This window comes from [Phormidium] sp. LEGE 05292 (assembly GCF_015207735.1).
Taxonomy (GTDB): Bacteria; Cyanobacteriota; Cyanobacteriia; order Cyanobacteriales; family Aerosakkonemataceae; genus Floridanema.
Map to the genome: position 1 here is coordinate 56087 of NZ_JADEWG010000005.1, position 41496 is coordinate 97582.

Annotated in this window: 45 protein-coding genes (1 of these 45 running past the window's edge); 16 read left to right on the top strand and 29 right to left on the bottom strand. The window is 39.5% G+C overall.

The genetic code is table 11. The features are described 5' to 3' along the window. Positions 1-591, top strand: partial view of a hybrid sensor histidine kinase/response regulator gene (locus IQ264_RS03025; RefSeq protein ID WP_193978466.1) — the end only. Its footprint begins 1563 nt before the window's first position; only the last 591 of its 2154 coding nucleotides appear in the window; the start codon falls outside the window, past its left edge; the stop codon is at positions 589-591. Here the strand turns inward: IQ264_RS03025 and IQ264_RS03030 are convergent. After that, a complete protein-coding gene (locus tag IQ264_RS03030) occupies positions 588-734 on the bottom strand; it encodes a hypothetical protein (RefSeq protein WP_193978468.1) in 147 nt (48 codons plus the stop codon). The two genes, IQ264_RS03025 and IQ264_RS03030, sit on opposite strands and share 4 nt — an antisense overlap. Before the next feature lie 348 nt (positions 735-1082). Between IQ264_RS03030 and IQ264_RS03035 the strand changes: the two genes are divergently transcribed. Continuing rightward, positions 1083-1418, top strand: a complete 336-nt coding sequence (locus tag IQ264_RS03035; RefSeq protein WP_193978470.1) for a YggT family protein — start codon at positions 1083-1085, stop codon at positions 1416-1418. 50 nt (positions 1419-1468) lie between these two features. Here IQ264_RS03035 and IQ264_RS03040 read toward each other — a convergent pair whose 3' ends face one another. From IQ264_RS03040 to IQ264_RS03055, 4 genes are all read right to left on the bottom strand, one after another. After that, positions 1469-1915 (bottom strand): SRPBCC family protein, encoded by a 447-nt coding sequence (locus tag IQ264_RS03040; protein ID WP_193978472.1) that lies wholly within the window; start codon positions 1913-1915, stop codon positions 1469-1471. Between the two features lie 299 nt (positions 1916-2214). Continuing rightward, positions 2215-3651 (bottom strand): 9,9'-di-cis-zeta-carotene desaturase, encoded by a 1437-nt coding sequence (gene zds / locus IQ264_RS03045; protein ID WP_193978474.1) that lies wholly within the window; start codon positions 3649-3651, stop codon positions 2215-2217. Between the two features lie 87 nt (positions 3652-3738). Then, positions 3739-4797 (bottom strand): hypothetical protein, encoded by a 1059-nt coding sequence (locus tag IQ264_RS03050; RefSeq protein ID WP_193978476.1) that lies wholly within the window; start codon positions 4795-4797, stop codon positions 3739-3741. Positions 4798-5121: 324 nt separating this feature from the next. Further along, positions 5122-6774 carry a DUF6930 domain-containing protein gene (locus tag IQ264_RS03055; RefSeq protein WP_193978478.1) on the bottom strand — a complete coding sequence of 551 codons (1653 nt, stop codon included), beginning with the start codon at positions 6772-6774 and terminating at the stop codon, positions 5122-5124. Positions 6775-7276: 502 nt separating this feature from the next. On the opposite strand from IQ264_RS03055, the gene IQ264_RS03060 reads away from it, so the two are divergent. The 3 genes from IQ264_RS03060 to IQ264_RS03070 all read left to right on the top strand — a co-directional run bounded on the left by IQ264_RS03060 (position 7277) and on the right by IQ264_RS03070 (position 8441). Then, positions 7277-7633 carry a HesB/IscA family protein gene (locus tag IQ264_RS03060; protein WP_193978480.1) on the top strand — a complete coding sequence of 119 codons (357 nt, stop codon included), beginning with the start codon at positions 7277-7279 and terminating at the stop codon, positions 7631-7633. Positions 7634-7758: 125 nt separating this feature from the next. Continuing rightward, positions 7759-8181: a tetratricopeptide repeat protein gene (locus tag IQ264_RS03065; protein WP_193978482.1), complete on the top strand. Its 423-nt coding sequence runs from the start codon at positions 7759-7761 to the stop codon at positions 8179-8181. A gap of 11 nt (positions 8182-8192) precedes the next feature. Next, positions 8193-8441, top strand: a complete 249-nt coding sequence (locus IQ264_RS03070; RefSeq protein WP_193978484.1) for a hypothetical protein — start codon at positions 8193-8195, stop codon at positions 8439-8441. A gap of 140 nt (positions 8442-8581) precedes the next feature. On the opposite strand, the gene IQ264_RS03075 is transcribed toward IQ264_RS03070, so the two are convergent. Together IQ264_RS03075 and psb28 are read right to left on the bottom strand one after the other, a co-directional pair. Beyond that, on the bottom strand, positions 8582-9502 hold the full coding sequence (locus IQ264_RS03075; protein WP_193978486.1) for a TIGR01777 family oxidoreductase: 921 nt from the start codon (positions 9500-9502) through the stop codon (positions 8582-8584). A 234-nt stretch (positions 9503-9736) separates the two neighbouring features. Continuing rightward, positions 9737-10117, bottom strand: a complete 381-nt coding sequence (gene psb28, locus IQ264_RS03080; protein WP_193978488.1) for a photosystem II reaction center protein Psb28 — start codon at positions 10115-10117, stop codon at positions 9737-9739. 172 nt (positions 10118-10289) lie between these two features. On the opposite strand from psb28, the gene dxs reads away from it, so the two are divergent. Continuing rightward, positions 10290-12200, top strand: coding sequence for a 1-deoxy-D-xylulose-5-phosphate synthase (dxs, locus tag IQ264_RS03085; RefSeq protein WP_193978490.1), 1911 nt, complete (start codon positions 10290-10292; stop codon positions 12198-12200). On the opposite strand, the gene IQ264_RS03090 is transcribed toward dxs, so the two are convergent. The 4 genes from IQ264_RS03090 to IQ264_RS03105 all read right to left on the bottom strand — a co-directional run bounded on the left by IQ264_RS03090 (position 12193) and on the right by IQ264_RS03105 (position 16479). Beyond that, positions 12193-13086 (bottom strand): polysaccharide deacetylase family protein, encoded by an 894-nt coding sequence (locus IQ264_RS03090; RefSeq protein WP_193978492.1) that lies wholly within the window; start codon positions 13084-13086, stop codon positions 12193-12195. The two genes, dxs and IQ264_RS03090, sit on opposite strands and share 8 nt — an antisense overlap. Then, entirely contained in the window at positions 13079-13984 is a 906-nt protein-coding gene (locus IQ264_RS03095) for a WecB/TagA/CpsF family glycosyltransferase (protein WP_228061242.1), read from the bottom strand. Before IQ264_RS03095 ends, IQ264_RS03090 begins: the two co-directional genes overlap by 8 nt. Positions 13985-14358: 374 nt before the next feature. Continuing rightward, positions 14359-15201, bottom strand: a complete 843-nt coding sequence (locus tag IQ264_RS03100) for a hypothetical protein (protein ID WP_193978494.1) — start codon at positions 15199-15201, stop codon at positions 14359-14361. 321 nt (positions 15202-15522) lie between these two features. Continuing rightward, on the bottom strand, positions 15523-16479 hold the full coding sequence (locus IQ264_RS03105) for a hypothetical protein (RefSeq protein ID WP_193978496.1): 957 nt from the start codon (positions 16477-16479) through the stop codon (positions 15523-15525). A 170-nt stretch (positions 16480-16649) separates the two neighbouring features. On the opposite strand from IQ264_RS03105, the gene IQ264_RS03110 reads away from it, so the two are divergent. Next, a complete protein-coding gene (locus IQ264_RS03110; RefSeq protein ID WP_193978499.1) occupies positions 16650-17270 on the top strand; it encodes a cytochrome b N-terminal domain-containing protein in 621 nt (206 codons plus the stop codon). A gap of 73 nt (positions 17271-17343) precedes the next feature. On the opposite strand, the gene IQ264_RS03115 is transcribed toward IQ264_RS03110, so the two are convergent. The 8 genes from IQ264_RS03115 to IQ264_RS03150 all read right to left on the bottom strand — a co-directional run bounded on the left by IQ264_RS03115 (position 17344) and on the right by IQ264_RS03150 (position 28846). Next, positions 17344-18384 carry a protein-glutamate methylesterase/protein-glutamine glutaminase gene (locus tag IQ264_RS03115; protein WP_193978501.1) on the bottom strand — a complete coding sequence of 347 codons (1041 nt, stop codon included), beginning with the start codon at positions 18382-18384 and terminating at the stop codon, positions 17344-17346. A 73-nt stretch (positions 18385-18457) separates the two neighbouring features. Next, on the bottom strand, positions 18458-19300 hold the full coding sequence (locus IQ264_RS03120) for a CheR family methyltransferase (RefSeq protein WP_193978503.1): 843 nt from the start codon (positions 19298-19300) through the stop codon (positions 18458-18460). 57 nt (positions 19301-19357) lie between these two features. Beyond that, complete coding sequence (locus IQ264_RS03125; protein ID WP_193978505.1) at positions 19358-22159, bottom strand: HEAT repeat domain-containing protein; 2802 nt, start codon at positions 22157-22159, stop codon at positions 19358-19360. Positions 22160-22211: 52 nt separating this feature from the next. Further along, complete coding sequence (locus tag IQ264_RS03130) at positions 22212-24302, bottom strand: methyl-accepting chemotaxis protein (RefSeq protein ID WP_193978507.1); 2091 nt, start codon at positions 24300-24302, stop codon at positions 22212-22214. Between the two features lie 176 nt (positions 24303-24478). Beyond that, positions 24479-24967, bottom strand: a complete 489-nt coding sequence (locus IQ264_RS03135) for a chemotaxis protein CheW (protein WP_193978509.1) — start codon at positions 24965-24967, stop codon at positions 24479-24481. A 39-nt stretch (positions 24968-25006) separates the two neighbouring features. Continuing rightward, complete coding sequence (locus IQ264_RS03140; RefSeq protein ID WP_193978511.1) at positions 25007-27172, bottom strand: chemotaxis protein CheA; 2166 nt, start codon at positions 27170-27172, stop codon at positions 25007-25009. Positions 27173-27310: 138 nt separating this feature from the next. After that, a complete protein-coding gene (locus IQ264_RS03145; protein ID WP_193978513.1) occupies positions 27311-27676 on the bottom strand; it encodes a response regulator in 366 nt (121 codons plus the stop codon). Between the two features lie 624 nt (positions 27677-28300). Continuing rightward, complete coding sequence (locus tag IQ264_RS03150; RefSeq protein ID WP_193978515.1) at positions 28301-28846, bottom strand: hypothetical protein; 546 nt, start codon at positions 28844-28846, stop codon at positions 28301-28303. 156 nt (positions 28847-29002) lie between these two features. Between IQ264_RS03150 and IQ264_RS03155 the strand changes: the two genes are divergently transcribed. Beyond that, a complete protein-coding gene (locus tag IQ264_RS03155) occupies positions 29003-29509 on the top strand; it encodes a hypothetical protein (protein ID WP_193978517.1) in 507 nt (168 codons plus the stop codon). Positions 29510-29547: 38 nt separating this feature from the next. Further along, positions 29548-30426, top strand: a complete 879-nt coding sequence (locus tag IQ264_RS03160; RefSeq protein ID WP_193978519.1) for a hypothetical protein — start codon at positions 29548-29550, stop codon at positions 30424-30426. A gap of 91 nt (positions 30427-30517) precedes the next feature. Here the strand turns inward: IQ264_RS03160 and IQ264_RS03165 are convergent, their stop codons facing one another. Beyond that, positions 30518-31093 (bottom strand): Uma2 family endonuclease, encoded by a 576-nt coding sequence (locus tag IQ264_RS03165; protein ID WP_193978521.1) that lies wholly within the window; start codon positions 31091-31093, stop codon positions 30518-30520. 91 nt (positions 31094-31184) lie between these two features. On the opposite strand from IQ264_RS03165, the gene IQ264_RS03170 reads away from it, so the two are divergent. The 4 genes from IQ264_RS03170 to IQ264_RS03185 all read left to right on the top strand — a co-directional run bounded on the left by IQ264_RS03170 (position 31185) and on the right by IQ264_RS03185 (position 32597). Then, on the top strand, positions 31185-31385 hold the full coding sequence (locus IQ264_RS03170; protein WP_228061243.1) for a hypothetical protein: 201 nt from the start codon (positions 31185-31187) through the stop codon (positions 31383-31385). 289 nt (positions 31386-31674) lie between these two features. Further along, on the top strand, positions 31675-31797 hold the full coding sequence (locus IQ264_RS33370) for a hypothetical protein (RefSeq protein WP_265583018.1): 123 nt from the start codon (positions 31675-31677) through the stop codon (positions 31795-31797). A 157-nt stretch (positions 31798-31954) separates the two neighbouring features. Beyond that, the gene (locus tag IQ264_RS03180) at positions 31955-32140 is read left to right on the top strand and encodes a hypothetical protein (RefSeq protein ID WP_193978523.1); all 186 of its coding nucleotides are present in this window, start codon (positions 31955-31957) and stop codon (positions 32138-32140) included. Further along, complete coding sequence (locus IQ264_RS03185; protein ID WP_193978525.1) at positions 32127-32597, top strand: type II toxin-antitoxin system VapC family toxin; 471 nt, start codon at positions 32127-32129, stop codon at positions 32595-32597. Before IQ264_RS03180 ends, IQ264_RS03185 begins: the two co-directional genes overlap by 14 nt. A 102-nt stretch (positions 32598-32699) precedes the next feature. On the opposite strand, the gene IQ264_RS03190 is transcribed toward IQ264_RS03185, so the two are convergent. The 4 genes from IQ264_RS03190 to groES all read right to left on the bottom strand — a co-directional run bounded on the left by IQ264_RS03190 (position 32700) and on the right by groES (position 35756). Continuing rightward, positions 32700-32915: a DUF6887 family protein gene (locus tag IQ264_RS03190; protein ID WP_228061244.1), complete on the bottom strand. Its 216-nt coding sequence runs from the start codon at positions 32913-32915 to the stop codon at positions 32700-32702. Positions 32916-33162: 247 nt separating this feature from the next. Continuing rightward, on the bottom strand, positions 33163-33372 hold the full coding sequence (locus tag IQ264_RS03195) for a hypothetical protein (RefSeq protein ID WP_193978527.1): 210 nt from the start codon (positions 33370-33372) through the stop codon (positions 33163-33165). Between the two features lie 220 nt (positions 33373-33592). Next, a complete protein-coding gene (gene groL, locus IQ264_RS03200) occupies positions 33593-35230 on the bottom strand; it encodes a chaperonin GroEL (RefSeq protein ID WP_193978530.1) in 1638 nt (545 codons plus the stop codon). 214 nt (positions 35231-35444) lie between these two features. Beyond that, positions 35445-35756, bottom strand: a complete 312-nt coding sequence (groES, locus tag IQ264_RS03205) for a co-chaperone GroES (RefSeq protein ID WP_193978532.1) — start codon at positions 35754-35756, stop codon at positions 35445-35447. 247 nt (positions 35757-36003) lie between these two features. Between groES and IQ264_RS03210 the strand changes: the two genes are divergently transcribed. Both IQ264_RS03210 and IQ264_RS03215 read left to right on the top strand, forming a co-directional pair. Further along, positions 36004-36468, top strand: coding sequence for a (2Fe-2S) ferredoxin domain-containing protein (locus tag IQ264_RS03210; RefSeq protein ID WP_228061245.1), 465 nt, complete (start codon positions 36004-36006; stop codon positions 36466-36468). Between the two features lie 274 nt (positions 36469-36742). Continuing rightward, the gene (locus IQ264_RS03215) at positions 36743-37390 is read left to right on the top strand and encodes a response regulator transcription factor (protein ID WP_193978534.1); all 648 of its coding nucleotides are present in this window, start codon (positions 36743-36745) and stop codon (positions 37388-37390) included. A gap of 121 nt (positions 37391-37511) precedes the next feature. Here the strand turns inward: IQ264_RS03215 and cysW are convergent, their stop codons facing one another. The 5 genes from cysW to IQ264_RS03240 form a co-directional block, all read right to left on the bottom strand. Further along, on the bottom strand, positions 37512-38339 hold the full coding sequence (gene cysW, locus IQ264_RS03220) for a sulfate ABC transporter permease subunit CysW (RefSeq protein WP_193978536.1): 828 nt from the start codon (positions 38337-38339) through the stop codon (positions 37512-37514). Continuing rightward, positions 38332-39186: a sulfate ABC transporter permease subunit CysT gene (gene cysT, locus IQ264_RS03225; RefSeq protein WP_193978538.1), complete on the bottom strand. Its 855-nt coding sequence runs from the start codon at positions 39184-39186 to the stop codon at positions 38332-38334. The genes cysW and cysT overlap by 8 nt, the downstream gene beginning before the upstream one ends. A 109-nt stretch (positions 39187-39295) precedes the next feature. Next, positions 39296-39646: an NIL domain-containing protein gene (locus tag IQ264_RS03230; protein WP_193978540.1), complete on the bottom strand. Its 351-nt coding sequence runs from the start codon at positions 39644-39646 to the stop codon at positions 39296-39298. A gap of 22 nt (positions 39647-39668) precedes the next feature. Further along, on the bottom strand, positions 39669-39899 hold the full coding sequence (locus IQ264_RS03235) for an NIL domain-containing protein (RefSeq protein ID WP_265583019.1): 231 nt from the start codon (positions 39897-39899) through the stop codon (positions 39669-39671). 66 nt (positions 39900-39965) lie between these two features. Further along, the gene (locus IQ264_RS03240) at positions 39966-41144 is read right to left on the bottom strand and encodes a sulfate ABC transporter substrate-binding protein (RefSeq protein ID WP_193978544.1); all 1179 of its coding nucleotides are present in this window, start codon (positions 41142-41144) and stop codon (positions 39966-39968) included. 156 nt (positions 41145-41300) lie between these two features. On the opposite strand from IQ264_RS03240, the gene IQ264_RS32630 reads away from it, so the two are divergent. Next, on the top strand, positions 41301-41496 hold a 196-nt coding region (locus IQ264_RS32630), incomplete at its 3' end, for a hypothetical protein (RefSeq protein ID WP_228061246.1).

A 41496-nucleotide genomic window follows, 5' to 3' on the forward strand; every position in this document is an offset into this window, starting at 1 on the left:
TTTGGTGGTTTAGGATTGGGGTTGGCGATCGTTCATCATCTGGTTGAATTACATGGGGGAACCGTTGAAGCCCAAAGTCCGGGTCAAGAATTAGGGGCGACTTTTACTGTTAGGCTACCGCTGCTCACAGATAAAAGGGAACAGATCGCAGGTGAAAAGAATTCTTTTGCATCTTTATCCCTTGGTCTTTATCCTTTACAAGATATCCGCGTTTTGTTAATAGATGATGAGCCAGATGCACGGGAGTTGATCGCCTTCATCCTGAAAGAAGCAGGAGCGATCGCAACTGTGGTATCTTCTGCTAGTGAAGCCCTGAAAATCTTTCCCCAAGTAAAACCAGACTTGGTGGTAAGTGATATTGGAATGCCAGAAATAGACGGTTATATGCTAATTCAGAAAATTCGGGCAATGCCACCAGAACAGGGTGGAAAAGTTCCGGCTATTGCTCTAACAGCTTATGCTGGAGAGATTAATCAACGAAAGGCGATCGTTGCTGGTTTTCAACGTCACCTTGCTAAACCTGTAGAAACCAATGATTTAATAGAAACCATTATTACTTTAGTTCCAGAAGTCAGATTGCGATCGAATTAAGTTGCAACAGAAATTGTTTTTGCTTTCAAGGATGGTTCGGGAATAGGTTGACGATCTTCTCGAAGGGTGTCAGTATGATGTGCGATCGCTACATAAGCGAGAGCATTAGTGTCGTGATAAATTAGTTTAGGTTCTGTTGCCATAAAGCATACTACGATTAAAAGATTGTAAGATTTCGCTTTCAAAAAACAACGGAGTTAGATCGATTTCTGATAGTTGCTCTTCTGTTAGATTCTGATGTTTATTGATAGCTCTAAATGTCTCTATCATGGCGTGAATTTGATCAATTTGTTGGGAAGTAAGTCCGGTAACATCAAGAGTTTTAGTCATTTTGGGTAACGATTTTAAGTTTGCGGATATTCTAGCTTGATTATCTAAAAAACGACAAAGCCGCTAAAGATGGTTGATTAAACCGCATTCAAATAATATAATGATGCTGTTAGCCTATAGAAAAATTTTGAATAAACTCTTTTTTTCTTATGTTATATCAAATGGATGCAACCCAATTTTATGGAATTTATATGATATTAGCATTTATGATAAACCTGAGCATAACTTTATATTCATTTATTTGCTTAATTAATGTTATACTTTTTTTTCCAGAAATTAGTGAAATTAGTGAAAGAAATAAAATAGCTAGAATCATATTTGCTTTAACAAACCCACCATCTCAATGGCTAAAACAAAAATTTCCTGGTCTTGTGTTTAAACGCAAGAATGGTCAGAATGTAGAGTTTTACCCACTCATCTTATTGGTAATTTCAGTCTCTTTAGGGATGTTTTTACAATACTTAACGGCTCTTCCGCTTCCATACTTAAGAAGATAAGTAAGTCTGATTGCTCAAAACAACCAAACTCCTAACCTAATGCACCTCAATTAAGATTGACCATAAGCTGCTAGTGCATATTCCTTAAATCTTTCCAAATCTGCTTGAATTGTTGACTCGACAACTCTACCTAAAAACAAATTATCCATTATTTTACCCAACCAGCCAGGAATTCCATAAGCTATTGTTAATTTAACAATGCTGCTACCGTGTCGATCGTAAAATCTCACTGCACCTCTATTCGGTAAACCATCAACAGATTCCCATTGAATAATTTGTTGCGGAACTATTTTTAAAATTCGCGACAACCAAGTAAATTCAAGACCTCCAGTAGCGAGTTTCCACCGGGATAAATCAGGATTTTCTTCCAAAACATGAACCGATTCGATCCATTTCATCCACCGAGGCATTTGTTCCAAATCTGACCACAAACTCCAAGAGAATTCGATCGGAACTGCTACTTCTACTTGTACACTATGTTCTAACCAGTCTGTCATTTTAATAATTGGTAATTGGTAGTTGGTAGTTGGTAATTTAAATTGCCAATTTTCACTGACAATTTAAATTACGATCGCCTATTAACGCAAGTTGCTGGTTACAAATATTCTCGGTTCGATCCCCCCTAACCCCCCTTAACAAGGGGGGAACTGGATTCAAAGTCCCTTTTGTTAAGGGGAGAACTGGATTCAAAGTCCCTTTTGTTAAGGGGAGAACGGAATTTAAAGTCCCCCTTATTAAGGGGGATTTAGGGGGATCAAAAACGTTTAAATTCATAACCAGCAACTTGAATTATCATCTATTTTTTCTGGTTTAAAATTACTTTTGCCGCTTGTCTTCCCGAAATAGTTGCACCTTCCATACTATCAATGTAATCTTGTTGGGTGTAACTACCTGCTAGGAAAAAGTTAGGAATCGGTGTTTTTTGATTTGGACGATAAAGATCCATTCCTGGTGCTTCTCGATAGAGAGATTGGGCAAGTTTAACTACACTATACCAGGTCATATTTAATTTGCGGGAAGAGGGGAAAAGGTCATGTACTTGTTTGAGGACATGATTTGCGATCGCTTCATTACTCTCTTTAATAAAAGGATCGCCGGGAGTCAACACTAACTGCATTAAAGAACCTTGTCCTTCCCGATAATAATCTTCTGGACTAGTTAATGCTAAATCGGCAAAACAGGAAAAATCTGCATCTGCGGTATAAAGTAAATTATCAATCCCAGAAGCGCGATCAAACTTTTGACTTGCTGGGTTATCTTGTAATTCTGTCACCCATCCATCAAAGCGCATTTGTACTGTCGCCACAGGTACAGCTTCTAATTTATAAATATTGTCGAATTCTTGCCACTTGCGCCAATCTTGAGGTAACAATCTTTGAATTCCGGGAACATCACAAGCACAAACATAAGCATCAGCGGTAATAGTTTCTTCCGTTTCCCCGTTCGCAACTACTAACCCTGTAACTTTGGTTTTTCCCGCTTCTTCGGCAAACAAAATTTCTCTAGTCCGACGACGAGTATAAATCTTTCCGCCTCGATCTTCTATATAGTTAACAATTGGTTTGTGTAAGTATTCATTAGGTGAACCTGACAACATTCTTAATACGGAAGCTTCCGTTTTTGCAGCGAAAAACTGAAAAATTGTCAACATACAACGGGCGGAAATATTTTCAGTATCAATGAATCCTAACGCATAAGCGATCGGATTCCACATTCTTTTTAAACTACCATCCGATCCACCGTGACTCCTAAACCAATCAGCAAAGCTAATTCTATCAAGGTCGCGGATCGTTTTCATCGCTCCCTCGAAGTCTACCAAACCTCGAACTAGGGGACTAGTACCTAATGCGATCGCATTTTGCACTTTATCCTGTAACGAAAGTTGCGAAGTCGTAAAAAATGCCTTCAATCCATTAAAAGGCGCACCAGTAATAAACCGAAAATCTAACGCACCAGTTACGCCACCACGATTAATAAAAGTGTGGGTATGTTCCTTCAGCAGTAAGTTTTCCCCTGCTCCCACTTTCCGCATTAACTCGAATAAATTATAGTAGCAACCGAAGAAGACGTGCAAACCCATTTCAATATGGTTGCCTTCTGCGTCTACCCAGCTACCAACCTTACCCCCGACAAAGGGACGAGATTCAAAAATTTCCACTTCGCATCCAGCATCGACTAGATCGATCGCTGTCGCCATTCCCGCTAATCCCGCACCAACAATTGCAACTCGCATCCCAATCTGTTCCTGCTCAGTTTCTTTACATATTTTAATATCAGACCGATCTTTTTCCCATACTGACAGGCAAGATTAGATAAATGCTTAAATCACTATACCTCTACCTCCTCTTCTATAATCTTTTAATTCATCTATGTAACTTTCCGGGAATACTTCCGGTGAAAACATCTCTCGCAAAGCCTGAAAATAAGGTACAAATAACTGTTGTTGTTCTCTCCCTAAACGATTACCTATTTCCTTACCTAATAAATTAATCATTTGTCTGACTAACTCCCAGCGCACTTTTAATGTGGGATAAAGCATCACACATAAAGGAAATAACTCTTGCTGAATTCCTGCAATACTATTTTCGAGAACACATACCCACAAGTATACTTGAAACATTTCCACATCGCGGATGCTAGCAGTTTTTATCACAGGATTTTTCAGACTACCTGAATAGGTTGAGTAGTTCGGGTATAATTCAATAACTCGATCGCAAATATTTCTGGCAATTTCTGTACTTGCTGGTAATAGTTGTTGGACAACTATCAGATTTTTTGATTCATAATCTTGATTAGCTGCGGCATCATAAGCTCGTTGTAATGGCATATACAAATGATCGTCAATCACTTTTAAATAACTTAATAATTCATTTTTATTTCGCAATGAAAGGTCTTCTATTAGAATTAGACCAGTGTAATGGAACTGCATACTCACAAAACCAATTACTCTGGGATCGTTAGCGGTATATTTCTTACGAATTCCTCCCAAATATGGGCTGATAATTCTTGATAAATACTGCGGCGACAGCATTTGAGCATATATTTCTAAAGTTTTTTCATATACAGTAAAAACATCTTCACAAATTTGCCAAGGGTCTATTAAATTCGGATTTATCCGATGTCTTTGAATCTCTTTACCAATCAAATATTCTGTTTTATGCCACGCTTGTAAGCTAGTGTTCCGCAGCGAGTAGCGTAGTTTTTCTGCTATTAATAAACGCTGATTTTTAGCAGATGATTCTCTATTTGCATCTAGGCTATCTGTATGATCTTCTAAGTTCTGGACATACTTTTTAGCCCATTGTTTAGCCAGAGATTGGATTTCTTTACCTTTCGGTAGGTTGACATTTTGATGCTTTTGTTCTATAGGTGAAAACATATCTTTAACACTTCCCAATGGTTTTTAACTGGCATAACTAAGGGGTTAACTAACTTTTGCTATTTTTTCACACAAGGTAAAATTTACCATTTGTTAGTAGCTTAATAAATATTAACATTACAATTATTAACTTGTACAAACAGTGGTTTAGTAGTGTAGAATACTTTTTTTAGGCGATCGCACAAAACGACGACTGGCAGATTTATCTAAATATACGCTACAAAAGTAGAGACGTTTCATCAAACGCCTCTACATTCTTTTTGCAGAAATCTAATCTATTTTACTTTTTTACCTTGACCTTTTCCTGTGGAAAAATTTGCACAGTTACTCCCAATCTAATTGAATTATCCGTTGCAGAGTCCCTAAACCCGCTTCTTCGTGGGAGATGAATTTAGCGGAAAACAAAGCCATCATATCTGGTAATTTTGGATTCCCTTTAGAAGCACCCTTTACCCCTCTAGCAACTAACAAACCACAATTACCTTTTGTTTTCTTAGTGCGAGAATCCCATTTTTTTCGTGCTTCTTTATGTGTAGAATCATTTTGACTAAACTCGCCAAACAGGTACATTTCCCCATTTTTTGTTTGCAAAATGCCTAAGTCATAAACATCGCTTTCAAAGGGGTCTTCCCCAGGATTAAAGAATATTTTATCTAAACCGCCTGCTGCTTCAATCTGTTCAATCAAAGTTATGGCTTTTGGGCGAGAAGTTTGGATTAAAATTACTGGGAAACCATCCCCTGTTTTCAGGACACTTTCTGTTAATTGAATGCTGTCTAAATTAGAACGAAAATAATCCATCATTTCCCAAGTAACCATGTCAAGGCTGACAAAAGAATCTGGTGGGATTAAATCATCACGCAAGTCAGGCAAGAGGTCATCTTCATCATCTTCATCTTCGTCTTCAAGATCGACCAAACCTTCTGAACTAGCCATTTCCCACAATTCTTCGGTTACATCTGGCAAAGTTGCTACTTTCACAGATACTACCTGATTAGTTTCCGATCCTGGGGGCAGAGTAATGCGGTAGTTACTATTAATTTTCGGAATATCATCTATGGAGAGTCGGCGACGATGTTGGCGCAAAAATCGATTTAAAGCTGTGAGGGCGACAAAAACGGTTAATGCTTCTTCTTCAAATAAAGAAGCTCTTAAACCTTCTAAAGGATGAATATTGCCAAAATTAGGCTCGACTTCCGACAATGATAAATCTGCCAGGTCGAGATCTTCGTCGTATTCTTCAAACAAATCTTCTGTTCTTTCAAAGGTGATAAATAAACAATCTTGTTTGAGGAAAGATTCTTCTAGTTGTTCGATCGAGCTTTCTTGCTGTTGGATCACTGAAGCGCGAAATTGTTTCAAAGAATCCAAAGAACGGTATAACAGAATGCCGTATTCTTTGCCTAACATCCCTAAAATTGAGACATATAAAGTTTGAATATCCCATTTATTAATTTCGAGCGAAATTATCTGATGTTCCTCTAAAACTTCCCAAGGAGCACAGCGCCAAATTTCTTCAGCTACTTCCATTAATGGGGTAGCGTACTGGGGAGGCAAATTTGGAGGTTGAGAGTTTTGATCTTCTTCAAATTCCCGAAATAATTCATCAATTAGCGGTAGGGAAGATACATATTCAATAGCAATACCTAAATCTTGCAATATGCCTCTTAAGTAAAATTGAATTTCCCGATCGCGCACCACAATTTTTTGTGGTTTACCTGGTTTTACAGGCCCTTGGGGATACTCCATCGCCCGCAACAAAGTCCGCACAATGGCTTCTGGGCCTACTTCCGACCCCACCACATCCATCGCCCGGACAACTCCCTGGCTTCCATCTACCCAGACAATACATTCTTTTTGTCCGTTGTAGTCAGACTCAACATTAGCAGATAAATGTCGGCGATCGCCCTCCCATACGCTGGGAATTTGATTTAAATTATTTAACCGACGATAGGTAGAGCGATTAAGAGTTGTCATAGAACAAAGCAAAAGAAGAACTATATTGTCTGAGAATTTATGCTCAGGGACTTGACGTGAGAAGCAGTTGAGGTTTTAGATGAATCTACCTGCTTAAGTTACAGAAAAAGACTCCCTTTCTCTACACACTACACCCAAAACCCCTGATTGTGTTTGGACTGTACTTTCCTTTCAGTAGGGTTGCTGCTAGTGGAATCATTTTACCTCTCCTCACCTCCCACTACCCATTATTACCAGCGTCAAAAAATCTAACTAGCAACTTCTTAGGTTATTAAGCTGTTCAGCATTTAAATAGCGGACGAGGATTTGGTAAAAAGGAACAGGGAACATAGACTACATGATTTAAATGCACGATCGCTTTCGTAGCAGAGAAATCTTTATCTTTAAAAAACTTATTCTCAAACTCCAGATTCACTCACCGATTCTACCAAGCCGGATAAAATGTAATGATAGGCAAATATAGTCGATGTGATGCGGCATTTTTAAGGAGTAGCACAAACCCATGTCTACAACAACTCAGTCTCAACAAAAAGGACTTCAAGTAACTGATGGTGCCCTCGCCCAACTGAAACTTCTCCGGGACAAACAAGGTCAAGACCTCTGTTTACGGGTGGGTGTGCGCCAAGGCGGTTGCTCTGGAATGTCCTACACAATGGACTTTATTGAGCCTAGCACTATTCGGGAAGAAGATGACGTTTTTGATTATGATGGCTTCCAGTTAGTGTGCGATCGCAAAAGTTTACTTTACATCTACGGTCTGATGCTTGACTACAGCGATTCAATGATCGGCGGCGGTTTCCAATTTACTAACCCCAATGCCAGTCAAACCTGTGGTTGTGGAAAATCTTTTGCTGTTTAATAATAAACAACGGAGCAATTTTAGATTTAGGCTTTCTGATTGTGTCTAAATCTAAAATTCTCCCAAACACCCCAGATTTATCTGTGTGGTCAATCTAAAATCCCAAATCTAAAAGCTAAAATCGAATGACTCAATCTGTTGACTCTCTGTTTGAATCGGCTATTGAACGTTACAAAGCTGGAGAAGAACCAAAAGCATTAATTCCAGTGTTTAAAGACCTTTGCGATCGCACTCCCAAAAGTAGCGCCTCTTGGACTTGTTTAGCTTGGTTATACTTGCTAGAAAATCAACCAAATAACGCTTTAAAAGCTGCTCAAAAAGCCGTAAAATTAAATCCCCAAGACCCCCAAGCCAGAGTAAATTTAGCCGCAGCAATGTTAGAAACTGAACAAAAGGGAGTACGTCAACATATCGAAATTGTTCAGCAGATCATGGTCTTAGATGCAGAAATTCGCCAAGAAATTATCGATAACATCCAAGATGGTTTAACGAGAAAACCGGATTGGGAAGGTTTAATTCGGATTCAAAAATGGTTGTCTGGAAATTAATTTGAGCCCCCATGAAAGAGAAATTGCTTAATTGGCTGAATATAGCTTTGATGTGCAATTTGTTCCTAGTTTTGATTAGTTTTTTCTGGTTAGCGATCGCAGTCGTCGGCGAAACAACAGGCGTTAATCTAGGTTGGAAACTCTGGCAAAAACTTTGGGAACCTGTCTTTACCCCAGCCATTGGTATTTTAATGGCTGGAGCACTTATTAGCGGCATTAGTAGCTGGATCTCGAAGAAATTAAACTCCAAAGCTAGTTAAAGGCTCCAAGGCAGAAGGCTCCAAGGCAGAAGGGAAGAAAGGCAGAAGGGAAGAAAGGCAGAAGGTAGAAGGCAAGAAAAGATAAAGGTTATATTTTCATCCCCATCTCCCCATCTCCCCATCTCCCCAATCCCCAATACCTAACTCAAAAAAGACTTCAAAGCAGGTTTTAAATCGGGGTATTTATAAGTAAAACCAGATTCTAAAGTGCGTTTTGGTAAAACTTTTTGACCTTCTAAAACCACCATTGCTGCATCACCCATGAGCAATTCTAAAGCAAAAGCGGGGACAGGCAACCAAGAAGGTCGATGCAAAACATCTCCTAAAGCGTGGCAAAAATCTGCCATTCTTACAGGATTAGGAGCAGTAGCATTATAAACTCCTTCTATTTCTGGTTGCTTTAAAGCGGCGACTATTAAGTTAACCAAATCATCAACTTCTATCCAAGAAAACCATTGTTTTCCAGTTCCAATTGTACCCCCGGCAAACAATTTAAACACAGGTAACATTTTAGCGATCGCACCACCCATACCCAAAACTACCCCAAAGCGCAAAATAGCCAATCTCACTCCCAAATCTTTCACTTTTTGCGCCTCAGCTTCCCAAGCAATACAAACTTGGGCTAAAAAATCATCACCCGGAGGACTACTTTCCTGATAGGCAGCAGTTTCGCTAGTGCCATAATAGCCAATAGCCGAAGCATTTACTAACACTGAAGGTTTTTTTTCTGCATTAGCAATAGCCTCAACTAACTTTTGCGTACCAATTTTTCGGCTATTAATAATTTCTTGTTTCCGTTCCGCCGTCCAACGACCTTCACCAATCGGAGCACCAGCCAAATTAACTACACCATCACAACCAGAAATTACCTTTTGCCAATCCCCAGATTGATGAGGATTGTAAGCCACAATTTCTACATTTGGGAAAGCACTTTTCGGAAAAACTCGATTAGCATGATCGGTATTGCGAGTTAAGATGATCGTGCGATCGCCTTCAGCTTGTAACCTTTTTACTAAATAACTTCCTACAAATCCTGTAGCACCAGTAATTGCAACTTTCATGACCGCCTCTGAGTAAGATCGTTTCTCTTTAAGTTTGCTACAGATTATTGACAAGAGGACACGGGAAAGTTCTTTAACTTAAAACACAACCAGGATTTATGGATTTACATGATGAACTGGATTGATGATTTGATTTATTGGAAGACCCGGAATTAATCTTGTTAATCCTTTCATCCTTCAATCCTGGTCAATCTTTCTCTTTAACTCAAAACTCGCTCACTCAAAATTCAAAACTCAACCATTTTTCTCTGGTTCTCCGTAAGCCATGCCATTAGCCTCAGCATAGCGATTCATAAACCGCATAAATCTGTCCCAATGGTCTTCGCGATCGATCTCAAACCTGCATTCAACCCGCTGTAAATCATCACCTTCCGGCCCACCAAAAATAAACTTTACCCCACTCGGTTCAACCGTAATTTCCCCTTCCGAATCGAGCAAACGCAAAGCATTAGAAAACCTATTTTTAAAGCTATTAAAATTTTCCACAGCCTTCAACTGCTTGAAAACCATCAAAACAGATTTAGCACCCGTAGAACGATTGCGGCGTAAACTCACATCAGCCAACTCTTCAGAAATACCTTCAAAAAACTGGATGGTAGGAATTTGTACTGTCATGTAATAAAGATATAGAAACTTAACAATTAGTATAACGGTAGTGGGTAGTAGGTAATGGGATTGCCGTCACCAGCTACCAACTACCAATTACCCACTACCCACTACCCAATGCCACAAATCCTCTACAGTTAAGAATGTAAATAAAATCTAATAGTCGAGAGAGTAGGCCAGTATGCACTTGAGTGAAATCACTCATCCAAATCAGTTGCACGGTCTGTCAATACACCAGCTGAAGCAAATTGCCCGACAAATTCGGGAAAAGCATCTGCAAACCGTGGCGACCAGCGGAGGACACCTGGGGCCGGGTTTGGGTGTAGTAGAACTGACTCTGGGACTTTATCAAACCCTGGATTTAGATCGAGATAAAGTCATTTGGGATGTGGGACACCAAGCTTACCCGCACAAGCTGATCACTGGAAGATACAACAACTTCCATACCTTGCGGCAAAAAGACGGTGTTGCTGGATACCTGAAACGCTGCGAAAGCAAGTTCGACCACTTCGGCGCAGGACACGCTTCCACCAGTATCTCAGCTGCCTTGGGTATGGCCTTGGCGCGAGATATGAAAGGCGATAACTTTAAAACGGTAGCAGTGATTGGTGATGGTTCGTTAACAGGAGGCATGGCATTAGAAGCAATTAACCATGCTGGACATTTGCCAAAAACCAATCTGTTAATCGTACTCAATGATAACGAGATGTCGATTTCTCCCAACGTGGGGGCAATTTCTCGTTATTTGAACAAAATGCGCCTCAGTGACCCAGTGCAGTTCCTTACGGATAACTTAGAAGAACAATTTAAACATCTACCCTTTTTTGGTGAATCTCTCACTCCAGAGTTGGAGAGACTTAAAGAAGGCATGAAGCGTTTAGCTGTATCAAAAGTTGGTGCAGTTTGCGAGGAATTAGGCTTAACCTACATGGGGCCAGTGGATGGTCACGACCTGGAAGAGTTGATTTCCACATTTAAGCAAGCACACAAACATACTGGGCCTGTGCTGGTTCATGTGGCAACTGTGAAGGGCAAGGGCTACGAGATGGCCGAAAAAGACCAAGTTGGCTATCATGCTCAAAATCCCTTTAATTTGGCGACTGGTAAACCTATTCCTTCCAGCAAACCGAAACCGCCTGCTTACGCCAAAGTTTTTGCTCATACTTTAGTCAAGTTAGCCGAAAATAACCCGAAAATTGTGGGGATTACGGCAGCAATGGCTACGGGAACTGGGTTAGACAAATTACAAGCTAAATTGCCCAATCAATATATTGATGTGGGTATTGCGGAACAACACGCTGTTACTTTGGCAGCTGGTTTAGCTTGTGAGGGAATGCGTCCTGTCGCGGCGATTTATTCTACTTTCTTGCAACGGGGCTACGATCAAGTAGTTCATGATGTCTGCATTCAAAAGTTGCCTGTGTTCTTCTGTATGGATAGGGCGGGAATTGTGGGTGCTGATGGCCCGACTCACCAAGGAATGTATGATATCGCTTATCTGCGTTGTTTGCCGAATATGGTGCTGATGGCTCCGAAAGATGAGGCAGAATTACAGCAGATGGTAGTGACGGGTATTGATTATACTGATGGGCCGATCGCTATGCGTTATCCTCGTGGTAACGGCTACGGCGTACCTTTGATGGAAGAAGGTTGGGAGGCTTTGCCCATTGGTAAGGGTGAAGTGTTGCGCCAAGGTGATGATGTGTTGCTGTTGGGTTATGGTTCAATGGTTTACCCAGCAATGCAAGCAGCTGAAATCCTCAGCGAACATGGCATTGAAGCAACTGTGGTGAATGCCCGGTTTGTCAAACCTTTGGACACGGAATTAATTTTGCCCTTGGCTAAACAAATTGGTCGAGTGGTGACTTTGGAAGAAGGTTGCATCATGGGCGGTTTTGGTTCCGCTGTGGCAGAGGCTTTACTGGATCATAATGTTTTGGTGCCGATCGTTCGGGTTGGTGTACCTGATATTTTGGTAGATCATGCTACGCCAGAACAGTCTATGGCAGAGTTGGGTTTAACTCCACCGCAAATTGCTGAAAGAGTGCGTTTGGCTTTTTTCAGTCAGCAAGTATCAGCTGTTGTTAGTTAGTTAGACTCGGACTAGGGTGGTTGTTTGCCACCCTAGTTTGAGAATTTTTAAACACATCACCTAATGGTGCAAAAGAAAATTCTGCAAGCAATCGCCGCAACTTTGGTGTGGTTGAGTGGAAATTGACATAGTGTGTCAAGCGCTCTTTCCAATTTAGTGGTACTGGTGGATGATCTGGGTCTAGTTCCCAGGGATGAATATAGAAAACTACTGGAAGACCTTGTTGTTCTAGGGCTAGAAAATTATTTTGTGTGATGCTGTACGGATACAGACGGAAATAAGATCCGCCAGACACGGGAAGGTTGTAATTAAAAATTGGTCGAACTGAAACAGGCAGTTCATAAATTGAACCCGACGGGGTATCAATTTGCTGGGGTTGTCGAGGGAAATTGGGTATGCCGTAGCGCCAATTTCGCACGGGGAAAATACTAGAATCATACTGAAATCCAAGTTCTATAAGAATTTCTAGTGCCCACAGAGACTTGCGCGTAATTGAGAAGTATGGGGCACGATATGAAATAATTGGTTTTCCGGTCAGATTGGCGATCGCATCGCACGCTTTCCTAGTTTCTTCACGAAATCGCTGAGGAGACATAGTATAAACTAGCTCGTGCAACCATCCGTGACAGCCAATTTCATGTCCCGCATCTGCTACTTGTCGCACCAGATAGGGATGTTCCACTGCTGCTGGACCTAACCAATAAAAAGTACCTTTTACTTCATATTCTGCGAGAATATCTAATAGCCTGCCCAACCCATAATCAAGACGACGTTCAGCAGAAGCCCTAGTTTTTTCATCAGCAATTCCGTGATACCAGTCTTCCACATCTACAGTGAAAGCGTGCTTGAGTCGTAAGTCTTTTTGCCGCTCTTTTTGCTTAAACATTAACATTATTAATCAACACTAACTGAGGATAAATTGAATGAATTTGGTGATCGTTAAAGTTTGATAGTCGATCGAACAAGTGAACAAAAAACAAAAGTTGTAGGAAGAACAACAACACAAATCTAGGATTATGGCGCTGATTTCTTTTCCACAATCTTCTCGGTTCTAAACAAAGTCGAAATATCCACTCTAATCCTGTCTCTTGCATCAGCTTTGGAGCCAAAGGTTTTGTCCCAGCAATAAAGTCGAAAGCTGCTCCTACCCCTAACATTACTGCTGGGATACGCTGTTTATGTTGTGCCATCCAATACTCTTGTTTAGGACAACCCAAACCTACGAAGAGAATCCCAATTCCCGATTCCTGAATTTCTTTTACTACAGCTTCATCCTCTTGTGCAGAAAGGGGACGAAACGGAGGTGAATAACTGTAGGCTACTTTTAAATCTGGGTAAAGCTTTTTTATATTCGTTACTATCAGTTTTAAAGTATGTTTAGAACTTCCATAAAACCCCACTGGTATCCCTTTTTTCGCTGCTTCTTTGCATAAGCTTAGTGTTATGTCCCTACCAGTAATCCGCGTTTGATCGATCGCACCTAGAGAGCGCAAACCCCAAACTAAGGGCATACCATCTGGAACTACCATATCTGCTGTATTTAAAGTTTGCCAAAACTCTCGCGAGTCGTAAGCTTCCATAATCATGTGCACATTTGCTAGGCATATATAGCTGGATTTACCTGCCTGTGCATATTCGATCGCTTTTTGAGTAGCATCTTCAACGCTGAGAGCATTTACTTTTGTACCCAGAATAGAACGCTTATCTACTTTAATGGTTTCCCAAGAATTTAGAGTTTTTTCCTCTGTGAGCGCTGATTGATTGACCCGATCGTTAATCATCATGAGCTTTTTACATTTGTAATTAAGATTGATTTTGCTTAAAGTCTGTATTGGTTCACAAAAATTATCTATTACCAATATTTCTTGGTTATGTTTTTAAGGGTTATTACGTAATGTTTTACAACTTTATAAAATAAATAGCTAGTATTTATGTTTAACTTTATGAAAGTTTCATAGTTATGTGAAGAAAATATGAATTAACATCAATCACAGAAAATAATTTATGATGATTATATGAGGAATAATAAAAGTTCTAATTCTTAAATTCAGCGATAATACTGGAATATACGGTTCTCTAGTACTTAAGGTGATAAGTAATTCTAATTAATTGGTGCGATCGCCACTTTCGCTGAACGATCGCACTTAATCTCAAATTATTAATAAGCACTCAAAATTGACCACTTAACGGTTTGAGTACCAGAATTATCAATGTAATAACCTGGTTCGTCATTGTTGATAAATGAGATAACTTCTCCCGGTTTCAGTTGGATGGTTTGTTCTTTCCCGCTACCTATAGATTGGTCATTTTTTACTGTTACTAATGCTGCTGGTTTAATGTTGGAAAAGCGCATTTTTGATTCTTGTCCACTGCTTTCCGAATTACCATTAGCATCTACTTCTTTGGCGAATATCGATGTATCGCCATAGTTCCACAATCCCTCGGCTTGAATTTTCAATGTTATGGTTTTCTCTGATTCATTTATCAATGTGGGCAAGTTTTCTTCTTCAGTTGCTTCCACTGTAAGTTCGCCGCTAGGCAACTCAATATCACTATTGATCTCTCCACTTGGCTTAGTTGAACTATTACCATTACCCGGATTGATAGCAGCAATTGACCACTTAATTGTCAAGCTGCCACTATTATCTGCGTAAACACCTGGTTGATCGTTGTTCATAAAAAATACGCTTTCTCCAGGTTCAATTGAGATCATTTGATCTTTACCACTGGCGACAGCTTGGTTATTTTTTACCGCTACCAATGCCGCTGGTGTGATGTCTGGGAAGCGCATATATGGGTTTCGTCCGGTTTGCGTCACGTTACCATTGCCATCTACTTGGTTAGCGAATGCGTCTTCACCACCGTAAGACCATTTACCCTCGGCTTGAATTTTCAATGTTACCCTTTTGTCTGAAGTGTTAGTCAAGCTGGGGAGGTTGTTTTCTTCAGTTGCTTGGACGGTTAATTCACCACTAGGTAGAATGATGCTGGATTTACTCATAGATTTTGATTTGCTAATTTCATGAGTATTTTATATTAATTGTCGTGATTTTATTTTTTTTTGTTTACTAATAATTTCTAGTTTTTAACGATAATTAAGAAATTTTAGAAAATGTAAAAAAGGGTTTTTCTTTGCTAAGCCTTATGCTTAAATGATTAATATTTAAATATATTTTTATATAAATAAATAATTGAAGATTTAGGCAAAGTGGGAGAACGATATACCTACGGTAAGCTACGCGATCGCACATTCCAGTCCTTAAGTCATCGATCAGAAAGTGCGATCGACCTAGCAACAATTCACCCTAATGTTAAGGAGAAATTAACTCACAATTGGATTACTAGCTTGAGTTTTAGCTTTGACTACCTCAGCTTTAATGGTTTGCACAATTTTGTCAGCTACTTGTTTGCTTTGCCAATAACTGCCGTGAGCATCGCCACCATGTATTAAAGCTAAAGTTTTCTGACTTAACTGCTGAAATATCCGATCGCTCCAATCTTCATTCTTATTTACAAAATCAATCAAATCCAAATATTTCTTTTGTTCTGCTACTGAATCGAATAATACTGTTTCCAAAGGCCAAGCTACGGGATCGCCTGGGTGGATAAAATTTGTCCAAGGTAACTGTCTACCTCGGAAATTGTACAAATTCTTCAGCAATTCTTCTAGTATTGGTTGGAAATCGTGACTACTTCCATTCACATGAATTAAGTTAAAAAGCGCGATCGGTGAACCCATTGTATTAATACTTGCCAGTCGAATCCCTGTATTAGGAGTGGGTGGTAATCCAAACAGGAAATTACGAATAGCAATCACATCTTGATGACCTGGAACATTATCAAAATTCCAACGTTCAGCAAACAGAATGTCAAACAAAATTACCGTTCCCCAACTATGAGTAACTAAGTGCAAACGGTCTTCTTGGGGATTGTAACCTTGTATTCCTTTCAAAGCTTGTTCTTTTAAACGCTGAACTACTTGATAACCGACTGTACGGCTGAGGTAAAGTGCTGCATCCCCAGCAAATTGCAAAAGTTGATTGGTGCGGAAATCTTTGAACCACAGCTGATTCCAAGCACTTGATTGTTTAAAAGATTTGACAAGATTATCTTGTGCTTCTTGGTTGATGTCACCCCAGTACAGGGTGATTTTTTTCAGTGTTATGGATGAGTCTACTCCTTGCTGAATTAAGCGAAAAAGTTGGTCAGCGTAAGTAGGCTGTTCCTGCTTTTGGCGAGTGTTGACACCATGTACGAAGAGAATGTAGTCGGTTGCCATAATTTATTTCCCCATGATATTAATACCGTATTAATACATAATAATTTTCCTAAGATCCAGAATTTCCTGTATTTTTTTCCACGAGTAGAGTAGTTTCTAGTGTTCAACTTCAAAAAACTTAATATAATAAATGAAGAATCTATTACAGATTATCAAAGCTGGAGTTCGCCATGAGAAACATTTCGTACTCTTTTATACTGCGGCGATTGGCTACGATCTTGTCTGTGGCAATTATTTCTCTGAGTTTAATAGCAGCGATTACGGGAATTTTGCTGTCTTTTTATTACGAACCTACTGCGGGTGGGGCGTATAATTCATTGCAAAGTATTAAATCAGAAATTCCCAATGGCTGGTTAATTCAGCGGCTTCATGAAATTGCGGGGAATGGATTAATTGGTGTTTCTTTAATTCAAATTGTGGTGATGTTTTTGGGTGAGAAATTTCGCCCTAATTGGTTAACTGCTTGGATTAGTGGAATTTTATTAACTTTAACTGCGATCGCACTCAGTTGGACAGCCATGTTACTAGACTGGACTCAGTTAGGATATTGGCGTTTTAACATTGAATTAGGGACGATCGAAGCAATTCCGGTGATTGGTTCTCTGTTGCGGGAATTTCTCACAGGTGGAGGCGCAGTTAACACGATGACAGTGATGCGTCTTTACACTTTGCATAGTTATGTTTTGGCAATGGGTGCGATCGTTCTAGCAATCATTCATTTAATCGGATTATTGCGACAAGAAGAGGAAGAAAAACAGGAGTCTCAGGAAATCACTAATACAGCTTATTAGTATATTAGGAGTTGTGATTTAACCAGTTATTTGGTAACTCGCAACTCCTATATTTTCCCCAGAAAAACTGACATTATAAAACCTCCATAATTGCTGCTGTAATTTGACTAAGTGGGATAGATTTATCGCTTAAACCTGCTTCTTCAACCGATCTGGGCATTCCATATACTACACAGCTTTCTTCTGCTTCTGTAAAAATTAAACCGCCATGAGATTTAATCCAAGCAGCACCTTGTTTGCCATCGGAACCCATGCCTGTCATGATTACGCCTAAAACGCGATCGGCAAAAACTTCCGCTGCTGATTGAAATAATACATCTACACTAGGACGATGCAAAGTATCAAATGGACGAGCATCTAAATGAGTAATTACAACACCATCAGATTGACGCATAAAACTTAAATGTCTTCCGGCTGGTGCAATTAAAACTGTACCCGGAATTACCGGATCTTTTTCCTTTGCTTCGACAACTTTTAGTGGTGAAATTTCATTCAATCTCTTGGCATACATTTCTGTATATCCCACTGGCATATGTAAAACAATTGCTACCGGAATGGGAAAGTTTTCTGGTAATTGGGGAATTAAAAAAGAAAGTGCTTGTGGCCCACCCGTAGAAATTCCCATGACTACAATATCTATTATTCCCGATCGGATTTGATGAACTACTGGTGATTTTACTTGGCTGTTAGGATTCGTAGGTAAATTACTGAGTTTGACATTAGCAGCAGCTTTAACTTTTTGAATTAATTCATCGCTAATTTCAAATACTTTTTCTGTTGCCAGTGCGGTGGGTTTTTGCACAAATTCCACTGCGCCAGCATCTAAAGCTTCTAGTGCGGTTTCTCCACTCTCACTAGCAATGCTCACAATAATTACTGGTAAGGGGCGGCGCAGCATTTGTTCCCGCAAAAATTCTATGCCATTCATGTTAGGCATAATTAAATCTAATGTCACTACATCTGGTTTAAGTTGCTCGACCAAATCTAATGCTTCTTTGCCATCGCGAGCAACACCAACAACTTCGATCAATGGACTGCGGGATAACATTTGTTTAATTACTTTCCGCACATAAGCAGAGTCATCAACAACCAAAACACGAATTACTTGATCCATTATTTCTACTCCTGGTTTTTAATATTTTATTTTAAGTATTTTACTAATAATCTTGTCTAATCGTCTTTATTATTTAAGATTTGACATAAATAAAAGCACCGCCGATTTCTTGTAATTCCAATTTATTAGTTAATCTTAAAAGAGATTCGGAAGCAGCGATACATAAATAACCAGGTTCGGGCATATATTTATGAAAGATTTCGATAGTTTTACGAATCGAATTATGGTCAAAGTAAATAAAGACATTTCGACAAAAGATAATATTGGCAGTAGCTAAATAACTTATTTCATTTTCTACTATTATGTTAGCTATTGACCATTCAATCCGCTGATGAATTTCAGGAATAATTCGCCATTGGTTATTGGCTGTTTCTACAAAATATTTGCTTTGTAAATGCAGAGGTATGTTGCGAAAAGAACGTTCTCGATATAAACCTGCTTTAGCTTTAGCGAGCGCACTGGCACTAGCATCACTAGCATAAATTTGAACTGGTAGTTTATCCAACAAACCTGCCTCATTCAGTGCGATCGCAATCGAAATTGGTTCTTCTCCAGTGGCGCAAGCGGCACTCCAAATTCGCAAAGTTCGACCAGGAAATTGAGTAATATACTCAGGAACCAACACATTAACTAAAGCTTTAATTTGATCTGTTTCCCGCCAGAAAAAAGTTTCTTGTACAGTAATAGCATCCATTAAATGTTTCCATTCGGTTGCAGAATTATCTTCATATTTCAGCAAGTAATAGTAATCCAGAAATGAATCAAAACCACAAGCAACTACACGGGAAAATAGTTTATCTCCCAACAAATCGGGGCTATAATCATAAAAATTTATCCCGGTACGTTCCTGAATTAAATCGCGTAATAAAACAAAAGAGCTATCAGGTAAACCAAGGGATTCTGAACTAAATTTCATGACTTATGTTTGTGGGAAATGAATTTGATTTTAGATTTTAGATGGGAAAATATAAAGTTAACCGAGAGCTTTTTGTGCTGCTTGACGCACTGTAGGATCGGGGTCTGTATGTGCCATAACAGCGATTTTGCGTTCTGCATAGCGATTGCCTAAATGTTCCAATCCATTAACTGCTGCTAATCGCACGATTTGTTCTCGATCGTCCAACGCGGTAATCAAAAGTTCGGAAGCACGAGGACATCTTAATCTTGTCAGTACTTCTACGGTGGCGCAGCGGACTTCGTGATTAAAATGATGTAACCCTTGTCCAATTGCTTCCACTTGTTTTTCTCCCAAATTAGCTAGAGCGATAATACAAGCTTCGTTGCGTATTGGATTAGTGCTTAATTCTAGCAAAGCGGCGATCGCTTCTGGGGTAGCTAACAGTGATAATGCCTCAATCGCAGCAAACACAACAGTTACATCAACTTCTGTAGCTGCTATATCCTGTAAAATTGATTCGACATCTTGACCGCCTCTTTTTCCTAAAGCCTTGACTGCACAGACTCGGCGGAACAAATCTTCCGATCGCAAAGCACTGAGCAAAGGCGGTAAAGAATTGGGGTGTCCCACTTGTCCCAAAGCGGTTAAAGCTGCTCGTACCAAATCATTGTTAGCATTAGTATCATCGACAATGGGAGCTAGGAATGAAACTACTCTTGGCCCGCCAATTTGTCCCAAAGCTTCTACTGCTGCAATTCGCACGATCATACTGGGATCGCGATGCGCGAGATCTGCCAAAATATCGATCGCTTCAGCGTAACCATTCCAACCGATCGCTCTAGCTGCATAGTAGCGTACCCAAGGGTCTTTATCCCGCAAAGCCTTTAACAGATGGGTATAAGCTAGGGTACAATCCATTTGTCCCAAGGCTCTAGCAGCGGCGGCTCTCACTTTCGGAGTTTCCCGTTCTAAAGCGTTAACTAAAGTAGGTAATACGGGGGCGTTTTCCAAATAGGGAATTAATTCGATCGCGGCTTTTCGCACTTCTTCTGCTGGGTCGTGACAGCGTTCTAAAAGTAGGTTGACACATTCATTAAAGGCAAAATATCCGGCAATTTTTACCGCTGATTCGCGCACATAAGCATCAGCATCTTGGAGTAAAGTAATCATGCGGTTGAGCATTTCTGGATGCCCTAAAGAATTTAGTGCTGCTACTGCTGCTAAACGCACGGCGCTATCATTATGACCGATTAAACTTAAGAGTGTATCAAAAGCACGGCGATCGCCAATCTGTGCCAAAGAATTAGCAATAACTACCATTAATTCTGGTAAAGGTTGATGGGAAAATTCCTGTTCATTAGTTTCTGAATTAGCTCCTGATTGAATTAATAATTGAGTTAATGCAGGTACAGCTTCCGCATCACCGATTCTTCCTAAAGCGATTACAGCCGCCCTTTGCACTTCTAAATCCTCAGATGACAATTGTTCGATTAGTAAGTTTGTGACTCTTTTGCCATAGCGCACCAAAGCTTCAATCACAGTTGCCCGCACCATTTCTTCACCTAAAAGTCGAGTTAAAGCACGGGCAGTTTCTGCATTTCCTTCCGATCTACCTAATAATAGAACGATCGCTCTTAATTCATCTGGTTTAGCATCATTAACATTTGCCAATAAATTATTTATGCCCTGTTTTTTAATTGCAGCAAAAGCTAAATCAGCAATGTAATTACCCTCATGATAAGCATTTTCATAGCGGTCATATAATACCCTAATTGCATTAACTAAATTAGATACAGGCGGGTCTGGTTCATTCAACAAAGTTGCCACTGGTGGAACTACACTAGCATCGCCCAAAAAAGCTAAGGTATCAACTACTGCCGCGACTAACAATTCATCGTCTAACAAAGGCAAAAGTTTGGTGGCAATAAAGGCAAGTTTTGGAGAATTGTTTTCATGTGAACTAATATTTCTTAAGGCATCTAAAGCCGGAAATGCCAGGAAAAAATCTCCCCCACAAGCAATAGAAACTAAATCTTCTACTGCTTCTATTGCTTGTAAATGTCCTAAAGCATCGATCGCATGATATTGGACATTAGAATTGCTATCTTGCAAGGCTATTCGTAAAGCCGGAATTGCGCGGCTGTCTTTTTGTTCTCCTAAAGCTAATGCAGCATAAATTCGCAAATCCTCATCTTCACTATTAAGACAGTCAATTAAAGCTGGAACAATATCAACTTTGCCATGAGCTAAAACTTGCAATACACCGTTTAAAACACTAGGATTACGGTGTTCTTCTCGTAAACTTCTTAATAGGGAAGTAGCGAGAGTCGATCCACTAACAGCAGCTAAACCATCAACGGCAGCGCGACGGACTCGCCAACTGGGATCTCCTAATGCTTTAACTAGCATTTGTTCAGGTTCTGCGATATTAGCTTTTGCCAAACTTTGGACAGCAGCTAAACGCAAATGTTCTTGAGGGCTGTTTAATTGTTCAGCTATGTTTAAGCTGATTTCCAATTCATCGGTAATATCCTCTATCGTGACTATAGTACCGATAATTTCACCTTTTTGTTTTAAGGGGGCAATAGTTACCTGTTGCTGCATTTTTTGGAAGTTGCGCGAGGGAACTGCTAGGGCAGATTCAAATAGGTAAGGGTAAATTTTTTGGGGCAGAGTTTCAATTATTCCGTGTTGTAATACCCGCTGAAAATGCCCAGCAATGCCACTTGCATTAAAGGATGGAATCAGCTCAGATAAAGCCACACCTTTGACCATTTCTTCAGATAATCCGGTGACTGAAGTTAACCAATCATCCCAAGAAGAAACGACGAGTAAAGTGTCTGTAGTAAAAATGCTAATTTTTGGTTTATTTTTCATTTTTCAAGTCTGTTGTAGTTGGGTTTTGATAGTGGCAACGCAGAGGAGAATTTCAGATTTTTGATTGACCGTTTGACAAATCCAAAATATATAATTTGAGAATTTGTTGGGTTTCTTTGATTTCTTGCAGATGGCGATCGCTCACAGCCCGAATCTGAGCCAAATTCTTCAGAATCATACTAGCAACATTGGAGTGTTCTCGATTGCTGCGGGTAATCATGGCAATCTGTCTAGAAATATTTTGCGTCCCGGAAGTCATATCTCTAGTCGCCTTTGTTTGTTCTTTCATTGCTTTAGCTGTTTGCTCAGTTTGGCGGCGAATACTTTCCACTGCGGTAGTAATTTGAGAAGCAGCACTTGCTTGTTCTGTCATTGCTTTAGTAATTTGAGCAATTAACCGGGCAAGGCGTTCAGTTTCTTGAGAAACTTGCTCGGAAGCAGTCGATTGTTCGGCTATAGCACGAGATGTGTTTGCCGAAGCACGACGCATTAATTCTATCGCTTGCAAAATTTGTGAGGCACCTTTTGCTTGTTCTGCGGTAGCTTGACGCAGTTGAACTGCTAAAGAAGTTGTACTTTGTGCAGCTTTAATAATTTCCCTAGCGGCTCTTCCTTGTTCGTTCATGGCATTAGAAACTTGCATGGTAATTTTCCGCATTTGCGCCGCAGATTGCACAATATTTTGAGCAGCTTTTGCTTGCTCTTTGGTAGCTTGAACGGCTTCTTTAGCTTGACTCGCTGTAGTATTAATTGCGTAAACCACAGATTGTCCGGCAGTTAATTGTTCTGCGGAAGCAACAGCAATTTGCCGGACTAATTGAGTGGTTTCTTGGATGCCGTTCATGATCGTTTTTAATCCTGATACACCTTCTTCTGCTAACTGACCACTTTCTTCGGCAACCCGCATTCCATCATTGGATTTATTTACTGCTTCTTGGACTACATTTTGCAAAGATTTAATAATTGCGGCGATATCACTAGTGGCTTGCGCCGCACGTTCGGCTAAGTTACGAATTTCTTCGGCAACTACGGCAAAACCGCGTCCGGCATCTCCGGCTCTAGCGGCTTCAATTGAGGCATTTAATGATAGTAAATTAGTGCGTTCAGCGATTAAATTAATTGTGTCTACAATGCTGCTAATTTCATTAGTTTGTTTGCCCATATCCCGAATTACATCAGCACTTTGGGCCATTGAATCCCGGACTTTAATTAATCCTTGAATTGATTTTTGTACGGTAACGCTGCCAACTTCTGCGTCTTTAGCTACACGGCTAGTAATTTCATCTGCTTGTTTGGTGAGATGGCTGACAGAACGAATCGATCGCTCGAGTTCAGTAGCACTAGTAGCGGCGTTGATAGCTGCTTCTGTAATTTGGTTAGTATTTTGGGCAACTCCTTGAATACTAACCGCCATTTCTTCAATTGAACCAGAAACTCCTTCTACTGTGGCAGCTAAATTTTCTGTGGTGGCAGAAACTTGTTCGATTGATGCTGCCATTTCATTAATTGAAGAGGTGCTTTTTTCCGCTGCGTTACTTAAATCATTGGAATTTTGGGCCACACTTTGAATCGATCGAGTCATTTCTTCTACAGAAGCAGCTGTTTCATTGATTGATGTCACTAAGTTGTCTGTATCTCTACTCACGCTTTTTCCTGAAGCAGAAATTTCGTTCATCGAAGTACTAACTTGAGTGGCAGAGGTAGCCATTTCCTGAGCAGTTTCGGCAACACTTTTAATTGAGCTAGTAGTTTCTTGAATTGAAGTTGCAGTTTGAGTTACAGATGTTGCTAATTCCACAGTGCTAGCTGTCACCTGTTCAATTGATGCTGCCATTTCATTTACAGAGGAAACCAGCTGTTCTGCGGAAGTAGCTACTGATTCTGCTTGTGTAGATGTTTCTTTCAGAGATGTCACCATTTCATTGCTACTATTGGTGACTTCTTCCATCTGATTTATTTGAGATTCTATACCTTGACTAATTGTGTTTGTACTCTGAACAACTTGGTTGAACTTTTGCAATAGTTGTTCGTTTTGATTACGGTTATGATTATTATTTTTAGCAGGTTTTGCTTGATTTTCATAACGTAATTTCATGTCTGATTTATGAGATTTGCCATTCTGACGAGAGGGATTTTTAGCCATTGTTTTTTTCCTGGTATTTAGTAGGTTAACGACTAGATTTTAAGCTTGCATCGCATTTAAATTGTATATTTTTGGCGTTAGGCAAAAACTGTCAATCTCTCTCCCTATCCCCCCATCTCCCCATCAGCCTAAATATTAAATTTAAATGCCTAGCAGTTTATGCAGTTACGGTCTTTTTAAGAAGAGTGAACTATTAATGATGTATCGGTGGTTAAGTTAATTATTTCTTCAGCATTGAGAATCAAAATTAGCCTTTCTCCTAACATAGCAATACCTGCTAAATATTTACCACTTAATCCAGAAATTGCTTCTGGTGGTGGTAAAATTACATCTTGAGGAATAGAAATAAATTCACGAGCCGAATCAGTAATTAAGCCGACTGTACGATGATTTACGTTAATAACTATTAGCCTGGTGCGAACATCGTAAGGAACTTTTTCCCAGCCAAATCTAACTCGTAGATTGATTGCCGGAATTACTTGACCACGAGAAAAAACTACTCCTTCGACAAAATTTGCTGCATTGGGTACAGGTGTAATTTGTTGTACCATTTCCATTTGTTGAACTACTTGAGAATGTAGACCGTAGGTAGTTCCTGCTAATTCAAATAGAATAAATGGTAATGAGGAATGATTTTCTGGGGAATGATTGGGGTGTGTTGTCATAATTTTTTCCAACTTAGCTGTTAATGTAATTAATTAAAATCATGCAGTTTTTTCTGAATAATTTTTGATTTTTACTGTTGAATTAGCAATCCGATTTAAGGCTAAGGTGTCAATAATTAGGACTACGCGCCCGTCACCGAGTTCGGTAGCGCCTGCAATACCGATAACTTGTACTAGTGGGTCTGTCAGTGGTCGCACAACTATTTCTTGTTGTCCTAAAATCTGGTCTACGCCGATCGCAACAGCGTTGACACCATTACCAACTACAATTAATTTTAAAGTACTTTGTGCCGCAGGTAATTGGGTATGGGAAGATTTTTGATTAATTTTTATCTCGCTGTTTGTAGAGAATTGATGACTATTGTTTAGGTTAAATACTGTTGACAATCTAATTAAAGGTAAAACCTGGTGACGATAAGGAATTAGTTCGTTATTTTCTAAGATGGCGATCGCACTTTCAGGCACTTGGAGCACTTCCCGAACAGCAGATTGAGGAATTGCGAAAGTTTGGTCTTTCACAGAGATAATTAAAGCATCTGCGATCGCCAAAGTTAAAGGTAATTGAATCCTCAAAGTTGTACCTTTTCCCCTTTGAGAATCAAGAGTTATAAAACCTCCTAATTCATTTACAGTATTTTTCACTACTGCCATTCCCACCCCCCGTCCACTAATTAAATCTGCTTGTTCACGGGTAGAAAAACAAGGGGAACACATAAGATCGAGAATCGTGTTACTATCTACTGTTTGATTTTGAGCAAATGAATCAATTAAGCCTTGTTTTTTTGCCTGATTCATCACTGCTTCAACATCTACACCCCGTCCATCATCGGCAATTTCAATTACTACCATTTCTCCCACTGTAGCCGCACGCAAACTAATCTTACCTTCGGGAGATTTGCCACAGCTAATTCGCTCATTTGGCAATTCTAAACCGTGACTAACTGCATTGCGTACCATGTGCATCATCGGGTCTAACATTCGTTCAACAACAAATTTATCTATTTCGGTATTTTGTCCCTCAAACTGCAATGAAATTTGCTTTTGACTCTCTTTTGCTAAGTCACGAATTATGAATTGCATTCTGGTAAAAATTTCGCCAATTGGTACTAAACGCACTCGCATTACGCCTTCACGCAAGTCTCGCAATTGTCGTTCTAAAGCCAGATTTGTCTCCCGCAAAGCGCGTAATTCAGTAGCGTTTAATTTATTTTTTATGTTCTTTAAATTCTCGGCAAATTTGGCACGAGTAGTAACTAATTCTCCTACCATTCGCATTAATTCATCTAACTTTGTTAAGTCTACCCGCACAACATTAGAGGGGGTAGATCCAGTAGTGTTAATGAGCGGAGAAATTGGCGTAGGGGAAGATACTGGAGACAAAGAAGCAAGCTGTTCTGGTTTTTCTTCGCTTTTTGTGACTGATTTTTCTTCACTTCCTGTGACTAAATAGGGTGAATAAGTCAGTCCATCAGCATCCCACCCAGCAAAAGAAGTTTCAGGAACATTTGTTGTCACTACAAAATTGAAAGAAACTTCTCCATTTTGCCTAACTTTTGGCGAAGCATGAATCAATTTACCAATTACTTGCAGTCGTTCCCGAACTGTGTTGACATTAATGCCGCGATCGGCTTTTTCTTGTCCGGGTAAAAATTCAAATTGCCAAGCTGTTTCACCCTGTTCTAAGGCTGATTTTAGTTCGGCTTGTTCTTGAATTTTTAATGTTATTGAGGATATCTGAGTGGCAGAGGAGTTTACTGCTTGATTATTTCCGGTTTTTGTGTTGTTTCCTAAGTTTGTTGGCTCTGGCAATTTTTCTGCAAAAGCATTTGTTAACTGACTCATTATTGAGCCAAGATCCGGCAAAGGACTTTGGGTACGGTAAGCAGTAATTACCTGCTCTAATATGGTAGTTCCATTAATTAAAGCATCAATTCCTGGGGCAGTAAGTATTACTTTTTTTTCTCGCAATAGCCGCAAATAACTTTCCATTTCATGAGCAAGTTCTTCCGCTTCTTTTAAGCCAACCATTCCTGATAACCCTTTGATAGAATGAAAGCTAACAAAGAGTTTGTCGAGAAAAGAATGCTCAATTTGTGGCTGATTAATCTGGGCTTCAATTGCCAGTAAATTATCACGAATATTGATTATATGCTCATCACATTCGGCAAAATAATCATCCAGAAAGTTAGCGAAGAAATTATCCATTATTGATTGTTTTCCTTCAGCCAGTAATCAATGAGTGTCTCCTAGTGCAATAAGGCAGAAGGGTTTAATCGGCAATTCTGTTCAGCTTTTACCTTTTTTCAACTGATGGGTTATTTCTGCCGCGCTGCACTAGTGCGCCTAATTTAACAATTCTAGTGCTTGGGCAGCAAAACTTTGCGGTTCAAAAGGCTTGGTCATATATTTTGATGCTCCTGCTTGTAATGCTTCAGTACGGCTAGTTTCATCGCCTTTAGTTGTTAAAACAATGATGGGAATATGTGAATATGCTTGATGCGATCGCACAAATTTTAAAACATCTAATCCGTGCATATCCGGCATATTTAAGTCTAAAATCATTAGATTGACTGGCCCTAGAACTAGCCTTTCAATTGCTTCTAAACCATTACTTGCTTCATTAAAAGTTACATCTTTTAATTTTTGCAATGATGCCATTACCATCCTTCGCATCGTTGCCGAATCGTCCACAACTAAAATCTGTTTCATCAGTTTCTCCTTTATAGAGAATCGCACAATATAGCGTTAAAAAGTTAAATTTTGCTAAAGTTTACTTTTTCATATTTTCGTCATTGAAATTTTAATCTTTACTTTCTAATTGTAATTAGAATTTAGGTATTTTAGAACAATCAATATAGATAATTTAAAACTATTTAGAGCAAATTCCTTACTATAGCTAGCAGAATGTTATAAAAGTTTTAAAAAATTAACACTTGCCAATAAAAATGGTAATAAACAAAATTTGAGTTTAGATTAATTGCTGGCTGTTGCTACTTAGCTACTTGATAGCTAGTGCCACACAGCAGAAATAACCAATCAGTAAAAAAAAGGTAAAAACCTCAATAGAAAAACCTTCTTTTCTGGGAGACTTCTGTCTTCTTGTACTAGTTTATCCTGAATCAGGAGCAAAATAAATCCGTAGAAAAACTGATATTTTGAGCAAAACACCTTAACTTTAGATTATATTTATATTTATAATAAAAATTACAATTAGTTGGGGATTCAACCCCCGACTAATTGAACAGCATAAAATATTTTATTTGCTATCGCTGTTAAACCCAGTTTGGCAGAAGTATTGTTAAACGCATTAATTACCTGCCTCTAGGTAACTTTTTAAATCAACCGAAAAGAATCAAGAAACCTCTGCAAATTATCAGGTTGAGTTGTCATACCTACAACTATATAAAGTCGTTGTTTTACTAAGTAAACTCTACCTTTACCATTAATACCTTCACTCGATGTAAACTCAAATTCTTTACCTGGATGACCATCTAATGAAACAGTTGTTGCGGTGATTAACTTAGCCTTAGCAGCTTTAGCGAAATCATTAGGTGCATTGTCTAATAATTCGGTAATTTGTTCCTTACTCAACTTTTCAATATCAGGAATATCAGAATAGTGTATTAGGAAAGCAGAGTCATCAGAAGTTAGGGAGAACGAGTGTTCTGTGGAACCATCTTCATTAGTTTCTGTCTCTTCTTGAGGAGTTCCTGGCATTGAGACAGCGAATCTTCCTGGTTCGGAGGAAAATTCATTCCATGATGCTTTTTGAGTTACTAGAATTGGCTGTTTGAATTGTACTAGACTTTCTGCCCGCAGGGGAGTTGACAACCAGAGGGGAGTAGCGAGAGTGATGATAACGAGGGTTTTGAGTTTCATATTCCAGGTAGCTCCAAGTTTGGTGAATCACCTTGTTTAGAGGATACACTGGAAGGAGTTTTGGATCTGTATTTTGCTAAATTTTCTCGCATATTAAGTAAAACTGTGGGTACATTTCAGTTTTTAATGGATCGTGGAATGTAATTAAGTGCTGCCATGTTTAATTCTTTGTTAATAGCGATCGCTTCTAATGATGTAATTGATTGGTTGAAGACTAACCCCAGAGTTCTTCGCCTACTCGATTTGATTTTGTGGGGTACTAATCACCCAATTTGGGGTTTAATTATATTATTGATTATATTGGCGTTGCTCTGGAATTTATTCAAAGGTTTTAGTTATCTGGTGGGAATACTTGTCAGAGAATTAATGCAAGCACCAATGAAATTATTGCGATTTTCTTGGAGAGTTAGTAGTAAATCTATACAGCAAGTAGGCAATTTAGCCATTAAACAATTAACTGGCAAAAAAAATACTGAACTTCCGGCTTTACCTCCCGCCAGTTCTCAACCAGTACAAATAGATAAACAGCAAAGATTGACAGAAATTTCGACTAGATTAGAAGAGATTCAAAAAGAGCAGAATGAACTATTACAAGAAGTAGCATCGTTATTGGGAGGAGAGAAAGTCACTGTGGAAGTTACCCAAGATTTAAGGCAGGTTTAGCAAATAAATTTTTGTAGGGAAATGGCAGAGGGTGAAACATGGAAATTGGACTTCTGGAAAGATTTTCTCAAGACTTGCAAAATAGCAAGGATTTTTTTGCTCAAAAAATGGGCAATACAATTGATACTGTAACAGCATTGAGCGATCGAACTAAAGACTCTCTTGCTCAAACTACTGAGCAAACAAAAGAAATTGTTATCCAAACAAGTAACAATCTTTTAAATAATTTTGGTCAAGAGACGAGCCAAGCTTTTAGTAAAGTAACAGAAGCCACTGAAAAAGCCAAAAATTCATTAACTCAAGCTACTAATCAGGCTGTTACTAGCATAAATGAAACTAGTAGAAGTGCGGTAGGATCGATCGCGCAAACCGCACAAAAAGCCAAGGACACTCTTTCCCAAACTTCCGTGCAAGCAGTTGATAGTATTCATCAAGCATCTGAACAAGCGAAACTATCTTTAGAAGAAACAATTCAAAAAACAGAAGGCTTAAGTCGTTCCTTAACTGAAGGTATAGAAAATGGGATTAATAGTTATATTGCTAATTGGATGAATCACCATGTAATTTTAGGTTGGTTGTTCAATCACCCGCTGTTTGCGATCGCACTTTTCCTAATATCTATTGTGTTAATTTGGGGATTATTTCAAGCTTTAGGTGGTTTAATTGTTAAAAGCTGGATGTCGGTTTTGTTGTCTCCGGTGTTATTGGTGCGATCGTTTCTACCCAAAGCTTATCAATCAACAGCAAATAATATAAACAATCGATTTTTATCACCAAAACCAGACAGTGAAGATCCCAAAGAAAGATGCAATATAATTTTGCAAAGATTGAATGAAATCAAACAAGAACAGGAGACTCTTTTACAAGAATTAGCCAAAATTTTAGAAACAACAGATTTAAATTTGAAAGTGAAGTAAGGTAAGTTAACCGTAAGGGCGAAGCATTCGGGCAAGAAATCTAGATTTTCACTCATAAATTTTGACCCGAATGCTTCGCCCCTACAAATTTTCAATAAACATCCAAACTCAAAGTAAATCCAGGCAAAACATCTTCTCCTAATAATTCAGTTGGTAAATTTCGCACTTCTACCTCTTGTCCTAAGCGATAGATTTCCACTTGTTGCTGTTGGGGATTAATCAACCAACCTAATCTTACACCTGCATCCAAATATTCCCGCATCTTCTCTTGTAAAATTGACAAATTATCTGTTTCTGATCTTAATTCAATCACAAAATCTGGTGCAATGGGGGGAAACTTACGCCTTTGTTCTGGTGTTAAAGCTTCCCAACGTTCGCGACTAATCCAAGCAGCATCAGGAGATCTGTCAGCACCATTTGGTAACTTAAAAACAGTAGAAGAACTGAAAGTGTAACCGAGTCGAGTTTGCCGATTCCAGATTCCCAAATCAATATTCAATTCTGATTCACGATTACCACTTTCTCCGCCAACTGGAGGCATAATAATTAATTCTCCTTTTGCATTGCGTTCAAAATTCAACTCGCGGTTATTTTGGCAAAGTTGATAAAATTGTTCATCAGTTAAATGAACTGAATTTAGGTTTAATTTTAGGAGAGTGAGTACCATAAAATTGACTAAAACTACTTCCAAAGTTTGATGTTTGTGAGAAAAGAAGTTGCTAAATCTAAAGAAAATTCCTCGGAAATAAAGGTGTTAAATGATTCCATTGTGGTTGCAAGCGGGTTTTTGGGGATTGGTTGGTGGTTCTGCGCTATTAATAGGAGCAGCAATAGGTTATTTTTTCCCCATTCCTAAAAGAGCGATCGCAGGCATTATGGCATTTGGTGCTGGCGTGCTAATCTCAGCTTTGGCATTTGAACTGATGGACGAAGCGTATCACCGAGGCAAAGTTCTCTAATAACTCGCTTTAAAATTCTTCTGATTCGTTCACAAGCTTCTTCCGCAGTCATAGTTTTTCTATTTTCCGAATTGCTCAAAGCCTCTTTAATCGCTTTAGATAACATTTCTTGATAATCAGGATTCTCTCGATCAATTTTACTTAAAATTGTCCTGTGAGTAGTAAACACTTATATTACCTCCTGATATTGACTTTTAGAACTGTTCGTCAAGTGCTATGCTAAATTTAGCATAATAAGCAATTAGTCAAAATCAATTTGGGAGCGTAGTATCCAAGAGGTGAAACTTGAATGGAACCTGCCATGACTAATCAACCGCGAATTCCAGATCCAGAAACACGCGCACGTCTCCTTAGTTCTTTAGTTCTTTGCCTCAAACTCGCTTGGAATTGGAAGAGTTTGGTTTACAATTAAAGGAAGTTATTGCGGGATTAGAAAAACAGATTCGTGAGCAAAAGTTACAGCGGATAGAGAAAGCAAAGCAAAAACTGAGGTAAGTAAATCGCTGAAATTAAAACTTCGAGCGCATCATTTTCACGCACTGATAGAGACATTTAGAGCTATCAATAATATGAAAGGTTACATCAAAGGACAAAGCATTATTCTGACACAACCCTTACCAGAAAATATCCAAGATGGGGATGAAGTAGAAGTATCTCTTTCTGTTGTTTCTCAACAACAATATCCTTTCCCTACCTTTGACCTAGAAATCAAAGATGAATATCTTAAGAGAGAAAAAATTTATGAGTCAGATTAAGATATTCTTCGATACAAATGTCCTGGTATATGCTCACGATAAATCTGCCAGCTATCACACCAACTCCGCAGAACTGCTTAAAATGGCTGTAGAAACTAAAATTCAAGGTGTAATTGCGGAACAGAATATGATTGAGCTATACAGGATTCTCACCAATCCTACAGCGATGAAAGGTAATGCTTTAACTCCATCCCAAGCGAGAGATCTAATCAATGGAACTTACTTAGGAGGTACGTTTGAGGTTATCTATCCAATCCGTTCTACTCTAGACAGAGCATTGCAACTAGCGGTTAATGGAAATTTTGTTTCAGCTAGAATTTTTGATATTCGGTTAGCTGCTTTGATTTTAGATGCAAATATTGACTATTTTGCTACTTACAATGTTAGTGATTTTCAGGGAATCACAGGCTTAAATCCTTTGACTCCAGAGCAAATTATGGCTTTTTTACAAACATAGATTACCCGAAGTTTTTGATCGCTCTCGTTAAAAAATCCGATCGCAATTTCTTAGCAGAGTACAATCAGTCTTAATTTTAATCATAGCGATCGCATTTAATTCTCAGTTTGCTTCTCCACCAGTGTTTCCCAATTTTCTCTTAAGTATCTGTTCCATTTCTCGGAAATCTTCATCAGTTTGGGGAAAAGGATATTTTGGACTATTGGGATTTCTGCGTTTAATTAAAACTTCGAGCGCATCATCATCTTCTCGATGACTTAAAATATAAGCTCTCAATTCTTGACGATTCATATTATTAAACTCAGGCTTCTTCATCATTAAAACTCCACTGCCCATCAGAACATATTAGTCTTTTTAATAGTTAAAAAATTTTTTTGAACCACGAAGACACGAAGGACACGAAGAAAGAGAAAAATTACGATTTTTTGTAGTTTGCAGGGTGCGTCAAATAAGATAAATTTAGGCAAAAAACACTAAAAAATTTAAGGTTATGACGCACCTTAATTAATCTAATACCGCTACTAGAATTGATTGTGTTGAAATGGTATTTCCTCACAGTTGCTTACTAGAAAAACCAGCCTTTTTTTTGCTTTTTCTGACTTTGTTCATTCGTATTCGGGCTTGATGTGGAGGATTTACCGCTATCATAAGGAAAACTGCGATGACAATTGCTACAGAATAAGTGTTGTTCTGGTGCTTTACCGAGCATTGCCAATCCTCCACCGCCTTCAGGATGCACCTTGTCTGAGCCACAGTAAGGACATTTCCAACTCATAACTTCTATCCCTCATTACTTAAACTTCTAAAGTCTTATTTTTAGTTTGCCCTTAGTAACTCAATATCTATCACTTTACCTCTACAACTTAAAGAAACACTCTTCCTCTTCTCTTCGCGCTCTTCGCGTCCTTTGCGGTTCAAAATAAAAAAACAGCCACCCCCACAAAGGAAGCAGCTGTTTTATACAAAGGGCAGGCAAAAAGCCCACCCAATTAAACTTAGTAATCGAAATCGCCACCCATGCCAGCGCCAGCACCAGCAGGAGCATTATCCTTTGGCTCAGGCTTGTCAACCACGATACATTCGGTGGTTAACACCATTCCGGCAATAGAAGCAGCATTTTGCAACGCAGAACGAGTTACTTTAGCGGGGTCAACGATACCAGCTTCAAACATATCAACGAAATCGTTCTTAGCCGCATCGAAACCAACGTTAAAGTCTTTTTCCTTCACTCTTTCAGCGATTACCGCGCCGTTTTGACCAGCATTTTCAGCAATTCTCTTCAGAGGAGCGGTCAAAGCACGAGCTACAATTAAAGCGCCAGTCAACTCTTCACCAGTCAGGTTGCCGTTAGCCCATTTGTCAACTTGAGGAGCCAAGTGAGCTAAGGTTGTACCACCACCGGGAACGATACCTTCTTCTACAGCAGCTTTAGTTGCGTTAATTGCGTCTTCTAAGCGCAGCTTGCGGTCTTTCATTTCGGTTTCGGTAGCTGCACCGACTTTTACAACTGCAACGCCACCAGCTAGTTTAGCCAAACGTTCTTGCAGTTTTTCCTTGTCATAAGAAGACTCAGTTTCTTCCATTTGACGACGGATTTGATCGCAGCGAGTTTTAACTGCTTTTTCGTTACCTTCAGCAACGATCGTAGTATTGTCTTTGGTGATGGTGATGCGGCGTGCTCTACCTAGCATATCCAGCTTGGTGCTTTCCAGCTTCAGACCTGCATCTTCGGTGATTACTTGACCACCAGTGAGGACTGCGATATCTTCCAGCATAGCTTTGCGACGATCGCCAAAACCAGGAGCTTTCACAGAAGCTACGTTTAACACACCACGCAGGCGGTTAACTACCAAAGTCGCCAAAGCTTCTTTTTCAATATCTTCCGCGATAATCAGCAATGGCTTACCAGAACGAGCAACTTGTTCTAGAACTGGTACTAAGTCTTGTACCAAAGCAATCTTTTTGTCAGTTAACAGAATGAAAGGCTCATCTAAAATAGCTTCCATCCGTTCTGCGTCAGTTACAAAGTAAGGAGAGATGTAACCTTTATCAAAGCGCATCCCTTCGGTGATTTCCAACTCGGTAGTCATGGACTTACCTTCTTCTAGGGAAATCACGCCTTCTTTACCAACTTTATCCATTGCTTCGGCGATCATGTTGCCGACTTCTTCATCGTTACCAGCAGAGATGGTACCAACTTGAGCAATGGCTTTGGTTTCTTCTACTTGACGAGCGTGTGCTTTAATTTGTTCTACTAAGAAGTTGGTAGCTTTGTCGATACCGCGTTTTAGTGCGATCGCATTTGCACCAGCAGCAACGTTCCGCAGCCCTTCTTTTACCATTGCATGAGCTAAAACTGTCGCAGTGGTAGTACCGTCGCCAGCAGCATCGTTAGTTTTGGAAGCAGCTTGACGAATCAAAGCAACGCCAGTGTTTTCAATATGATCTTCGAGTTCAATTTCTTTAGCAATGGTCACACCATCATTAACAATTTGAGGTGCGCCGAATTTCTTTTCTAACACTACGTTGCGACCTTTGGGGCCTAATGTTACCGCAACTGCTTCAGCTAGAATGTCAATTCCTTTTTCGAGGGCACGACGAGCGTTTTCGTTGTAGATGATGCGCTTAGCCATAGTTTTTCTGTTTCAGTGATTTACAGTGATTGGGTAATTTAAATTTGGGGTGTTTGTCATTTGTCATTTGTTTTTTCCTAATGACTAATGACTTTATTTAGTGCATCCAGGCAGAAATGACTATACATTTACAAATCAAGTGAAGAGGCTGTTTACAAACCTTCTTTCCTTCTTTCCTTGGAGCCTTCTGCCTTCTGCCTTCTGCCTTCTCGCACTAGCTAACGATCGCCAGAATGTCTTTTTCAGAGAGTAAAACGTACTCTTCGCTACCGAGTTTGATGTCGGTGCCAGCATACTTGGAGTAGAGAACTTTGTCGCCAACTTTCACTTCTAATTCTTGGCGAGTGCCATCATCATTGCGCTTGCCGGGGCCTACTTGCACAACTTCTCCAACTTGGGGTTTTTCTTTCGCATTGTCGGGAAGTAGGATACCGCCTGCAGTCTTTTCTTCAGCAGCACTTACTTTTACAAACACTCGTTCACCTAATGGTTTAACGGTGGAAACGCTCAATGATACAGCAGCCATAGTTAATTCCAATCTCCAGAGCTTTTCTCGTTTCTTACAACAGAGATGAGGAAAGCAAGTGCGTCTCGATTTAGGTATAAGTTCTTTATCACTCTTTACCTTTTCGATCGCTCTTAGCACTCTCACCTCCTGAGTGCTAATTTAAAACGAGCAGTGCCTCAATGACAATAAATTTTTGTGTACGGGTTCCCGAACTCAGTCGGGTGAGGCATGATTTATTAGTACGAATAAGGTAGAGGCAAGGAATATGGAGAACGCAGCAATTGAGCCTGATAATGAAACTTGTAATGTTTGTGAGTCTTCACAAAGTGATGCTTTGGCTATTTGCGTGCAAAACTTAGGCATCAACCAAATTCAACGGCATATTTTTATTTGTGCAGACCAAAGTTTGGCGCAGTGCTGTTCAAAGGAAACAGGTTTACAAGCGTGGAATTACTTAAAAAAGCGTCTAAAAGAATTACAATTAGATAAACCAACAGTTAATCAACCTAATTGCATCTTTCGGACTAAAGCAAACTGCTTAAGAGTTTGTTGTTCTGGGCCGATCCTAGTAGTTTATCCTGATGGGGTTTGGTACCACAGTGCTACCCCAGAAGTGATTGAAAGAATTATTCAGGAACATTTAATTGGCAATCAAGTTGTGCAGGAGTATGCTTTTGTAACTCATCCACTACCGGATGCTACTTTAACTGTAACTCCGAGTGACAATTAAAGTTTAAACCCTGGATATCTTACTCCGATCGTGTTCGTTTAGCAAGGAGATGTTTTTGTCGAATGCAGATATTATCATTGCAATTAAACCGCTTAACTCAGTATTACTACTATGTTTCTCTCGGTTTTTGACGAACTGCTGATTTCCAGTAACGTATACTGGTTGTTACTTACTTAACAAACTCTACTCAACAGTTTGTTCAGTACAATGTAGATAATACTGGGGGAAAGCAATTGCAAACGTAATTGCCGCCAGTATAGGCAAGTGGTAAAGCATGGTTAAGGAAACTCGTGTGAGAGATACAAAAAAACTACTGCTAATTGATGATGACCCTAACCTAATCTTACTAGTCAAAGATTACTTAGAATTTCGGGGTTATGAAGTAATCACGGCTGAAAACGGTCGTCAAGCGTTAGAAGTCCTGGAAAATGACACCCCAGATTTAATTATCTGTGATGTGATGATGCCGGAAATGGATGGATATACCTTTGTCAAGCACGTTAGGGAAAATCCTCAAACCAATTGGATTCCGGTGTTGTTCCTTTCTGCTAAAGGTCAAAGCCAAGATAAAGTCAAAGGCTTGAACACAGGTGCAGATGTATATATGGTAAAACCATTTGAGCCAGAAGAACTAGTGGCTCAAGTGGAATCTTCGCTTAAGCAGACTGAACGGCTACGGAACTACACAGTTAACGGAGATAGCAATCAGAGAATTACCGTTCCCTTTGATGTGCAATTAACTCCAACGGAACTGAAAGTGGTACAGCACGTAGCGCGAGGTTTAGCTAATCGGGAAATAGCAGAGGAACTAAATGTCAGTCAACGTACAGTAGAAAGTCATGTGTCAAATATGCTGGGCAAAACTGGACTGCATAATCGCACAGAACTGGCACGTTGGTCAATTGAAAACAATATGGCTTGAGCAAATACTAAATGCTAATTGCTATTTGGAGGTGGTGATTTCAGATTAAAATTTTCAAATTACAGAAAAAAGCTAAACTTGTTACTGAAAATTTGAATTTTTATAATCTGAAATTACCCAATTATTCTTCTACATCTTTAATCCGAGTTTTGCGCTCTAGGATTTCTTTTAGTACCAGGGTGACTACTGCTAAAAATGCTAGTAAGACTGCTGCGGAAAAAGCGGCTGGTGTCTGGTATTGTTTATAAGCTTCTTCCACAAATAAGGGTAATGTTTGAGTTTTGCCGACTATATTACCGGAAACAACCGAGACTGCACCAAATTCTCCCATAGCTCTAGCATTAGTTAAAATCAAGCCATATAGTAAACCCCAACGAATACTAGGTAAGGTGACGCGCCAAAAGATTTGCCAGTCTTTTGCGCCTAATGTTCTGGCAGCTTCTTCTTGGTCTAAACCTATTTCTTCGAGTACGGGAATTACTTCTCTGGCGACGAAAGGTAAGGTAACAAAAGCTGTGGCGAGGATCATTCCGGGAAGGGCGAAGATGATTTTAATGTCAGCAGATTCTAACCAAGGGCCAAACCAACCATTACGTCCATAAAGTAAGACGATCATTAAACCTGCGACTACTGGTGAGATGGCAAAAGGTAGGTCGATGATACTTAATAGTAGGGTACGACCGGGGAAGTTTTTGTTGCGGGCGATCGCCCAAGCAGTACACAAACCAAAAATCGCATTAACTGGTACGACAATTGCGGCAATTAATACTGTCAACCAAACTGCATTTAAAAAGTCGTGTTGGGTGAGGTTGTTAAAAAATGGGCCTACGCCGTCTTTAAAAGCTTGGTAAAAGACATTAGCTGCCGGAACTAATATTAGTAAGCCTAAGTAACTTAGGGCGATCGTAATTAAAACTGGCTTCACCCATTTAGCTTCTCTTCTATTCATAACGCCGCCCCCATGCTTGCAAAATGTTAATTGCTAATAACATAATCAAAGAAATGAGTAACAAAACTGTACCAATTACAGTTGCACCTGCATAATCAAATTGTTCCAATTTTTGGAAAACTAACACGGAAGCAATTAAATCTTTAAAGGGAATACTGGAAGAAATAATTACAATTGAACCATATTCTCCCACTGCACGGGAAAAACCCAAGGCGACTCCGGTTAATATTGGTGGAATTAAAGGCGGTAAAATTACTTTCCAAAATGTTTGGGCATGGGAAGCACCTAAACTCCAAGCTGCTTCTTCTACTTCTTTTTCCATTTCTTGTAAAACAGGTTGCAAGGTTCGTACTACAAAAGGTAGGGAAATAAATAACATTGCTACCCCGACACCAAGGCGAGTAAATGCTACTTTAATTCCTAAAGGTGCGAGTAAAGAACCAATCCAACCATTATCACTGTAAACTGTGGCTAAAGTTAACCCTGCCACTGAGGTAGGTAAAGCAAAAGGTAAGTCAATTACTGCATCTACCAGACGCTTTAAAGGAAAGTCGTACCTGACTAAAACCCAGGCAATTAATACGCCAAATAAGCCATTAATTAATGAGGCAATTAATGCTGTGGTAAAGGTAACTTCATAAGCAGAAAGGGCTACTGGAGTGGTAGCAATTCTCCAGAATTCCGCAGGGCCGACTGTACTCGCCTTTAAAAACAAAGCTGCCATTGGCAAAAATAACATTATGCTCAGATACCCAAACATAATTCGCCAAGGCCAAGAGAGATTAAATAGCTGACTCAGGGGGTTTTTTCCCGCACGAGTCAGCCCAGGAGTAGAAGATACAGCCATAGAATGAAATTTTCCTTCGAGTTAATTTTTGTTGCTGCTTTTTGGGTGAATAAATTTGCAGTTTAATTAGCAAATTATCCCATTTTGATGGGGAGTTTTGCTATTTCGATCACCAAATTTCTTCTTCGGGATCGGTGGATTTACTCCAGATTTCTATATCCATTTCTGCCAAGTAAATCAAGGCACTTTGAATTTGACGATTTGAACCTTGTAAATCTAAATCAAACCAACCATCATTACTAGCATTTGCTCCTAGTAAAGCTTGATTCAAATTTACGGTTAATTTATGCTCGGAAATCAACCGAGAAATTACTGGTTCTTGATGATATTTTTGGGGAATTTTAATGCGAATGCGAGTTTGGGTTGGTCGATCGTCTGGAACGGCGTTAGATGTTCCTGCTGCATCTTTGCTGGGATGAATTTGTTGAAATGCGGGTTCGATTTGGTTAGAGGTTGCCATTTGATTATCCTCGTTAATGAATTTACCAAGCATCGCCATCGGGATTAGGTTTTCCCCAAATTTTTACTTGGAGTTTTCGTAGGTAAGCGATCGCCCTTTCAATTTGCTCAGGTGTACCAATTAATTCTAAATCAAGCCAATATTCTTGATGTTTTCCTCCTAAAATTGCTTTAGTAATATTGAAAATTAAGCCATGCTCTGAAGTTAACCGAGAAAGCACAGGTTCATTTTGATAGGTTTGAGGAATTTGCATTTTTATCCTCATCTTAGTCACACTACTTAATTCTGAGAACCTGTGTTTTAACTTAGCCATTATTCCTTATTTGCCACTTTTAGCCAGAATTTGGTCGAAAATAGCGCCATCATTAAAGAACTTTTTCTGAATTTCACTCCAGCCACCAAAATCTTTGGCTGTGTACAGGGTTTTAATCGGTAAATATTGCTTAGAAAACTCCTGTTCTACAGTTGGATCGACTGAGCGAAAACCGACTTTAGCAAATTCTCGTTGCGCTTCTGGCGTGAACAAGAATTTCACAAAAGCTTCGGAAACTTCTCTAGTTCCATGTTTGTCAACATTTTTATCTACCACCGCTACAGGAGCATCAATAGAGATGTTCTCTTGGGGTACTACATAAGGTAATTTTTGACCATTTAATGCTGCCAAAATTACTTCATTTTCATAGTTGATCAACACATCGCCTTGACCTTGTTTGAAAAAGACATCGCTAGCTTCCCTAGCATCTCTGGGTAATACTGGAACATTTTTAAATACTTTGGTGGTGTAATCTAAAGCTTTGGCTTCATCACCTCCGGTTTGGGTTACTGATCCCCATAAACCTAAGAAATTCCACCTAGCACCACCGGAAGTTTTCGGGTTAGCGGTAATCACTTGTACACCTGGGTTTGCCAGTTCTTGCCAACCTTTAATTCCTTTAGGATTTCCTTCGCGAGTCACTAAAGCAGCTACCGATTTAGTGACAATAGAATTGTTAGGTGCTTCGCTTTGCCAACCTGGTTGAATTAATCCTGCCTGTTCAATCTTTTGTGTATCCAGTTCTAATGCTAATGCGACAACATCGGCTTCTAAACCATCAATTACAGCCCTTGTTTGAGAACCAGAACCGCCATAACTTTGGGTAAAAGTTACGTTTTGATTATGTTCTTGTTTCCATTTGGCAGTGAATTGAGGGATAATTTTTTCATAAGCAGCACGGGTGACTGCATAAGAAACTAAAGTTACTTTAACGTCGCCTTGAGCTCCCGAAGTTGCACCTGGAGTGGAAGTATTCGGCGCGTTGGAACCTCCTCCTCCACAGGAGGCGATCGCCACACTTAAACTTACTCCCACTAAAAATAAGCTGACGAAACTCTTGAATCCGCTTAGCTTACTCTTGAAGTTCAGCCGCTTTTGGCACCACTGTCTGACCATAGAAGCTGCACGAGCAACTATCCTATATAAGGATTGCCCTTGTTTTGTGGTGCTATGCCACTGACTCATTCTCTCTCCCTCTTTTGAAAATACGGTTAGTCGGTCGGAATACTGTATTTATTGAACACAAGACTCTATCATATAGAGCGAAAGGAAAAAATGCAATCACTATTGTTAAGTTTTAACAATGGGGCAGAGGAGATGGGGAGATGAGGAGATGGGGAGATGGGGAGATGGGGAGAATTATTCTACAACTCCCCCATCCCCCCAGGGCTAATTCATGGTCATCAAATAAAATTAACCGGATGGGGGGACAAGGGGACAAGGAGACAAGGGGACAAGGGGAAAGATGATTTTTCCGTTGTTTGCATTATCTCTCCTTCACAAATCAATTTCTCCGTTGAAAATGAATTAGCCCTGC

Coding starts and splice junctions, on each gene's coding strand:
- IQ264_RS03060 (WP_193978480.1), top strand. CDS start 7,277: ATGTCTACAACAACTCAGTCTCAACAAAAAGGACTTCAAGTAACTGAT.
- IQ264_RS03030 (WP_193978468.1), bottom strand. CDS start 734: ATGGCAACAGAACCTAAACTAATTTATCACGACACTAATGCTCTCGCT.
- IQ264_RS03160 (WP_193978519.1), top strand. CDS start 29,548: ATGGAAATTGGACTTCTGGAAAGATTTTCTCAAGACTTGCAAAATAGC.
- IQ264_RS03230 (WP_193978540.1), bottom strand. CDS start 39,646: ATGGCAACCTCTAACCAAATCGAACCCGCATTTCAACAAATTCATCCC.
- IQ264_RS03105 (WP_193978496.1), bottom strand. CDS start 16,479: ATGGCAACCGACTACATTCTCTTCGTACATGGTGTCAACACTCGCCAA.
- IQ264_RS03235 (WP_265583019.1), bottom strand. CDS start 39,899: ATGCAAATTCCTCAAACCTATCAAAATGAACCTGTGCTTTCTCGGTTA.
- IQ264_RS03035 (WP_193978470.1), top strand. CDS start 1,083: ATGGATGCAACCCAATTTTATGGAATTTATATGATATTAGCATTTATG.
- IQ264_RS03050 (WP_193978476.1), bottom strand. CDS start 4,797: ATGTTTTCACCTATAGAACAAAAGCATCAAAATGTCAACCTACCGAAA.
- IQ264_RS03195 (WP_193978527.1), bottom strand. CDS start 33,372: ATGAGTTGGAAATGTCCTTACTGTGGCTCAGACAAGGTGCATCCTGAA.
- psb28 (WP_193978488.1), bottom strand. CDS start 10,117: ATGACAGTACAAATTCCTACCATCCAGTTTTTTGAAGGTATTTCTGAA.
- IQ264_RS03145 (WP_193978513.1), bottom strand. CDS start 27,676: ATGAAACAGATTTTAGTTGTGGACGATTCGGCAACGATGCGAAGGATG.
- IQ264_RS03120 (WP_193978503.1), bottom strand. CDS start 19,300: ATGAAATTTAGTTCAGAATCCCTTGGTTTACCTGATAGCTCTTTTGTT.
- IQ264_RS03140 (WP_193978511.1), bottom strand. CDS start 27,172: ATGGATAATTTCTTCGCTAACTTTCTGGATGATTATTTTGCCGAATGT.
- IQ264_RS03100 (WP_193978494.1), bottom strand. CDS start 15,201: ATGAGTAAATCCAGCATCATTCTACCTAGTGGTGAATTAACCGTCCAA.
- cysT (WP_193978538.1), bottom strand. CDS start 39,186: ATGGCTGTATCTTCTACTCCTGGGCTGACTCGTGCGGGAAAAAACCCC.
- IQ264_RS03065 (WP_193978482.1), top strand. CDS start 7,759: ATGACTCAATCTGTTGACTCTCTGTTTGAATCGGCTATTGAACGTTAC.
- IQ264_RS03130 (WP_193978507.1), bottom strand. CDS start 24,302: ATGGCTAAAAATCCCTCTCGTCAGAATGGCAAATCTCATAAATCAGAC.
- IQ264_RS03115 (WP_193978501.1), bottom strand. CDS start 18,384: ATGGATCAAGTAATTCGTGTTTTGGTTGTTGATGACTCTGCTTATGTG.
- IQ264_RS03075 (WP_193978486.1), bottom strand. CDS start 9,502: ATGAAAGTTGCAATTACTGGTGCTACAGGATTTGTAGGAAGTTATTTA.
- IQ264_RS03155 (WP_193978517.1), top strand. CDS start 29,003: ATGTTTAATTCTTTGTTAATAGCGATCGCTTCTAATGATGTAATTGAT.
- IQ264_RS03095 (WP_228061242.1), bottom strand. CDS start 13,984: ATGATGATTAACGATCGGGTCAATCAATCAGCGCTCACAGAGGAAAAA.
- IQ264_RS03180 (WP_193978523.1), top strand. CDS start 31,955: ATGAAAGGTTACATCAAAGGACAAAGCATTATTCTGACACAACCCTTA.
- cysW (WP_193978536.1), bottom strand. CDS start 38,339: ATGAATAGAAGAGAAGCTAAATGGGTGAAGCCAGTTTTAATTACGATC.
- IQ264_RS03190 (WP_228061244.1), bottom strand. CDS start 32,915: ATGATGAAGAAGCCTGAGTTTAATAATATGAATCGTCAAGAATTGAGA.
- IQ264_RS03240 (WP_193978544.1), bottom strand. CDS start 41,144: ATGAGTCAGTGGCATAGCACCACAAAACAAGGGCAATCCTTATATAGG.
- IQ264_RS03055 (WP_193978478.1), bottom strand. CDS start 6,774: ATGACAACTCTTAATCGCTCTACCTATCGTCGGTTAAATAATTTAAAT.
- IQ264_RS33370 (WP_265583018.1), top strand. CDS start 31,675: ATGGAACCTGCCATGACTAATCAACCGCGAATTCCAGATCCAGAAACA.
- IQ264_RS03150 (WP_193978515.1), bottom strand. CDS start 28,846: ATGAAACTCAAAACCCTCGTTATCATCACTCTCGCTACTCCCCTCTGG.
- IQ264_RS03110 (WP_193978499.1), top strand. CDS start 16,650: ATGAGAAACATTTCGTACTCTTTTATACTGCGGCGATTGGCTACGATC.
- IQ264_RS03210 (WP_228061245.1), top strand. CDS start 36,004: ATGGAGAACGCAGCAATTGAGCCTGATAATGAAACTTGTAATGTTTGT.
- IQ264_RS03090 (WP_193978492.1), bottom strand. CDS start 13,086: ATGTTTAAGCAAAAAGAGCGGCAAAAAGACTTACGACTCAAGCACGCT.
- zds (WP_193978474.1), bottom strand. CDS start 3,651: ATGCGAGTTGCAATTGTTGGTGCGGGATTAGCGGGAATGGCGACAGCG.
- IQ264_RS03215 (WP_193978534.1), top strand. CDS start 36,743: ATGGTTAAGGAAACTCGTGTGAGAGATACAAAAAAACTACTGCTAATT.
- IQ264_RS03185 (WP_193978525.1), top strand. CDS start 32,127: ATGAGTCAGATTAAGATATTCTTCGATACAAATGTCCTGGTATATGCT.
- IQ264_RS03070 (WP_193978484.1), top strand. CDS start 8,193: ATGAAAGAGAAATTGCTTAATTGGCTGAATATAGCTTTGATGTGCAAT.
- IQ264_RS03040 (WP_193978472.1), bottom strand. CDS start 1,915: ATGACAGACTGGTTAGAACATAGTGTACAAGTAGAAGTAGCAGTTCCG.
- dxs (WP_193978490.1), top strand. CDS start 10,290: ATGCACTTGAGTGAAATCACTCATCCAAATCAGTTGCACGGTCTGTCA.
- groES (WP_193978532.1), bottom strand. CDS start 35,756: ATGGCTGCTGTATCATTGAGCGTTTCCACCGTTAAACCATTAGGTGAA.
- IQ264_RS03125 (WP_193978505.1), bottom strand. CDS start 22,159: ATGAAAAATAAACCAAAAATTAGCATTTTTACTACAGACACTTTACTC.
- IQ264_RS03165 (WP_193978521.1), bottom strand. CDS start 31,093: ATGGTACTCACTCTCCTAAAATTAAACCTAAATTCAGTTCATTTAACT.
- groL (WP_193978530.1), bottom strand. CDS start 35,230: ATGGCTAAGCGCATCATCTACAACGAAAACGCTCGTCGTGCCCTCGAA.
- IQ264_RS03135 (WP_193978509.1), bottom strand. CDS start 24,967: ATGACAACACACCCCAATCATTCCCCAGAAAATCATTCCTCATTACCA.
- IQ264_RS03170 (WP_228061243.1), top strand. CDS start 31,185: ATGATTCCATTGTGGTTGCAAGCGGGTTTTTGGGGATTGGTTGGTGGT.